Genomic DNA, 56,510 nt, shown 5'->3' with positions numbered 1-56,510 from the left:
GTGACCGTCTCGCTCACCCCGGCGACGACGGCCGTGACCGTCTCGCTCACCCCGTGAGGACGCCGTCGAGGAACGGCTCGATGGCCGCCCGCCACGCCTCCGGCTGGTCGTAGTGGACGAGGTGGCCGGCGTCGGCGACCTCGGCGTACTCGCCGCGCGGGAGGACGCGGACCATCTCCTGGGCCTCTGCGCGGCCCAGCAGGCCGTCGAGGCCGCGCACGACCAGGGTGGGGCACCGCACCTGGGCGAGCTCCTCCCAGTGGGCGTCGTAGATCCAGGTCTCGCGGGACTTCAGCATCTGCTCGGGTTCGAAGACGGGGCGCCAGCCGTCGGTGGACTCGTGCATCACCTCGGCGTAGAACTCGCCGCGCGCCGGGTTCGGGCGCTCCACCCAGGGGTCGTCCTCGCCGAACCACTTGCGGACGTCGGCGAGGGTGGCGAAGGGAGTGGGCCAGGAGCGGAACCAGTCGGCCCACTCGCGCTGCGAGGCCGCGCCGAGCGCGGAGGCCCGCATGTCGCAGATGATCAGCCCGGAGACCAGGTCGGGACGCTTGGCGGCGAGCTGCCAGGCGGTCAGGGCGCCCATGGCGTGGCCGATGACGACGGCCGGGGCGAGGCCGAGCTGCTCCAGGGCCGCCTCGGCGTCCTCCACGTATGCCTCGCGGGTGTAGGCGGCCTGCGGGGGCTTCTCGCTCTGGCCGTGGCCGCGCTGGTCGAGGGCGATCGCCCGGTGCCGTCCGGAGAGCCAGCGGGCGGTGGACGCCCAGTGCGAGGCCCGGCCCATCAGCCCGTGCAGCAACAGCACACCGGTGGTCCGGTCGGGGTCGGCGGGTCCGTCCGGCGCCGCCCCTCCCCCGGACGACTGGGCCGGAATCGTGGGCTCCGACCCGTTCTGCGCCGGGTCGGACTTGGGCGGGTCACCGAACTCCCAGGCCGCCAGGCGTACGCCGCCCGCCCCGGTCACGTCGATGCGTCGCGCCATAGGTCCTGGCACCCCCCTCGCTCCGCTCGGACCCCTCGCTCCCGTTCGAGCCGGCCGGTCCGGTCACGCGTCGTGTCTGCCGTCGTACCGCTGTGCTGTCCACTGCCTTCGCCCATCGCGCGCCTCACGCGGTCCGTGTCGCGGCCGTGAACCGTCATGGCCGTGATCCGCCCCGCGCGAGGCCCTTCACCCGCAGGCTATCGAATGAGCATTCGAAAACACCCACTTACGCGGCCAACACCGCTCGTTCGAGTGACCACCCTCAAGGAATGATCGCCGCCCTCGAGGGGAGATCTTCAACGGGAGGCGGACCGCTCGGGGAAAACGGTCCGAGGGGATTGACCCTGAGAGCTCGGGGCTCCGGGTCAGGACAGGGGAGGACGGGCCCCGGCGCCGTACGGCGCCGGGGCCCTCCGTTCGTCTGCGGCACATCCTCCCCGCCCCCCTCAGGTCATATGCCTCTCGCGACAGATTGGCACGCGAAGCGCCGGAGCGCTGCGATTCGGCGCAGGGAATCACCGATTCGACGACATCGATCGTCGCCTCAACTGCCCGACGTGCCTCAGGAGTTGAACAATGCTCAGGCTTTCCGGAAGGCCCGCCGCCGGCCTCGCCGCCACCCGGGTGGTCGGTACGGGTGGTCGGTACGGTCGATCGGGACGGGTGGCCGGGACGCGGGTGGTGGGACGAGGCGAACCCGGCTCCGGTGCGCTCTGGCCCCGGTGCCGGCCCGACTCCGGTGCGGCCTGGCCCCGGTGCCGGTCCAGCTCCGGTCCGGCTCCGGTCCGGCTCCGGTGCGGCCCGGCTCCGGTCCGACTCCGGTGCGGTCCGACTCCGGTGCGGTCCGACTCCGGTGCGGCCCGGCTCCGGTGCGGCCCGGCTCCCGCTCAGCGCTTGGCGACGAACACGTGCGACGCGACGTCCGACTCCAGCTCGGCCGCCTCACCGCCACTGCCCACCAGCACGCCGCCGGCCGACTCCGTGACGCTCACCACCGAACCGGGCTGCACACCCGCCCGGCGGAGCGTGTACATCAGCTGCGCGTCCGTCTGGATCGGCTCGCCGATGCGGCGGACGACGACCGTCTTGCCCTCCAGGCCCGGGTCGAGGTCGGCGAGCGAGACCATGCCCTCGTCCAGGAACGGATGGGCGCCGTCCGTCTCGCCCAGCTCCTCCAGGCCCGGGATCGGGTTGCCGTAGGGCGACTCGGTGGGGTGGCGCAGCAGCTCCAGGACGCGGCGCTCGACGGCCTCGCTCATCACGTGCTCCCAGCGGCACGCCTCGGCGTGGACCTGCTCCCACTCCAGGCCGATCACGTCGACGAGGAGACACTCGGCGAGGCGGTGCTTGCGCATCACGCGCGTGGCCAGCCGACGGCCCTCGTCGGTGAGCTCCAGGTGCCGGTCGCTGGCCACCGAGACCAGGCCGTCCCGCTCCATGCGCGCCACGGTCTGGCTGACCGTCGGCCCGCTCTGGTCGAGCCGCTCGGCGATCCGGGCGCGCATCGGGACCACACCTTCCTCTTCCAGCTCGAGGATGGTGCGGAGGTACATCTCCGTGGTGTCGATCAGTCCGGACATACATGCCCCTCGATGAGATGTGCCGAAGGCTCGACGGCTCTTCGGCGCGTGCGCTGGCCCTGGCTTCAATTCTGCCGGATGGCACTGACAAGCGTGCCGCGCCGGTGGAACGAGGCGGTTACATCGGGGAATCCGGGGCCGGCGGCCGGTCGGAGGTGGGCTCGCGGCCGGGCCCTGCGGAGGCCTGCGGGCCTGGTGGGGGTGGGTGGGGCCGGGTGGGGCGGGGTGGGGCGGTTGAGCCGGTGGGGCGGACGGGGCTGGAGGGCTCAGGGGGGAGGCTGGGGCCGACGGGAGCGGCTCAGTGCCGGTAGAAGATCCGGTCCCCGTACTCGTCCATGATCCGCCCGTTCCACTCGTGCCCGCCGTCCACGTTGCCGGAGCGCAGCAGCGGGGGCTCGATGCCGCGGGCGGCGAGGGAGGCGGCCGCGGTGGCCACGACGGCCTGGAGGAGGGCCGCGGTGACCACCGTGGAGGCGGGCGCGAAGGGCGCCGGGACGGTGTCGAGGGTGAGCTCGGCGTCCCCGACGGCGATCTTGGAGTCCACGACGACGTCGCAGTGGTCCTTCAGGAACGTGCCCGAGGTGTGCCGTGACACGGTCTCGGTCGCGTACGCCACCGAGGTGACGCCGATGACCCGCACGCCCAGGCCGCGGGCGGTCAGGGCCATCTCCACGGGCAGGGCGTTGCGGCCGGACAGGGAGACGATCACCAGGGCGTCGCCCGCGCGCAGCGGGGAGGTGCCGAGGACGGCGCCCGCCAGGCCGTCGACGCGCTCCAGGGCGGAGCCCAGGGTGGCGGGCACGACGTCGACGCCGACGACGCCGGGGACGGCGAGCAGGTTCATCAGGGCCAGGCCGCCGGCCCGGTAGACGACGTCCTGCGCGGCCAGCGAGGAGTGTCCGGCGCCGAAGGCGAAGAGGCGGCCGCCGGAGGCGACGGTGTCGGCGAGCAGGGTGCCCGCGGCCTCGATGGCCTCGGCCTCCTCGTCGCGGACCCGGTGCAGCAGGCCGATCGCGGCGTCGAAGAACTGGGCGGCGGGCGTGCGGTCGCTCATCCGAGGGGCCCCTCTGCCGTGTCCGGTGTCGGTGTCGCGGATCACCGTGCGGTCTGGACCAGCGTGCTGTCAATACTGGGGCGGGCGGGTGACGCTCAGGTGCCTGCAGGACGGTCCTCCCGCGCAGCGAGCGCGGCCCTCTCCGGACGCCGTCGCTCCCGCCCACCCGAAGGTGTCGCTCCCGCCCACCCGAAGGTGTCATTCCCGCCCGCCCGAAGGCGTCAGGCCCGCTCCCCCGGTGCCGTCGCCGCCGCCAGGTCGAGGGCCAGGGCTATGCGGACGGCGACGTCCTCGGCGTACGTCGCGTCGGAGCGTCCGAACGGGGTGCGGGCGGCGCCCCGGAGGAACGTCACGACGCCCAGGGTGCGGCCACGGCTGCGCAGCACGGCGCACAGGGCGTGCACGGTGTCCTCGGGCCACTGGCGCGCGTGCGCCCACTCCTGTGCCCGGTCCTGCGACACGGCGCCGGCGGAGGCGCGCACGCAACCGGCGCGGGCCACGCACTGGAGCGCCGGGTGCCCGTCGGCGTAGCGCACGGGCAGGCCCGCGCGGCCGGTGAGCGCGCTGGGGCCGGGGCCACCGGAGGGCGTGGCCGCGACCCGCACCAGCCGGGGCGGCGCCCCGGACTCGCCGTCGGCCTGCGGGGCGCCCGCCACCCGGTCGATCAGGGCGTGGTCGGCGAAGCCGGCGAGCGCGAAGTCGAGGTGCACGGTGGCCGCCTCCGCCGCGTCCTCGCACTCGGCGGCCGCGCGGGAGGCGCGGTGCAGCTGGTTGGCGCGGAAGCGCAGCAGCGCGGCCTCCTGCTCGCCCTGCTTGGCCTCGGTGACGTCCTGGAACAGCCAGCCCACCCCCAGCGGCACCGGTTCCTCCGTGAGCGGCGACGCCAGCCGCAGGAACCCGCTGCGCCAGCAGCGCCGCTTCTCGCCCTCCGGGGTGCGCACACCGATCCACATCTCGGCGGGCGCGGGCGGGGCGCCCTCGGCGAGGACGTGCGTCAGGGCGTTCTCCAGTTCCTCGACGCCCCGGGTGAGCAGCTCGCCCAGCGGGCGGCCCAGGACGGTCGTACGGCCGGTGCCGAGCGCGCGGGCGGCGTGCGCGTTGACGACGGCGGGGCGCAGGTCGGCGTCGACGAGCACGACCCCCCAGGAGGCGTCCTCGAACAGGGCCTCGCTGAGCGCTATCGAACGCTCCAGGTCTATCTGGGCGTGCACCTCGCTGAAGGCGCAGTACAGGCCGGCGGGCTTGCCCTCGGGGCCGCGCACGGCGGCGGACTGGGTGCGCACGAGGACCCGGCCGCCGTCCTTGGTCACCAGGGCGAACTCGTGCACCTGCCGGCCCGGGGCGTGCATGGCCGCCAGCAGACGGCTCTCGACGTCCGCGGCGTCCGCCTCGCGCACCGCCCACCCGGCGAAGCCGCGGCGGCCCACCGCGTCCTCCGCGCTCCAGCCGAGGATCCGCTCGGCCTCCCGGTTCCAGTGGGTGACGACACCGTCGGCGTCGAAGGCGCACAGCGCCGCGTCCATGCCGTCGAGCAGCGCGGCCAGCAGATCCGAGCCGTCCGGGCCCGCCGGGCCGTCCGAGGCCCCCGGCCCGGACCGCTCGGGCTCGTCCGGCCCCAGCTCGTCGGTGGTCCCACTACGGCGGGAAGCACTCACCTGGACCCCCTGCAGGTTCGCTCACGTGCCCTCATTCAACTCGAACGTGACGCAGCCCACATAGGGTTCCCGCAAGATTGCAGAGGAATCGTTGCACCGCTCACACCGCCTGCCCGGAGGCGGCCAGCCGCAGGTCGATCCAGACGTCGCTCCCGCCGTCGAGCACGTACCGTTCGATCTCCGCGAAGCCGCGCGCCACCGCGAACCGCAGGCCCTCCTCGTTGGCGGCCGGCACGCACGTCTCCACCGTCCTCGCGCCGAGCACGCGCGCGTGCGCGAGGCCCCGCTCGTACAGGGCGGTGCCGTGGCCGCGACGGCGGTACGCGGGCAGCACGCGCGCGATGACCGTCGCCACCCGCTCCTCGCCCTGAGCGGGCGCACGGTCGAGCAGCCGATGAGGACGTCGCCGACGTAGGCGTTCTCCAGGCGGTACCGCCGGGCACGCGCGCGTACCTCGTCGAGGGACAGGGCGGCCGGCGGCACGATCGTGTTGTGGACGTGCCGCCACTGCCGGAGCATGGCCTCGCCGGCCACGGGTGCGGTACGAAGATCCGTCATTCGGACAGGAGAACGCGGTTCCCGCGCGCGTCAACGCGTGTGCGGCCGGCGCGCGTACACCTCGATCTCGATCCGCATCCGGGGGTCGGCCAGCCCGCACACCATCATCGTCGCCGCCGGCCGCACCTCCCCGAAGCAGCGGCGCAGCACCGGCCAGCACGGCTCGAAGTCGTCCCGCTCCGGCAGCAGGTAGCGCACCCGCACGACGTCCGCGAACCCGCAGCCCGCCTCCGCGAGCGCGGCCCCGATGTTCCGCAGGCACTGCTCGGCCTGCTCGACCACGTCGTCCGCGATGGTCATCGTCGTGTAGTCGTAGCCGGTCGTCCCCGACACGTGCACCCGGTCGCCGTCGACGACGGCCCGGGCGTATCCGATCCGCTCCTCGAACAGGGACCCGCTGAGGATGGCACGTCGCTCGCTCATGCCCGGCACCGTAGGCAGGCCGGCGCAGATACGTCCAATACGCACGTGCATGCCATCTGATACCACTGGAGATATGGAGCGCCCGGAACTGCCCCTCCCCCAACTGCACGCCTTCGTCGTCCTCGCCGAGGAACTCCACTTCGGCCGGGCCGCCGACCGCCTCGGCATCGCCCAGCCGCCGCTCAGCCAGCAGATCCGGCGCCTGGAGGCCAAGGTCGGCCACCCCCTGTTCACCCGGGACCCGGGCGGAACCGCGCTCACCCCGGCCGGACGGCAACTGCTGCCCGCCGCCCGCCGCGCCCTCACCGGCCTCGCGGACGGACTCGCCGCGGCCAGGGCCGCCGGTGACGGCCGCACCGGCCGGCTCCGCCTGGGCTTCGCCGCCTCGCTCGCCCTCACCGTGCTGCCGGGGCTGCTCCGCGCCCACCGGGAGCGGTTCCCGGGTGTCCACCTGGACCTCCGCGAGATGACGACCGCCCCGCAGCTGACCGCCCTGCGCGAGGGCGCCATGGACGTCGGTCTCCTGCGCGAGCCGCCCGCGCGGGACCCGGACCTGACGTTCACCCCGCTCCTGACCGAGCCGCTCGTCGCGGTTCTCCCGGCGTCCCACCCGCTGGCCGCGGGCCCCTCCGTGACCCTCGCGAACCTGCGGGACTCCCCCTTCGTCCTCCTCCCCCGCGCGACCGGCCCCGGCCTGCACGACCGCATCACCGCCGTGTGCGCCGCCGCCGGCTTCACCCCGCGGGTCGCCCAGGAGGCCGTCGAGTGGGTGACGGTCTGCGCCCTGGTGGAGAGCGGCCTGGGCGTGTCCGTCGCCCCGTCCGGCATCCGCCGCGTCCGCCTGGAGGGCGTCGCCTTCCGACCTCTCGACCAGCCCACCGCCCACACCACGGTGGCCCTCGCCCACCGAACGGAGGACCGGAACCCGCTGGTCACCCATGTGCTGGCAACCGCGTCGCCAGGACTTCCAAAAAACAGTTGATTCGGTGCCGGAACGGTTCTTAGGGTGGCTGGTACTTCGGAAAGGAGGTGGTTCGGCAGATGTATGCATACCGGACGGAAGAGGTGACTGCGGGCTAGCAGCCCGTCGTCGTACTCGGTTCGGCGCCGGACCCGCGTGTGTGAGATGCACGCAGCCGGCCAATTCCACGCAGTCACCCGACCCGCGAGTCGCCGGTACGTCCGGCCGGCCCCTCCTGTGGAGGACCAGACTCGCGGGTCGCCTGCGTTTCCGGCGGTGGTGGGGTGTCGGTCACGCGGAGCGGTTCGGCCCCGCGTGACGTGGGGGGCTGCTGTGGGGTTCAGTGGGCGATGTCCGCGTAGCCCTCGATCTCGCGGGGGCTGCGGGAGCCGGGGCCGATGTAGCGGGCGGAGGGGCGGACCAGGCGGCCGGTGCGCTTCTGCTCCAGGATGTGCGCCGACCAGCCGGCCGTGCGGGCGCAGGTGAACATCGAGGTGAACATGTGCGCCGGGACCTCGGCGAAGTCGAGGACGATGGCCGCCCAGAACTCGACGTTGGTGGCGAGGACCCGGTCGGGGCGGCGGTTGTGGAGCTCCTCCAGGGCGGCCTTCTCCAGGGCTTCGGCGATCTCGAAGCGGGGGGCGCCCAGCTCGCGGACCGTGCGGCGCAGGACGCGGGCGCGGGGGTCCTCGGCGCGGTAGACGCGGTGGCCGAAGCCCATGAGGCGCTCGCCGCGGTCCAGGGCCTGCTTGACGTAGGCCTCGGCGTCCCCGGTGCGTTCGATCTCCTCGATCATGTTGAGGACGCGGGAGGGGGCGCCGCCGTGCAGCGGGCCGGACATGGCTCCCACGGCGCCGGAGAGGGCGGCGGCGACGTCGGCGCCGGTGGAGGCGATGACGCGGGCCGTGAAGGTGGAGGCGTTCATGCCGTGCTCGGCGGCGGAGGTCCAGTAGGCGTCGACGGCGGCGACGTGCTTGGGGTCGGGCTCGCCGCGCCAGCGGATCATGAAGCGTTCGACGACGGACCGGGCCTTGTCGATCTCGCGCTGCGGGACCATGGGCCGGCCCTGGCCGCGGGCGGACTGGGCGACGTAGGACAGGGCCATGACGGCGGCGCGGGCCAGGTCCTCGCGGGCCTGCTCGGCGTCGATGTCGAGGAGGGGCTTGAGGCCCCAGACGGGGGCGAGCATGGCGAGGGCGGACTGGACGTCGACGCGGATGTCGCCGGAGTGGACGGGGATGGGGAACGGCTCGGCGGGCGGCAGGCCGGGGTTGAAGGCGCCGTCGACGAGCAGGCCCCAGACGTTGCCGAAGGAGACGTGGCCGACCAGTTCCTCGATGTCGACGCCCCGGTACCGGAGTGCGCCGCCCTCCTTGTCCGGTTCGGCGATCTCCGTCTCGAACGCGACGACTCCTTCGAGTCCGGGTACGAAGTCGGACATCAGGCGGCTCCTCGTGATGTGTGCGACGGGTGGTGGGGCGGGGATGCGACGGGTGGAGCGGGGTGGTGCGACGGGTGGAGCGGGGTGGTGCGACGGGTGGAGCGGGGTGGTGCGACGGGTGGAGCGGGGTGGTGCGACGGGTGGGGTGACTGGCTGGGAGTGACCGGTGTGCCGGTGGTTCCGCGGTCCGGTCCGGGGACTCGCGGTCCTGAGCGGTCACCCCTGTGATGCCCCGTGCGGCCGACGGTCATCCGACCGGGGCCGGTATCAGCACCATATCCCTGAGTGCCATCCTTGGGGAGTCCTCGCGGCACTCAGTGCCACCCTGGGTTTCGGTGCGTCGGTACGGCAGGATGACCGCGTGACTCCCGCAGACGCCGCCTCCCCCGACCCCGCCTCGATGCGCAAGCAGTACCGGGCCGAGGGCCTCGCCGAGTCCGGCCTGGCCGCTACGCCGTTGGAGCAGTTCGCGCGCTGGTTCAAGCAGGCCGCGGCGGAGGCCCATCTGTTCGAACCGAACGCCATGGTGGTCTCCACGGCGGACGGCGAAGGGCGGCCCAGCTCGCGCACGGTGCTGCTGAAGCACTTCGACGAGCAGGGCTTCGTCTTCTACACCAACTACGACTCCCGCAAGGCCCGCGACCTCGCCGAGAACCCGTACGTCTCGTTGCTCTTTCCGTGGCATCCGATGGCCCGGCAGGTCATCGTGCGGGGTGTGGCCCGGCGGACCGGGAGGGACGAGACGGCCGCGTACTTCCGGACCCGGCCGCACGGCTCGCAGCTGGGCGCGTGGGCCAGCGCCCAGTCCTCGGTGATCGCCACCCGCGCCGAGCTCGAGGCCTCCTACGCCGAGCTGGAGGCCCGCTATCCCGAGGGCGAGCAGGTGCCGGTGCCGCCGCACTGGGGCGGTTTCCGGGTGGCGCCGCAGTCCGTGGAGTTCTGGCAGGGGCGGGAGAACCGGCTGCACGACCGGCTGCGGTACGTGGCGCGGGCGGACGGCAGCTGGCGGGTGGAGCGGCTGAGCCCCTGAGCCGGGCCCGGAGCCCGTCAGTGGAGCGTCTCCTCCAGCAGTGCCGCCCACTGCGCCACCACCCGCTCGCGGCGCGCCGCGTCGTCGGTGAGGAGGTTGGCGAGGCCCAGGCCGCGGGCCATGTCGAGCAGGCCCTGGACGGTTTCGCGGGTGCCGGGGCGGGACTCGTCGGCGCCGAGCAGGTCGACGGCTATGCGGTGGGTCTCGCGGCCGACGCGGGCCTCGAGTTCGGTCACCCGGGGGCGGAGCTGCTCCTCGTCGGAGGCGGCCACCCACAGGTGCAGGGCGGCCCGGAAGAGGGGGCCGGTGTAGAGGTCGACCAGGGCCGTCACCACCGCGCGCCGGTCGCCGGACGCGCCCTGCGGGAACAGGGCGCGCAGAGCGAGCGAGCGTTCTTCGGCGACGTACTCGACGGCGGCGGTGAACAGGTCCTCGCGGGTGGGGAAGTGGTGCTGGGCGGCGCCCCGGGAGACGCCCGCCCGTTCGGCGACGACGGAGACCGTGGAGCCCGCCCAGCCGCGTTCGGCGAGGCAGGCCACGGCGGCTTCCAGGAGCCGCTGCCGGGTGGCCCGGCTGCGGTCCTGCTTGGGGGCGCGGTCGCGGTCGGCTGCGGTCACAGCACCCATGAGGGATCCCGTCGTTCGAGGAAGGCCGTCATCCCCTCGCGGGCCTGCGCGGAGGAGAACAGGCGGGCCGAGAGCGCGGTCAGGGCGGCCGCGTCCCGGTCGAATGCCTCCAGCACCCTAGCCGTGAGCAGTCGTTTCGTCTCGGCCAGGCCCTGCGGCTCGGATCTGCGCAGGCCGTCCAGGACGGGGGCGAGGACGGCGTCGACGTCGTCGCCGGTGGCGGTGAGCAGGCCGATGCGGGCGGCCTCCATGGCGCCGAAGCGCTCGCCGGTGAGGTAGTAGCGGGACAGGGCGCGCGGGTCGGTGCGGGGCAGCAGGGGCAGGGAGATCACGGCGGGGGCGACGCCGATGCGCACCTCCGTGAAGGCGAAGGACGCCCCGGTGGACGCGGCCGTGATGTCGCAGGCGGCGAGCAGGCCGAGGCCGCCGGCCCGGACGTGCCCGGTGACCCGGGCGACGACCGGTACGGCCAGTTGGACGATCTGCCGCAGCAGGTCCACGAACGCGTCCGGGTCGGGCGGGTCGCGCAGGTCGGCGCCGGCGCAGAAGGTGCCTCCGGTGTGGGTGAGGACGACGGCGCGGACGCCGGGGTCCTCACCGGCCCGCTTCAGCGCGTCGGCCAGTTCGGCCACGAGTGCGCGGGACAGGGCGTTGCGGGTGTCGGGTGCGTCGAGGGTGAGGGTCTCGACGCCTCGCGCGCGGGTGCGGCCGACGGGTGATGTCATGTGCGGTCCTCCCTGAGCTGCCGGCGGAGGATCTTCCCGGAGGCGGCGCGCGGTACGGCGTCGATGAAGGTGACGCGGCGGACGCGCTTGTAGGGGGCGACCCGTTCGGCGACGTAGAGGGCGACCTCTCCTTCGGTGAGGTCGCCGGCGGTGGGCTGGCGGACCACGTGGGCGTGCGGCACCTCGTTGCCGTCGGGGTCGTAGGCGCCGATGACGGCGGCGTCCGCTATGCCGGGGTGGGTGAGCAGCAGTGCCTCCAGTTCGGCGGGGGCGACCTGGAAGCCCTTGTACTTGATGAGTTCCTTGACGCGGTCGACGACGAAGAGCCAGCCGCCGTCGTCGACGCGGCCGATGTCGCCGGTGTGCAGCCAGCCGTCGGGGTCGATCAGGGCGGCGGTGGCGTCGGGGCGGCCGAGGTAGCCCTTCATGACCTGGGGGCCGCGGATGAGGATCTCGCCGGTCTCGCCGACGCCGAGGTCCTTGTCGGGGTCGTCGAGGGAGACGATGCGCATCTCGGTGCCGGCGATGAGCTTGCCGACGGTGCCGGCGGGGGCGTCGCGCATGGCGTCGAGGGGGACGACGTGGGTGCCGGGGGAGAGTTCGGTCATGCCGTAGGCCTGGCCGACGGGCGGCAGGTCCAGGCGGGCCGAGCAGGCGGCGGCGAGGCCGGCGTCGAGGGGGGCGGCCGCGCTGATGACGTGCCGCAGGGAGGACAGGTCGTACCGGGCGACGGCCGGGTGTTTGGCGAGGGCCAGCACGATCGGCGGGGCGACGTAGAGGCCGGTGATGCGGTGGTTCTGGATGGCGGCGAGGAACGTCTCCAGGTCGAAGCGGGGCAGGACGACGACGGTGGCGCCGTTGCGGAGGGGGCCGTTCATCAGGGCGGTGAGGCCGTAGATGTGGAAGAAGGGCAGGACGGCGAGGATGCGGTCGCCGGGGCCGGCCGGGATCGCCGGTTCGAGCTGGGCGAGGTTGGTGGCGATCTGCCGGTGGGTGAGCATCACGCCTTTGGGGACGCCGGTGGTGCCGGAGGAGTACGGCAGGGCCGCGACGTCCTCGGCGGGGTCGACGTCGATGCGGGGTTCGGGGGCCGTCGAGGCGAGCATGTCGAGGAGGGAGCGGTGGCCGGGGGCGCTGTCGCAGACGAAGATCTCCTGGACGCCGCCGGCGAGTTCGGCGGCGCGGCGGGCCGTCTCCAGTAAGGGGGAGACGGTGACGATCCAGCGGGCGGCCGAGTCGCCGAGCTGTTTGGCGAACTCCTCGGCGGTGGAGAGCGGGTGGGCGGTGGTGACGGTGGCGCCCGCGCGGGTGGCCGCGTAGAACGCGGCGGGGAAGGCGATGGTGTTGGGGCTGTGCAGGGCGAGCACGTCGCCCTTGCGGACGCCGGCCTCGGCGAGGGCGGCGGCGATCCGCCGGTGGAAGCGGTCCAGTTGGTCGTACGTGAGGGTGGTGCCGTCGGTGCCGTCGACCAGGGCCGGCCGGTCGCCGAAGTCGGCGGCGTGGCCCAGTACGGCGTCGTGGATGGGGAGTTCTACGGGTGGGACGTCTGCGTACTCGCTGCGGAACATGGCTGGTTCCTCCTCGCGCGACTGGCACCCCACGGTGCCGCTCAGTACGACTTGGGCAGGCCCAGGGTCTGGTGGGAGACGTAGTTCAGGATCATTTCCCGGCTCACCGGGGCGATACGGGCCACCCGGGAGGCCGTGATCAGCCGGGCGAGGCCGAACTCGCGGGTGAGGCCGTTGCCGCCGAGGGTGTGCACGGCCTGGTCGACGGCCTTCACACAGGCCTCGCCGGCCGCGTACTTGGCCATGTTGGCGGCCTCGCCGGCGCCGATGTCGTCCCCCGCGTCGTACAGGTGGGCCGCCTTCTGCATCATCAGGCGGGCCAGTTCGAGGTCGATGTGGGCCTGTGCCAGGGGGTGGGCGATGGCCTGGTGGGCGCCGATGGGGGTCTTCCAGACGGTGCGGTCGCGGGCGTACGCGACGGCTTTGGAGAGGGCGTGGCGGCCCATGCCGATCGCGAAGGCGGCCGTCATGATCCGTTCCGGGTTGAGGCCGGCGAAGAGCTGGAGCAGACCCGCGTCCTCGTCACCCACGAGTGCGTCGGCGGGCAGCCGTACGTCGTCCAGGACCAGCTCGAACTGCTGCTCCACGCTGTGCAGTTCCATGTCGATGGCGCGGCGGGTGAAGCCCGGCGCGTCGCGCGGGACGATGAACAGGCAGGGCTTGAGCCGGCCGGTGCGGGCGTCCTCGGTGCGGCCGACGATCAGGGTGGCGTCGGCGATGTCGACGCCGGAGACGAACACCTTGCGGCCGGTGAGCAGCCAGTCGGCGCCGTCGCGGCGGGCGGTGGTGGTGATGCGGTGGCTGTTGGAGCCGGCGTCGGGCTCGGTGATGCCGAAGGCCATGATGCGGCTGCCGTCCGCGAGGGCGGGGAGCCACTGCTGTTTCTGGGCTTCCGTGCCGAAGCGGGCGATCACCGTGCCGCAGATCGCCGGGGAGACGATCATCATGAGGAGGGGGTTGCCGGCGGTGCCGAGTTCTTCGAGGACGAGGGAGAGTTCGGTGATGCCGCCGCCTCCGCCGCCGTAGGCCTCCGGCAGGTTGACGCCGATGTAGCCGAGCTTGGCCGCCTCCTGCCAGAGGGCGCGGTTCCCCACGTCGGGGTGGTCCTTGGCGAAGGCTGCGACCGCCTTGCGGAGGGCTTTGTGTTCGTCGGATTCGATGAGGGTGGTCACTGTCTCTCTCCTTCGGGTGCAGCGTCGTCGTGGCTGGTCGGGCTCACGCGGCGGAGCCGCATGTCGATGCGGCCCCGCGCCCCTAGGTCGCTTGCACTACCGCCAGCAGAGTGCCGACCTGTACTTGTTGTCCTTCCGCCACTGGCAGGGACGACAGCGTCCCCGTCACCGGGGCGGAGATGACGTGTTGCATCTTCATCGCTTCGAGCCAGACGATCGGTTCTCCCGCCTGGACACTCGATCCGGTGACGAGGCCGTCGGCGACCTTGACGACGGTGCCGGGCATCGGGGCCAGCAGGGAGCCGGGGGCGCGCTGGGTCTCGGGGGCGGGGAAGCGGGGCAGGGCGGTGAGGGTGGTGGCGTTGACGTGGACCTGGTCGCCGTAGCGGGCCACCTGGTAGCGCCGTCGCAGGCCGTCGGCCTCCAGGACGACCAGGCGTGCGTCGGCGTGCACGATCTGTACGCCCTCCGCGGTCAGGCCGGTGCGGGTGTGCCGGTAGTGGACCTCGTGCTCCTCCCCCGCCATGGCGTACCGCTTGGTCTGCGGTGCTGAGGGCAGGTTGCGCCAGCCGCCGAGGCGGGGGCCGGGTCCGGTGCCGGTGTGCGCGTCGGCGAGCGCGGCGGCGAGGGGGGCGTACGGGTCGGGGGCCGGTGTGGTCAGGGCGGGCAGGTGGCGGTCGTAGAAGCCGGTGTCCATGCGGGCCGAGGCGAACTCCTCGTGGCGCAGGGAGCGGACGAGCAGGTCGCGGTTGGTGACCGGGCCGTGGATCGCCGCCCGTTCCAGGGCTCCGGCGAGTGCGCGGGCCGCCTCCGCGCGGGTGGGGGCGTGGGCGACGACCTTGGCGAGGAGGGGGTCGTAGTGGACGCCGATCTCGTCGCCGTCGTCGTAGCCGGTGTCCAGGCGGACGCCGTCGGGGACGGCCAGGTGGTGGAGGGTGCCCGTCTGGGGGGTCCAGCCGTTCGCCGGGTCCTCGGCGTAGAGGCGGGCCTCGATGGCGTGACCCCGCGCGCGTGGGGGCCGGCCGACGAGGGCGTGGCCCTCGGCGACGCGGATCTGCTCGGCGACCAGGTCGACGCCGAAGACGGCCTCGGTGACGGGGTGTTCGACCTGGAGCCGGGTGTTCATCTCCAGGAAGTGAGCGGTTTCGCCGGCCACCAGGAACTCGACCGTGCCGGCGCCGACGTAGTCGACGGCACGGGCGGCGCGCACGGCGAGCGCGTTCACCTCCTCGGCGAGCTTCTCGGAGAGCGCGGGCGCCGGCGCCTCCTCGATCACCTTCTGGTGGCGGCGCTGGAGGGAGCAGTCGCGGGTGCCGAGGGCCCAGACCGTGCCGTGGGTGTCGGCGAGCACCTGCACCTCCACGTGACGGCCGTTCTCCACATAGGGCTCGACGAACACCTCGCCGTCGCCGAAGGCGCTGGCGGCCTCGGCGCGCGCGGCCTCCAGCGCGACGCCCAGGTCCGCCAGGCGGCGCACGACGCGCATGCCGCGCCCGCCGCCGCCCGCGGCCGCCTTCACCAGTACCGGCAGGTCGGCGTCGGACACCTCGTCCGCGCGCAGGGGGGCCAGGCCCATGAGGGCCTTGGCGCGCGTCTTGGACGCCATCGCCTCGATCGCCTCGGGCGGCGGTCCGATCCAGACCAGGCCGGCGTCCCGTACGGCGCGGGCGAAGGCGGCGTTCTCGGAGAGGAAGCCGTAGCCGGGGTGCACGGCGTCCGCGCCGGCGGTGACGGCCGCCTTCACGATCAGGTCGGCGCGCAGGTAGGTGTCGGCGGGCGCCGCGCCCGGCAGCCGTACCGCCGTGTCGGCCACGCGCGCGTGGAGGGCGCCTTCGTCGGCGTCCGAGTGCACCGCGACCGTGCGGATGCCCAGCTCACGGCAGGTGCGGAAGACACGGCAGGCGATCTCGCCCCGGTTCGCTACAAGTACGGAGGTAATCACTGGGCCTCACATCCGGAAGACGCCGAAGCCGCCGCGCGCGCCCTCGTAGGGCGCGGTGTGGACGGCCGACAGGCACAGGCCGAGGACGGTGCGGGTGTCGCGCGGGTCGATGACGCCGTCGTCGTACAGCCGCCCGGACAGGAACATCGGCAGGGACTCGGACTCGATCTGCTGCTCGACCATCGCGCGCAGGGCGGCGTCGGCCTCGTCGTCGTAGGGCAGGCCCTTCGCCGTGGCCGACTGGCGGGCGACGATCGACAGGACTCCGGCGAGCTGCTGCGGGCCCATGACGGCCGACTTGGCGCTGGGCCAGGCGAACAGGAAGCGGGGGTCGTAGGCGCGGCCGCACATGCCGTAGTGGCCGGCGCCGTAGGAGGCGCCGATGAGGACGGACAGGTGCGGGACCCTGGAATTGGACACCGCGTTGATCATCATCGCGCCGTGCTTGATGATGCCGCCCTGTTCGTACTCCCTGCCGACCATGTAGCCGGTGGTGTTGTGCAGGAAGAGCAGGGGGATGTCGCGCTGGTTGGCGAGCTGGATGAACTGGGCGGCCTTCTGGGACTCGGCGCTGAAGAGCACGCCCTGGGCGTTCGCCAGGATGCCGACGGGATAGCCGTGGAGGGTGGCCCAGCCGGTGACCAGGCTCGTCCCGTACAGCGGCTTGAACTCGTCGAAGTCGGAGGCGTCGACGATCCGGGCGATCACCTCGCGCGGGTCGAAGGGCACCTTCAGGTCGCCGGGGACGATGCCGAGCAGTTCTTCGGGGTCGTACTTGGGGGGCGCGGCCGGGCCCGGGTCCTCGTAGGCCTTGCGGTGGTTGAGGCGGGCGACCACGCGCCGCGCCTGGCGCAGGGCGTCGCGTTCGTCGACGGCGAAGTGGTCGGCGAGGCCGGACACGCGCGCGTGCATCTCCGCGCCGCCCAGGGACTCGTCGTCGCTCTCCTCGCCGGTGGCCATCTTCACCAGCGGCGGGCCGCCGAGGAACACCTTGGCCCGCTCCTTGACCATGATCACGTGGTCGGACATGCCGGGGACGTACGCGCCGCCGGCGGTGGAGTTGCCGAAGACGACCGCGACGGTGGGGATGCCGGCCGCCGACAGCCGGGTGAGGTCCCGGAAGATCGCGCCGCCGGGGATGAAGATCTCCTTCTGCGAGGGCAGGTCGGCGCCGCCGGACTCCACCAGGCTGATGCAGGGCAGCCGGTTGGCGAGCGCGATGTCGTTGGCGCGCAGGGCCTTCTTCAGCGACCAGGGGTTGCTGGCGCCGCCGCGCACGGTGGGGTCGTTGGCGGTGATCAGGCACTCCACGCCCTCTACGGTCCCGATGCCGGTGACGAGCGAGGCGCCGACGGTGTACTCGCTGCCCCAGGCGGCCAGCGGTGACAGCTCCAGGAAGGGCGTGTCGGGGTCGAGGAGCAGCTCGATGCGCTCCCGGGCGAGGAGTTTGCCGCGCGCACGGTGCCGGGCGACGTACTTCTCGCCGCCGCCCGCCAGCGCCTTGGCGTGCTCGGCGTCGAGGTCGGCGAGCTTGGCGAGCATGGCCTCGCGGTGCGCGCGGTGGTCGGGGCCGTTGGGGTCCAGCACCGACGGCAGGACGGTCACAGCAGGACCTCCGGGATGTCCAGGTGGCGGGAGCGCAGCCATTCGCCGAGGGCCTTGGCCTGCGGGTCGAAGCGGTGCTGGGAGGCGACGCCGTCGCCGAGGAGGCCCTCGACGACGAAGTTCAGGGCGCGCAGGGCGGGCAGGGCGTGGCGGGTGACGGTCAGTCCGCGGCTCTCCGGGATCAGCTCGCGGAAGCGGTCCACGGTCAGGGTGTGGGCGAGCCACCGCCAGGCCTGGTCCGACCGCGCCCACACGCCCACGTTGGCGTCGCCGCCCTTGTCGCCGCTGCGGGCGCCGGCGACGAGGCCGAGGGGGGCGCGGCGCACCGGCCCGGCGGGCGGCGGCTCGGGCAGGGGCGGTTCCGGCAGGTCGGCGAGGGCGAGGGCGTCGGGGGGCGGCGGCACGGGGACGCGGCGCCCGTCGTGGAGTACGGCCAGGTGGTCGACCTCGTCCTGGGAGACGTACGCGGCCTCGAACACGCCGTACGGCGCGCCCTTGCCGGGTGGGGCGAGCATGTGGAAGCCGGGGTAGCTGCCCAGCGCCAGCTCGACCGCCGCGCCGCTGAGCGCCCGTCCGACGACGGCCTGGTCGGGGTCGCGCACGACGAGCCGGAGCAGGGCGCTCGCGGTCTCCTCGGTGCCGGCGTCGGGCCGGTCGGTGCGGACCGGTTCCCAGCGCACGTCGGCGGCCTTGGCGAGCGCCGGTTGCAGTTGCTCGCGGACCAGGGCGGCCTTGGCCTCGACGTCGAGGCCGGTGAGGACGAGGACGACCTCGTTGCGGAAGCCGCCGAGGCGGGTGCGGCCGATCTTGAGCGTCGGGGGCGGGGGCTCGCCGCGCACGCCGTCGATCCGGACCCGGTCGGGGCCGTCCTGGGTGAGCCGTACGGTGTCCAGGCGGGCGGTGACGTCCGGTCCCGGGTACCGGGCGCCGGCCGTCTCGTACAGCAGTTGGGCGGTGACCGTGCCGACGTCGACGAAGCCGCCGGTGCCCGGGTGCTTGGTGATCACACAGCTGCCGTCCTCGTGCAGTTCGGCGAGCGGGAACCCGGGGCGGCGGACGTCTCCGTCGCGGAAGAAGGCGTAGTTGCCGCCGGTGGCCTGCGTCCCGCACTCCAGGACGTGCCCGGCGACGACCGCGCCCGCGAGCCGGTCGTACTCCGTGGGGCCCCAGCCGAAGTGGGCGGCGGCGGGACCGGTGACCAGGGCCGCGTCCGTCACCCGGCCGGTGACCACGACGTCGGCGCCCTCGCGCAGGCAGGCGGCGATGCCGAAGCCGCCGAGGTAGGCGTGGGCGGTGAGGCTGCCGGGGTGGCCGGGGCCGACGTCGTCGCCCTCGACGTGGGCGACGCGGACGGGGACGCCGAGGCGTTCCGCCAGTGCGCGTACGGCGTCGGCGAGGCCGGCCGGGTTGAGGCCGCCGGCGTTGGTGACGAGGCGGACGCGGCGGTCGTGGGCGAGGCCGAGGCACTCCTCCATCTGGCGCAGGAAGGTGCGGGCGTAGCCGGCGGCGGGGTCCTTCAGCCGGTCGCGGCCGAGGATCAGCATCGTGAGTTCGGCGAGGTAGTCGCCGGTGAGGACGTCGAGCTCCCCGCCGGTGAGCATCTCGCGCATCGCGTCGAAGCGGTCGCCGTAGAAGCCGGAGGCGTTGCCGATGCGCAGGGTCACTCCCTGTCCCCCTTCGGGGGGCGTCCGCCGCCGGGCGGGCCGGCGAAGGCCTGGGCGATGTCCAGCCAGCGGTCGGCGTCGGGGCCCTCGGCGCGCAGGGCGAGGTCGGTGCGGTGGGCGCGCTGGGTGACCAGGAGGCAGAAGTCGAGGGCGGGGCCGGTGACGCGCTGCGCGGCGTCCTCGGGGCCGTAGGTCCAGTGGTCGCCGGAGGGGGCGACGAGTTTCACGTGAAACGGCTCGGTGGGGGCGGGGAGCCCGTGGACGCCGTACGCGAAGTCGCGGGTGCGGAACCCGAGGAAGGCGATGTGCCGGATCCGGTCGGTGGGGGTGCGCGGGACGCCGAGCGCGTCGGAGACGTCCAGGCTGTGCGCCCAGGTCTCCATCAGGCGGGCGGTGGCCAGGGAGGCGGTCGACATGGGCGGCCCGTACCAGGGGAAACGGGCGCCGGGCGGGGCCTCGCGCAGGGCCCGGTCGAGGGCGGTCCGCCCGTCTCGCCAGCGGCTGAGGAGTTCGACGGGCGGGAGACGGGCGCCGTCCTCCGCTCCGTCGTCCACGAAGGAGTTGGGTGCGGCGAGCGCCTTCTCGACCAGGATCTGGAAGGCCTCCGGGTCGGTCGCCGCGAGGTGGGCGGAGTGGTCCGTCCAGGCGAGGTGGGCGATCTGGTGGGCGATGGTCCAGCCGGGGGCGGGGGTGGTGAGGGTCCACTGCGTGGGGGTCAACTCGGCTACCAGGCGGTCGAGTTCGTCGCTTTCGGCGCGTAGGTCGTCGAGGACGGGCGTCGGGTCGGCCATGGGGAGGAGCATGGCAGCGGGGGTAGAAACAAGCAAGCATGCTTGCATGGATTTATGGGGTGGGCCGACCCTCGGAGGATCGGCCCGGCTCCCGGCCAGGCCTCCCGCTCCGCGGTGTCCCGCTCGGGACTCGGGGCGCATCGCGGAGCGGGGCGTGCCGCTGGGGCGGTTGCCGCTCGGGTCGGTTGCCGCTCGGGCGCTTGCGGCTCGGGCGGTTGCCGCTCGGGTCAGTTGCCGCCCGGCTCGGAGTCGCTGTAGGCGAACGGTCCGGCGGCGCCGTCTCCGGCCCTGCGCCGGCCGGCCTGCTGGTGCGCCTCGTACATCGCGCTGCCCGCGGAGGCCGGGTTGGACACCACCCAGCCCCTGGGCAGCGCCCGCCCCGTGACGGCGTCCCACACTTCGGCCGCGAAGCTGGTGCAGTTGTAGCGCAGGAAGTTGTAGGGCCGCCCGGACCGCTGGTGGGCCCGCTGGTACCCGCGGACGACATCCGTCAGCGACACCTGTTCGGAGACCTTGTCGGTGTAGGTGGAGTGCGGTTCGGGGCAGCGGACCATACCGGGCACGTTCTGTACCGGCCCGGCGCCGGCCTCCGGGTAGAAACCGAACGAGATGCGTTTTCTGCTGTTGGTCTCCAACTGGATCCAGACATGCCCCACCTCGAATTCACGGTAGAAACCCGGACTGGTCCAGGGCTTTCCGCGATCGGCCTTGACCGTGACCTTGTACGCATGCGCCTCGCCGTCGGCCACGCTTTTCCTGATGAACGTCCGCAGAGGGGCGAGCAGTTCGTTCAGTGGAAGGTCAGGAACTCCATGGAGGCCGCGTATCCCCCTGTGGAGTGCCACGGCGGCGCGTGCGTCATCGGCCGCGGCACGCGCGGATTCCTCAACGGTCTCGGGGGCCCAGCCCTTTCCATAGTATTTCTCGTCGAAGATCCTCGTGTAAGTGGAGCGGAATGCGTGCTCGAACTCCACGGCTTCTCTCGATCGAGGCGCTACATCGATGGTGCTCGTCTCGTGGGCGGCCCAGACTGCCGCGGAATTCACCCATTGCGTGAGGGTGTCCCTCTCCTCGGCGGTCGTATCCGGTCCCGGCCCGCCGATACGGAGAGCGACATTCCACGCGATCGCATGGGCCGTCTGGGCGGGCGACATCGCGGGCGGCGACTCCCGCCGGGGCGGCGAGGCGGGGCGGGCGGCCGCTCGCGGGCCCGGACGGCGGTCCCGGCCCCGCTCGGAACCGGAGTGGTCGGAGTAGTCGGAGTGGTCGGCGTCGTACCCGGCGTTCATCTTGACGGGGTCGTAGCGCATCATGCGCTGCACCGACGGCGTGCCCGCCCCCGCCGTCGGGGACTCACCGGCGTCCTCGGTCCGCTGATGGCCGCAGCCGGCGCCGTGCTGGTGCTGAGCCCAGGAGTGGCCCGACTGCCGGAGCATCTGGACGACCGCCGCGTTGCCCGCGGCGCCCTGCTGCGCCAGCAGGGCCCGCGAGGGCGTCGTGTCGCCCGGGCTCGGCGCTTTCCTGGTCGTACGTGCGGGAGAACGGCCGGGCTCGGCACCGTCGCGGCGGGTGGTTGTTTCGTGGACGCGCATCGCAGCCTTCGGGGTCGGCACTGTCGTGGGTCGCCACCACCCCCCTGGGAGCCATGGGGGGTGGAACGGCCGGTATGCGCAGAGAAACGAGCCATATGCGGAACCGGTTCACCGTGTGGTGAACCGGCCGCCGCCAAGGAATCGGTCGGGCAGCTCGGTCTTGAGGCCCCAGGCCGCCTCGGGCCTCGGTGGCTCGGGGCTCGGTGGCTCAGGGCTCGGGGCTCGGTGGCTCAGGGTTCGGGGCTCGGTGGCTCAGGCCTGAAGCCTCGGGCCTCGGGCCTCAGGCCTCCGGGACCGGGGGCCTGCCCCGGCCCACCTGGGTGCGGACCGCACCCATGCTCGCCGCGATGACGAGGGCGATCGCGGCCGCCTCCATGGCGGACAGGGCCTGGTCGAGGACGAGGAAGCCGGCCGCGGCCGCGAGGGCGGGCTCCAGGCTCATGAGGATCGCGAAGGTGGAGGCGGGCAGGCGGCGCAGGGCGAGGAGTTCGAGGGTGTAGGGAAGGACGGAGGACAGCAGCGCCACCGCCGCGCCCAGGCCCAGCGTCACCGGGTCGACCAGTTTCGCGCCCGACTCGGCGATGCCCAGCGGCAGGAAGAGCAGCGCACCCACCGCCATCGCCAGCGCCAGCCCGTCGGCCTGCGGGAAGCGGCGGCCGGTACGGGCGCTGAACACGATGTACGCCGCCCACATGCCGCCCGCCCCGAGCGCGAACGCGACGCCCACCAGGTCGAGGTCGCCGAATCCGCCGCCTCCGAGCAGGAAGACCCCGGCGAGGGCCAGCCCGGCCCAGACCACGTTGACCGCCCGGCGCGAGGCCAGCACGGAGAGGGCGAGCGGGCCGAGGACCTCCAGGGTGACGGCCGGGCCGAGCGGAATGCGGGCGACGGCCTGGTAGAAGAGGCCGTTCATCCCGGCCATGGCGACGCCGAAGGCGACGACCGTGCCCCAGTCGGCCCGCGTGTGCCCGCGCAGGCGGGGCCGGCAGACCAGCAGGAGGACGACGGCCGCGACCACCAGCCGGAGCGTCACCACCCCGAGCGCGCCCGCCCTCGGCATCAGCATCACCGCGAGCGCCCCGCCGAACTGCACGGAGACACCGCCGGCGAGCACGAGGCCGACCGGCCCGAGCGAGCCGAGGCGGCCCGGGGCGCCCACCTCGTCGACGGCGGAGGCCGGCCGGGTGGGGGTGGCGGTGTCGGAGGTGCTCACGGGCGGTCCTGGGGGTTCGGCGCGACAAGAACGTGCAGCCTGATGTACTGCCGAGTCCAGGGTAATGGACCTGTGTCAGGTGTGTGAAGCGGTTATGCCAATGTCCCAGGATATGGTCAGAGCCCCGCCCAGGGCACCTCGTCACGGAAGAGGGGGCGGCCGTCGTCGAGGACGGTCGGGATCCCCTCGGGCGGGACGTACTCGTAGTGATCGTGCTCGTAGGGATCGTGCCCGTAGTGCTCGTGGGCCTGCTGGTACGCGTACGGGGCGGACTGCTGGGGCAGCACCTGGGTCGCCTGCTGGGCAAGCATCTGTGTCGCCTGCTGCGCCATCTGCTGCGTCATCTGCTGAGGGAGCAGCTGGGTGGCCTGCTGAGCCATCGGCTGCGGGATCAGCTGGGTGGCCTGCTGAGCCATCGGCTGCGGGATCAGCTGAGTGACCTGCTGAGCCATCTCCTGGGGGAGCAGCTGGGCGACCTGCTGATACATCTCCTGGGCGGCCTGCTGGTACATCTGCTGGGGTACCTGCTGGTGGGCGTCGGCGGCGGCCGCGTAGTCGTACGCCGGCTGCTGCGGTGCCTGCGTGTCGAACAGCGGCAGCCGTAGCTCGCCCGTGTCCATCATGGCGTTGTTCTGAGAGCGGTGCAGCCGCGCGTACGCCCCTCCCCGGGCCAGCAGCTCGTCGTGCCGGCCGGTCTCCACGATGCGGCCGTGGTCGATGACGAGGATGCGGTCGGCGTCGGGGGCCAGGTTGAGGTCGTGGGTGATCATGATGGTCGTGCGGCCCGTCATCAGGCGGCGCAGGGGCTTGACCACCCGGCGCGCGGCCATCGCGTCCAGGCCGGTCGTCGGCTCGTCGAGGACCAGGACCGGCGCGTCGCGCAGGATGGCCCGTGCGATGGCGAGGCGTTGCATCTGGCCGCCGGAGAGCCGGGCCGAGTTGGGGTCGACCCTGGTGTCGTAGCCCTCGGGCAGCTTCTCGATGAAGTCGTGCGCGTCGGCCGCCCGCGCCGCCTCCACGATGGCCTGCTCGCTGGCGCCGGGCCGGCCGCAGGCGATGTTCGCGCGGACGGTGTCGTGCAGGACGAGGGTCTCCTGGGGCAGGAGCGTGATGTACTCGCGCAGCCGGGCCAGCGGGAAGTCCCGCAGGGGGACGCCGTCGAGGCGGACCGTGCCGGAGTCGGGGTCGTAGAAGCGGAGCAGCATCTTGGAGACCGTGGACTTGCCCGCGCCGCTGGGGCCGGTCACGATCACCAGCTCGCCGGGGTGGACGGTGAAGGAGAGGTCCCGCAGGGCGATGCCGTCCGCGCCCGGATAGCGGAAGGACACGTCCGTCAGCTCGACGCGGCCGTCCGGGCGGCCGGTGTCCGTTTCGCGCCGGGGGTCGCTGACCGAGGGCCGTACGTCCAGGATCTCGATCAGCCGCTCGGCGCCCGCGGTGGCCGCCGTGATGGTGAGCCCGAGCTGGGCCAGGCCGCGCACGGGCGGGTAGAGGTAGCCGAGGAAGGCGGAGAAGGCGAGCAGTTGGCCGAGGGTCATCCGGCCGGTGGAGATCTCCCAGGCGCCGATGCCGATGACGGCGAGCACGCAGATCGTCTCGATGACCGCCACGAGCTGTTCGTACGCCTCGTTCAGCCGGGTCGAGCGGACGGACGCCCGGAACCAGGCGGTCGCCTCCTCGTTCAGCCGCCGCCGCTCGGCGTCGCGCCGGTCGTAGGCCTGGGTGAGGACGATGTTGCCGAGCGACTCCTCGACCACGGAGGTGATCGCGCCGTCGGCGACCCGGCCCTCGCGCGCGACCGATTTGATGGAGCCGGAGAAGCGGCGGGCGGCCAGCCAGAACAGGGGCGCGAGGATGAAGGTGGCCGCGGCCAGGTCCCAGCGCAGCCAGAAGGCGGCGGCCGAGTAGAAGAGGGCGCTGAAGAGGGCGGAGCCGGCGCCGACCAGCCCGGACACGACCATCGTCTCGATGGCCTCGACGTCGCCGGTCAGGCGGGACAGCAGGTCGCCCTGGCGGTGGTTCTGGAAGAAGTGCGGCGGCAGCCGCTGGACATGGTCGAAGACCTGCTCGCGCAGCCGCATCACGAACCGTTCGGTGGTCCAGGCGGCGAGCGAGTTGCCCGCGTACGCGATGACCGCGCCGATGGTCGCCACGACCAGCCACTGGCCCGCGGGCTTCCAGAACGCGGCCAGTGAGCCCTCCTGGAGGGCGTGGTCGGTGAGCTCGCTGAAGAGCAGGATGGCGGCGGTCTCGGCGAGCGCGGCCAGCACCGTGCACAGCCAGACCACCATGAGGCGTCCGCGCAGCCCCTTCGTCAGCGGCCAGAAGCGGCGGAAGGCGACGCGGGCGGGAATGGTGGGCGTTTCGTATTCGTATTCATCGTCATCCACGCCGCATTCCCCTTGCCCGAACGGGAATCAAGTCCCCTGGTTCACGAATTCACGCAGAAATGAGGGTCGGCTGTGCACGACCGACCCCCATTCACGGCTTCAGGGCCGAATCAGCAGTCGCCGCCGGCGATCGGCTTGGGAAGCGGCTTCTTGGCGGCCTTCTTCGGCTGCGGCGGGGGCGGGAGCTGCTTCGTCTTGGGCTTCGGCAGGGGAGCAAGCTTCTTGAGGCTCATTCCAACTCCTTGGATTGCGCTGTACCTGAGGTTTGTCGCCGAGGAAATCCCCGAACCGACGTCACAGAACCTACACGCTTGTGTTGCAGTTCAGCGGTAAAAAAGGCAAAGCAGCGCTGTGAATACCATGGGAGAACCTGGGAGTTGGGTCAGCAGCCGCTCCGCTCGTCATGTTTCCGTCATCTGTTGTCGCCGCTCCGCTCGTCATGTTTCCGTCACTGTTGTCGCCGCTTCTTCCGTCATGTTTCCGTCATCTCTGGTGAGGAGTCGGCCCCCCGCCGTCCCGGGTCAGTGCCTGTGCGAGCACCTCCGCGAGATGGCGTCCGCGCACCCCCGCCAGCTGCTCCAGCTGGGTCCGGCAGGAATAGCCGTCCGCCAGCACGACCGCTCCCTCGGGCGCCCGGCGCACCGCGGGCAGCAGCTGTTCCTCCGCGCAGGCCTTCGACACCTCGTAGTGGCCCCTCTCGAAGCCGAAGTTCCCGGCGAGGCCGCAGCAGCCACCGCTCAGGTCACCGGTGAGGCCGGCGGCCTCGCGCAGGCGGCGGTCGGCGGTGTCGCCGAGGACCGCGTGCTGGTGGCAGTGGGTCTGGCCGGTCACCGGGCGGTCCAGGCGGGGCGGTCTCCAGTCGGGGGCGTGGCGTTCCAGCGTCTCGGCGAAGGTGAGGACCCGCGCGGCCAGGCGGGCCGCGCGCGGGTCGTCGTGCAGCAGCTCCGGCAGGTCCGTGCGGAGCGCGGCCGCACAGCTCGGCTCCAGGACGACGACCGGGACGTCCGTCTCCAGCACCGGGGCCATGAGGTCGAGCGTGCGGCGCAGGACCGCGCGGGCGCGGTCGAGCTGGCCCGTGGAGAGGTACGTCAGGCCGCAGCAGACCCGGCTGCGGCGGGCGGTGAGCAGGGCGGCCGCGGACCTGGACCGCCCGTCCCCGACCGGCCGTCCGCGCATCCGCAGGGTCGGCGGCAGCGCGACCCGCAGGCCCGCCGCCTCCAGTACGGCGACGGCCGCCCGGCCCACGGACGGTGAGAGGTACTCGGTGAAGGTGTCCGGCCACAGGACCACCAGGTCGCCGCCGGTACCGGGCGCGGCCTCCCGCCCCCGCGACGCGAGGTCGCCGCCGGTACCGGGCGCGGCCTCCCGCCCCCGCGACGCGCCGCTGCCGGGGACCGGCGCCCTCCTGCGCCACCACCGGCTGAACGTCTCCCGGGCCAGCCGCGGGATCCGCCGCTCCGGCGCGATCCCGCCCACCCTCTTCATGACCAGGGCGAGCGGCCGCAGGGAGGCGAGCGCGTTGACGACGGACGCCGTACCCGTACGGGCCACCGCGCGCAGCCACTGCGGCAGCCGGCCCATGCTGTAGTGGGCGGCCGGGCGGCGGCGCCCGGCGTAGTGGTGGTGCAGGAACTCCGCCTTGTACGTGGCCATGTCGACGCCGACCGGGCAGTCGGAGCGGCAGCCCTTGCAGGACAGGCACAGGTCGAGGGCGTCCCGGACCTCCGTAGAGCGCCAGCCGTCGGTGACCAGCTCGCCGGCGAGCATCTCGTGGAGCAGGCGGGCCCGGCCGCGTGTGGAGTGCTCCTCCTCGCCGGTGGCCCGGAACGACGGGCACATCACGGCCGGCCCGGTCGCCGTCGTCGTACGGCACTTGGCGACGCCGACGCAGCGGCGGACCGCGGCGGAGAAGTCGCCCCGGTCGCCGGGGTAGCCGAAGGCGACGTCGACGGGCCCGCGGGGCAGGACGGCGAAGCGGAGGTTGGCGTCGAGGGGCTCGGGGCGGACCAGCATGCCCGGGTTGAGCAGGTCGTCCGGGTCCCAGACGGCCTTCGCCCGCTCGAAGAGGCGGACCAGGTCCGCGCCGTACATCCTCGGCAGGAGTTCGGCGCGGGCCTGTCCGTCGCCGTGCTCGCCGGAGAGGGAGCCGCCGTGGGCGGTGACCAGGTCGGCGAGTTCCTCGGAGAAGCGGCGGAAGCGGGCCACGCCCGGCTCCGTCAGCAGGTCGAAGTCGATGCGGACGTGGATGCAGCCGTCGCCGAAGTGGCCGTAGGGCGTGCCGCGCAGGCCGTGGGAGGTGAGCAGGGCGCGGAAGTCCCGCAGGTAGGCGCCGAGCCGGGCAGGCGGGACCGCGCAGTCCTCCCAGCCGGGCCAGGCCTCGGAGCCGTCCGGCATGCGGGTCGCCGTACCGCTCGCGTCCTCCCGGACGCGCCACAGGGCGCGCTGCCCCGCCGGGTCGGTCACGACGGCCGCGTCGACGACGTCCGCCGCGCGCACGACCGCCTCGGCACGCGCGCGTGCCTCGGCCGCCGTCTCCCCGCCCGTCTCGACGAACAGCCAGGCCGCGCCGCGCGGCAGGCCGGCGGCCGACGGCACGAGGTCGGCGGCCATCCCCTCCACCGTCAGCGGCCGGTGCGGCAGCAGCCCGGCCGCGGCGTCGGCGGCGGCGCCCTCGTCGGCGTACCCCAGCACCGCCAGCGCCCGCGCGCGGGGCGCCTCGACGAGGTCGACGACCGCTTCCGTGAGCACGGCCAGCGTGCCCTCCGAGCCGCAGAGGGAGCGGGCGACGTCGGCGCCCCGCTCCGGCAGCAGCGCGTCCAGCGCGTACCCGGAGATACGGCGGGGCAGGTCGGGGAATCCGGTGCGCAGCCGGGCCGGCTCGTTCTCCACGAGGTCGCGCAGCCCGTCCGGCGCGCCCGCCCAGCCCCGGCCGGGCCGCAGCCGCTGTCCGCGCGCGGTGATGACGGACAGCTCCCGCACGTTGTCCGCGGTCGTCCCCCAGGCCACCGAGTGGGAGCCGCAGGAGTTGTTGCCGATCATGCCGCCGAGCGTGCAGCGGCTGTGGGTGGACGGGTCGGGGCCGAAGCGGAGGCCGTGCGGGGCGGCGGCCTCCTGGAGCCGGTCCAGCACCAGCCCCGGTTGGACGACGGCCGTCCGGGTGACGGGATCGAGGGCGGTCAGCCGGTTCATATGACGGGTGAAGTCCAGCACCACGCCCGTGCCCGTCGCCTGCCCGGCGATCGACGTGCCCCCGCCGCGCGCCACGACCGGCACCCCGCGCGTCCGGCACACCTCCAGCACCGCCGCCACGTCCTCCGCGTCGCGCGGCGCGACCACGCCCAGCGGCACCCGCCGGTAGTTGGACGCGTCCATGGTGACCAGCGCGCGGGAGGTGACGTCGAAGCCGACGTCACCGCGCACGGCCCTGCGCAGTTCACCCTCGAGATCCCCGGGATCGGTCATGGGTCCAGCATGCACCTCGTCACTGACAGTGACGACGAGTTCGGCCTTGCGCGGGGTCGCCTCGTACATCCGTACAGGTCCGAAGGCCGGGAATCCCGTCTCATCCGACGGGACACGTTTCCGTAGGGTTTCGCCCAGGGGATACGCTCCGCCTCGTGGCTGAGATCCAGATTCCTGCTGACATCAAGCCCGCCGACGGTCGATTCGGCGCGGGCCCCTCCAAGGTGCGGGTGGAGGCGCTGGACGCCCTGGCCGCCACCGGCACGTCCCTCCTCGGCACCTCCCACCGCCAGGCCCCGGTCAAGAACCTGGTCGGCCAGGTCCGGGAAGGCATCCGCGAGCTGTTCCAGCTCCCCGAGGGCTACGAGGTCATCCTCGGCAACGGCGGCTCCACCGCGTTCTGGGACGTGGCGACGCACGGCCTGATCGAGAACAAGTCGCAGCACCTCAACTTCGGCGAGTTCTCCTCCAAGTTCGCCAAGGCCGCCAAGCTGGCGCCGTGGCTCGCCGAGCCCACCGTGATCGCCTCCGACCCGGGCACGCACCCCGAGCCGGCGGCCGAGGCGGGCGTCGACGTCTACGCCTTCACGCACAACGAGACCTCCACCGGTGTCGCCGCCCCGCTCAAGCGGGTCGAGGGCGCCGACGAGGGCGCGCTGGTCCTGGTGGACGCCACCTCCGGCGCCGGCGGCCTCCCGGTCGACATCGCCGAGACGGACGTCTACTACTTCGCCCCGCAGAAGTCCTTCGCCTCCGACGGCGGCCTGTGGATCGGTGTGTTCTCCCCCGCCGCCCTCGAGCGCGCGGAGCGCATCCACGCGTCCGGCCGCCACATCCCGGAGTTCTTCTCGCTCCCCACGGCGATCGACAACTCCCGCAAGAACCAGACGTACAACACCCCGGCGCTGGCCACCCTCTTCCTGCTCAACCAGCAGCTGGAGTGGATCAACGGCCAGGGCGGCCTGGACTGGTCCGTCCGCCGCACGGCGACCTCCGCCCGCACGCTCTACGGCTGGGCCGAGGACGTCAAGTACGCCAACCCGTTCGTGACCGACCCCGCCAAGCGCTCCCAGGTCATCGGAACGATCGACTTCTCCGACGAGGTGGACGCGGCGGCCGTCGCCAAGGTCCTGCGCGCCAACGGCATCGTCGACACCGAGCCCTACCGCAAGCTCGGCCGCAACCAGCTCCGCGTCGCCATGTTCCCGGCGATCGACCCGACGGACGTCGAGGCGCTCACCAAGTGCATCGACTACGTCATCGAGAAGCTGTAGTCACTGCGTGAACGACAGCGAGGGCGCCCGGCGGATCTCCCGCCGGGCGCCCTTCGCCGTCACCCCGGCCCGGCGCCGCCGCCGTTCCCCGAGGGACCGGGCTACGCGTCCTGCCGCGGGGGCAGGGCCGGGGACCCGGTCGCGGAGTTCGCGGTCAACGGAGTCAGCCAGTGGATCTCCAGGTCCTCGCGCAGATAGTCCATGCGGGTCTCCTGGAACCGGACGAGGTCGGGCTGGGCGAGGTGCCGGCGCAGATCGTCCCCGGAGCGCCACAGCTCGTAGAAGACCAGCGTGGTGGGGTCGGCGGCATCGCGGTGCACCTGGTACTGCCAGGCGCCCGGCTCTTCACGCGTGGGCTCGACGAACGAAAGCAGCAGACGTTCCAGCTCCTCGGCGCGTTCCGGGCGGGAGCGGGCGAATCCGTAGAGGCCGACGGGGCCGCTTCCCTCAGGTATGACAATGTTCATACCTGAGAGGCTAGTGCGGTGACCGCATAGGTTCGCCGGTTCGGCGGTCGTGGCGGTCGGTTATGCGGTGACGTTCGATTCCAGCTGGAGGCGCGGTGGTTAGCCGTTCCCTGTAATTGACTGTCTAGTCACTCTCTTATATTGTGAGGTCATGGCTAGACCACGGAATGAGGATCGGCGCAACGCCATCCTGTCGGCGGCGACCCGCGCCATCGCCTTCCAGGGGCTCGGGGCACCGACAGCAGCGATTGCGAAGGAGGCCGGTGTCTCCAATGGTTCGCTGTTCGTCTACTTCGACACGAAAGCGGCGCTCCTGAACGAGCTCTACGTCGCCCTGAAGACCGAGATGGTGGCGACGGCCCTTGCCGGCCTCCCCGTCGGGAGTGAACCTCGCGAGCGGGTGCTCCATATGTGGATGCAGTGGCTGCGCTGGGCGACGACCAGTCCGGAGAAGCGGCGCGCGCTCGCGCAACTCCAGGTGTCGGACGACATCACCGCCGCCAGCCACCAGGCGGTGAACTCCGCATCCAGCGCCATCGCGGACCTACTGGAGCAAAGCCGCGCGGGAGGGCCGATGCAGGACGCGCCGCTCAGCTTCGTCCTGACGCTCACCAACGCCATCGCCGAAACGACGATCGACGCGATCATCCGCGAACCCGCCGAAGCCGAGACCCTCACCCGCGTCGCGTTCGACGCCATCTGGCGGGTCATCGCCGGCGCCTGACTCCCGGCCGTCACCCGCCCCGCACAGCAGAACCGCGACCGCAAAGGAACCGATATGCCGCCCCCCGAGCGCAGCGCATCCCCTGCCACAGCATGGATCGTCACCGGCCCGACGTCCGGCATCGGCCGTCGCACCGCCTTGGAACTCGCCAGACACGGCACCGTCGTACTGGTGGGCCGAGACCTGAACAAGCTCAACGAGGTGGAAGCCGAGATCAACGCCCGGCCCGGGGGTCACGCGGTATCGGTCGTCTGCGACTTCTCCGACATCCCGAGCGTGCGTCGCGCCGCCGCACAGATCGTCGCACTCGGTCTTCCGCTCGCCGGCCTGCTCAACAACGCAGGCATCATGACGACCCGCGCCGACCGGACCGCGCAGGGCTGGGACCTTTCTTTCACGACCAACCACCTCGGACCATTCACCCTGACGGAGGCGCTCATTCCGCACCTGCCCGAGGATGCGAACGTTGTCTTCACCTGCTCGGGCGTCGAGGACCCCGAGCGCAAGCCCGCGGTCACCGCCGGCTTCCGCGGAGGGCGTTACATCTCCGCCGAAGCAAGTACACGCGGCGAATGGCAGCCCGGCGGATCCTCCAAGCCCGGCTTCGATGCCTACGCCACTTCCAAGCAGGCTAACCTCGCCACCGTCCTCGCCTTGGCACGCGAGACCCCAAAGCTCCGCTTCTTCGCGGTCGAACCCGGCTTCAACCCCGGTACCGGCCTTGGCCGTGACGCGAACGCCGCCCTGCGATTCCTGGCGAAGTACCTGCTCGCGCCGCTGGCACCCCTCATCAAGTACTGGAGCACCCCCAAGCGTGCCGGCAGGCTGCTCGCTGGAGTGCTGACGAGCCAGTCGCATCAGTCAGGGGTTTACTACGACGAGAACGGCAAGCCCATGCTCGGCTCCGCCCAGGTGCGTGACGCTGCATTCAGCGACCGAGTCGTTGCAGAGACCCGCGCCTTGCTCGCCCAGGTTCCCAGCGACACCCGATAGACAGTCCAGTGATCGCACAAGTTCGACGGGCGCGGTCAAGCGGCGGCTTTGAGGGGACGTCCGCCCCAACGGATACCCTTCTCGCTACGGATGCGAGCGCGTTCGCGGCGTTCGGCGGCCAAGACGTCGCGATGGCGCGCGTTGGCGTTGCGCCAGCGCAGGTAGGCGTGAAGGGTCCGTGTCTGGACCGGGTGGTTGGGGTGGTTCGAGTTGGCGACAGTGAACTGCCGCAGCGGTCCGAAATGCGCCTCGATCGGGTTCGCCCAGGACGCGTAGGTCGGAGTGAAGCACAGCTCGACCCGGTCCTTCTTCGCCCAGCGCCGGATTGTCTCTCCTTTGTGGGCGGACAGGTTGTCCAGGATGACGTAGATCGGGGCCCCGTCCGGGCGGGTCGCCCGGATTGACCTCAGCGCGGCCAGGGTGTTCCTGGCGCCCTTCTTGTGGCGGTTGACGCCCCAGAGGGTGTCGTCGCCGACGGAGTAGCAACCGTGGAAGTAGCGCACCCCATGGGTGCGGCGGTAGGTCGCGGGGTGCCGCTCGGGGTGTCCGGAGGCGGCCCAGCCCGAGCCGCCGGTGGGCCGGATGCCGAGCGGGCCGAACTCGTCCAAGGCGAAGACCCGGTCGGGGAAGTGCTCCAGGACGTGCTCGCTTCGGTCGAGCTTGGCGTCGCGCTCGGGGTCCGAGGACTCCTTCCAGGTCTTGGTGCGCTGGAAGGTGACGCGGCGTCGGGCGAGCAAGCACCGTAATGTCTCGCGGCCGATGCGGATCACCCGCCCGTGCACGCGGTGCAGGTAGACGACGAGCTTGCGCAGGGACCAGCGGGTGAAGGGCTGGCCGAGCTTGGTGGGCGGGTGGTGGCCGTCTGGACGACGGAGTCCTCGTCGTCAGGGCTGAGCCGGCGGGGACGGCCTCCCGCCCGGCGAGGGGCCAGGCAGGCCAGCCCGATCTCGTTGAACCGGTGGATCACGTCGCGCACGGTGTCCTCGTCGGCCGCCACCAGCTGGGCAATGACCGGGACGCGGTTCCCGCCAGCCGAGGCCAGCAGCATCATTGCGCGACGGTAGCGCACTGAACTGGTGCTGCCACGACGCACGATCTGCTGCAGCTTCTGCCCCTCTTGGTCGGTCAGCGCACACGGACAGGCTCGGCCACCACACCTCCGCCGGTCGGATCAAAACATCGCCACATATCCAACCGCTCCGACCACCAACCCGGCGAACCTATGCGGTCACAGCACTAGACATGCATCGAGGTACGATTCAAGTCATACCTAAAGGAGGATCGTGGACCTCGGCAAAGTGTTCGCCGCGCTCGCGGACGACTCCCGGCGAAAGGTGATCGCCGAACTCGCGGCCGATCCCGAGGACCAGGAGCGCGCCTGCGGGTCGTTCGGCCTGCCGGTGAAGAAGGCCACCCGTACGCACCACTTCCGGGTTCTGCGGGAGGCGGGCCTGGTGGCGCAGCGCGATCACGGCAACGGAAGCGCGTTGCGGCTGCTCAGGAAGGACATCGAGGAGCACTGTCCCGGCCTGCTGCCGCTCCTCGTGGCCGAACTCGGCCCATCGGGTGAAGGTGAAACCAAGTGATGACCCGAGCGACCGGCACGCGCGTGCCGGACGCCGTCGTACGCCGCGCTATCCGAACTGCCGGATGAACGCCTGCCAGCCGTCACCGGACACGGTGAGGAGAGGGCCGTTTTGCTGCTTGCTGTCGCGGACGGCTCGGCCGTGGTCGGCGGTGGTGGCGACCTCCACGCAGTCGCCCTGCTGTCCGGAGTACGACGACTTCCGGAAGGGGCCTACGATCTCGGTCACAACCAGCCCACTTTCTACGCAAACTGCCGCAAGAACGCCTGCCAGCTGTGCCGGGAGACGATGATCAGCGGGCCGTCTTCCCGCTTGCTGTCGCGGACGGCTCGGCCGCCGGGAGCAGTGTCGGCCACCTCGACGCAGGCGTTCTCCTGCCCCGAGTACGACGACTTCCAGAAGGGGCTTACGACCTCGGTCACAACCAGCCCACTTTCTAGGCGAACTGCCGGATGAACGCCTGCCAGCCGTCACGGGAAACGGTGAGGAGAACGCCGTTTTGCTGCTTGCTGTCACGGACGGCACGGCCGTGATCGGCGGTGACGGCGACCTCCACGCAGTTGCTCTCCGCCTGAGAGTGGGACGACTTCCGGAAGGGGCTTATAACCTCGGTCACGACGCGTCTTCCTTCAAGCTCCGCAGTACGCCCCGGATGAGCTGCGCGCTCGTGTCCGGTGCCAGTGCGGACGAGCGTAGTTGGTCGTACATGTTGGCGTAAGCGGTCAGGTCTGCCGAACTCTCCAGGACCGACGTACCTCTCAGGTTCTCCAGGGTCACCGCTTCGACGGCCGGCTCGACATCGAAGCTGAACGTGGAGAAGGCTGAGGTCACTGCTCCCAGGACACCCGTACTGAAGGGGAGAACCTGCACGGTGACGTTCTTTCGCCTCCCGACCTCCAGGATCGCGGCGAGCTGCTCACGGTGAGTGTCGACGCTCACCAACGGGTGTGCGACAACAGACTCCCAAAGGATGGCGGTGTACGACGCCCCGCCCTCCTCGATCTTCGCCTGCCGTCCCTCACGCACCTTCACCAACTGGGCGACCCGGTCCGGGGCGATGTAGTTGGGACTCCCCGTGGCGATCGCCTCCGCATAGGCCGGGGTCTGAAGGAGACCGGGCACCAGTACCGGCTGCCACTCCCGGATGTACGTCGCGTCGTCCTCCAGCGCGATGTGGTCGACGTAGTCCGGGCGCAGGTGCGCCGCATGCTCGAGCCACCAGCCCCGGTTCTTGGAGTGCTTGGCCAACTCCTCCAGCTTGCCCCGCACTCCGGCATCGGTGACGCCGTACGCGTCCAGCAGCAGGCGCACCTCGATGACGCGAGCGGTGACGTGCCCGCTCTCAAGGCGGCTGATTCTGGCTTGACTTGCCGCGATCACCTCGGCGGCCCGCGGCTGGTCGAGCTTCGCAGCAAGCCGGTACTGCCTGAGCGCCGTACCCAAACGCCTGCTGCGTACCGTCGGCCGTCCACCTGCGGGCATGCGATCTCCCCTCTCCTGCGGCAACGATCCCACACGGGTCGCCGTTACTGACAACCCATCACTCGATCGAGTGGACGCCTGCATGTATTCACTGGAGTTGATTGCTCAGGCGTCGAATACAGCCGTAGCTTCCGGACATGCCCTTCACGGAAACCTTCCGCATCCCCAGGCACCGCCGACACGTGCCCAGCACCCGCCAGCGCGTACGCGAAGCCCTCGCCGACTGGGGAGTCACCGACGACCTCGCCGACGGTGTGACCCTGTTGGCCAACGAACTCGTCACCAACGCCGTGACCCACTGCCGGGTCTCCTACGCCCAGGTCGGCGTCACGCTCATCCACCACGGCACCGCCCTGGTCCTGGAGGTGTCGGACCCCGACCGGGACCGACTCCCCCGGCTCCACCACTCCGGCCCCGACGAGGAGGGCGGACGCGGACTCGCGCTCGTGGAGGCGCTCGCCGACGCCTGGGGATGCCGGCAGGAGCGGTACGCCAAGTGCGTGTGGGCCAGGTTCACGCTCGCGGGGACGGCGACACCGGAGGGGGCTCATGCTCCGGTCGGTTCGTGACGCGGTCCTCCGTCTGCTGACCCGCACCAAGGCGCAGCAGGGGAACCTCGCGCTGGAGGTCCGGGCGCCGGACCCGTACGTAGGTCGGCTCCCGAACCCTCGTGACGCCCGCTGGCGCCGCTGGGCCAAACGCTGCCGGGCGGCCGGCCACTACCTGCCGTTCCCCTGCGAGGACGCGTGCTGGGAGGTCCCGGACCAGCCCCGGCCGTCCTCCTGGCAGACCGAGGACGACGTGGTGCGGCCGTACGTCCTCAGGCCTTGATGCTCCGGCGGACCCGCGCGATCACCTGCTGGGCGTCGGCGCCGAAGACGGCCGCGTCGGCCAGGGTGTCCCAGACCCGACGGTAGAGAGTGATCGTTTCCGCATCGTCGAGCCACAGCTCGGCGTGCCAGTCCTCGACGCTGACCAATCGGTCGTCCAGGATCCAGAACCCGTTCGCCGGAGGCAGACGCAGCGCCGCGTCCAGCGGAAGAATCCCCAGGCGGACGGTGTCCATGCCCACAACGCCCAGCAAACGGTCCAGTTGAGCCGCCAGCACTTCCGGAGGACACACCTGGGCCCGAAGCGCGCCCTCCCACATGACCAGGTTCAACAGCCTGCCCGGCTGGTACAGCCATTCCTGCCGCTTCATACGGGCTCGCACCGCGGCCTCCGCATCCCGTGGGGTGCGCCGGAACTCCGCATAGCGCTCGAAGAGGTTCCGGGCGTAGTCAGCGGTCTGAAGCATGCCGTTGACGACACTGTTGTCCCATACGTGCAAGCTTCGAGACCCTCCCACAAGGGTGTTCCATCGCTCCTGCACCGGGCCATGCCCCGCCGTCAGCTGACGTCGCCAGGAGCGGATATGACTCTCGTAGCCCTTCAGGCGGGCGCGCAGTTCAGCGAAGACCGCAGGCTGTCCGGTGGCCTCGGCCCATGCACGGAGGTCCTCGTCCGTGGGCGTCTGCCTGCCGTTCTCCATTTTACTGACCTTCGACTGCGGCCATCCCAGCCGCTGGGCCAGCTCGGTGCCGGTGAGCCGGCCATCAGGACTTTCGACGCGCAGTTCGCGGAGCCTGCGACCCAGTTCCTCACGCGCCCTCTGATAGTCCGTGCTCACCGATACCCGCTCTTGTCCTTACGACCCGTTGTGCAACTCCGCTGTGAACCGCCGCCACGGAACCGCGTGATGCCAAGCAGCATCCCGCACCATGCAACAGCGCACCACCTCCGCAGGCTCGGTGATCAGGTCCACGTGCGTGAGCTGGTCGTCATCATCGAACCTCAGGAGCGCGATGAGGCGGCTGTCGAACAGCCAGAAGTCCTCGGCGGGAAGCCTGAGCCGGTCCGCGTCGGCGCGCCAGAGGTTGCGGATGTCCTCACCCATGCCGCTGTTCCGCTTGGCGTTGTCGAGGAGGTAGAGCTGACCCGTGGTCGGCTGCTGGTCGACGATGCGCACGCGCTCCACGCGCTTGCCTTGCGCGGTCTGCTCGCGGATGGTCTTGCAGTACGGGTGGTCGTACTTCCACTCGACCTCGCCGGTCTCCACGAACTGCCGGTAGGTGTCGGTCCCCTCATCGCTCGCGTACCGGCGCCGCGTCTCCAGACGCCAAGCGGTGTGCTCGAACTTGGCGAACAGTCCGTTGAACTCGTCCAGTCCGATGGTCCGGAGCTGACGCGTGCGCTCTTTCGGGGTCCAGTCCACCAGCAGCTCCCGCGGCACCACGATCGCGACCTCGCCCTCGGAGAGGTGCTGAAGTTGCGCGACGTCCTCTGCATCGGTGAGAGGAGGACCGTGCACGATCACCTCTCCGCTGTCCACGTCCTCGTGCACGGACGGACACCCGCCATCACCACTACCGGTCCCGTTGAACCGCAACCTGCGTGCCACGCACAACCCCCTCGGGCCTTGACGATGTTGCGCGCCCAGCATCACCGCTCCGCTGAGTGAATGTCCATGCATCCACAGTAGTCACAGGAGAATAATCCCGAATATTTCAGGACTTGCCGACCGCTCCGGACCTACGGTCACCACTCAGAGCGATTGTTCACCTACACAACGCACCGAGAAAGGCACACCCATGCTGAACGGAACCGACATCTACGCCCTCGACCTCTCCGGAGCCTCCTTCGTGAAGGCCTGCGGAGGCCCCTGCTCCGAGGGATGTGTGACCCTGGCCCGCATCGGGGAGGACGCCTGGGCCCTGGGCGACAGCAAGCGGCCGGAGGCGGAGCCGCTCCGTTTCAGCACGGAGGAGCTGAGCGTGGCCGGGATCGACCCCACCCGCTTCGGTCTGCCGATCTGAACGGCCGGTGCACCACCACGCCTACCTGTGGACCGGCCCGAAGGCCCGCTTCGACCAGGAGGCCCTACGGCGGCCGCCGCACCCCGATCCGCCCCCGGCCGGCAGCCGGCCCGAGCTGGTCCAGCGCTACCGCGAGGTGGCCGCCGGGTTCCCCGCGTCGGACCTGCCGCCGCTGGAGACGGCGTACTGGCTGGTCAAGCCGGGCTCGCTGGTGCGGGGGACGTGGCCGGACCCGGCGGAGGCGGCAGCCTGGCTCCGTACACAGGTGAACGCCCACGCTCCCCGGTTCGCCTCCGAGGCCCAGCGCGACGCCGGCCACCTGGCCGCCCTCGCCGCCTCCGCCGCCGACCGGCTGGGGTCGGGCCACGACGTGTCGCTCGGGTTCTACCTCGAACGGCCCTCGTACCTGTCCCTGGCCCTGGTGACCTGCTCCCCGAACCGGGCGAACGCCCACCTCCCCTGCCCGCTGGAGCCATGAAGGGGCACCCGGTGACACCGTCATCGGGCGCCCCTGCCTTACGCCGCCGTACACGCCACGGCCGCCGTACAGCTCACGCCGCCGTACAGCTCACGCCGCCGTGCAGCTCACGCTCGGCACACCCCCGCCCCCGGGCGCGCCCCCGAAGCCGAAGCTCGCCGAGCCACCGGCCGCGACCGAGCCGTTGTGGGCCGCGTTCGCCGCCGTCACCGTCGCGCCGCTCTGGGTGTACGACGCGTTCCACATGCTGGTGACCTGCTGGGCGCCCGGCCAGGTCCAGGTGACCTTCCAGGAGGTGATCGCCGTCGTGCCGGTGTTGGTGACCTTCACGTCGGCGTTGAAGCCGCTCCCCCAGTCGCTGGTGACGGTGTAGGCGGCGGCGCAGGCGGCCGTGGAGCCGGGGTCCTCGGGATCTTCGGGATCCGTGCCGCCCTCCCCCGGGTCGAAGCCCGCCGCCTTGATGCTCGCCAGGTAGCCGTCCTTCACCGTGTCCACGGTCGTCCAGTCGTCCTTGAGGATGCCGCCGGTGTCCCCGGAGTTGGGGTTCCAGGACCAGAAGGTCCAGTGGAAGGAGTCGGCGCCGTACGCCGACGTCGAGCGCAGGTAGTCGACGAGGGCCGCCAGCCACTGCTGGTCGACCGTCGACTGGAGGGTCGTACCGAACTCGCCGAGCCAGACCGGGGCGATGTTCTGCTGGAAGATGTAGCCCCAGTACTTGTCCCAGATGCCGGGCATGTTGGCGGGGAACGACGGATCGCTGAACCAGCTCTGCTGGGCCACGCTCGTCGCGTAGTCGTGGGCGGAGTAGACGAGCCGGTTCGGCACGTCGAGGCGGACGGGGTACTGGGCGACGCCCATCAGGTTGCCGCCCCACCACCCCGAGACGCCGTTGAAGGACTGCACGCCCTCGACGAAGACCAGCAGGTCGGGGTTGACGGCGAGGACGGCGTTGCCGGCCCGCTCGGCGGCCAGGCGCCAGTCCGTCGCCGTGTCGCCGCAGCCCCAGCAGGCGGGGTCGTGCGGCTCGTTGTGCAGGTCGATGCCGACGACGGTGGCGTCACCGGCGTAACGGGTGGCGAGGGAGGTCAGGTTCGCGATCCACGTCGACTCCGGGACCGCCGAGGTGTACCAGAGCGCCGACTGACCGGCGGCGTCCGGGCGGTGCCGGTCCAGGATGACCTTCAGGCCGGACTGACCGGCGTACCCGACGATCTTGTCGAGCACCTGGAGCGAGGTCAGGCCCGCCAGGTCGGCGTTCTTGCCGCCGGAGAAGTCGATGCTGTCCGGCACGGTGCCGCTCTTGAGGATGTCGTCGCTGAACGGCAGCCGGAGGGTGTTGTAGCCCAGCGACGTCATCTGGTCGATCATGCTCTTGTAGTCGCGGGCCCACAGGCCGTGGACGACGTGGTTGGCCGTCTCGAAGCCGAACCAGTTGATGCCGGCGATGCGGACCGGCTGCCCGGCCTCGTCCAGGATCTGACGGCCGCTGGTGTGCCAGTAGCCGGCTCCGGCGTCGGCCGCCACGACGCCGGTCGCCCCGTCGGCCCCGTGGGCGGACGGGGCGGTCGCCGCCAGCGGTAACAGCAGGGCCGCGCCGACCGCGCACAGCGCTCTGCGCAAGGTGCGGAACATGTCGTTGCTTCCTCTCGGGGAGGCGCGGCCCCGGAACGGTGGGAGCGCTCCCACAGCCCGCGCACCTCCCAGGAAACTAACCCTGCATGGCCACGTCAAGAAGCGGGAGCGGGAGACCCGCCCCGAGGGAGCGGTGCCCCTACGGACCTACGGACCTACGGGCCCACTAGCGTCGGCTCCGCAGCGATGACCGTACGGCCGAGGAGGTCGGCGGTGCAGACGGGCGCGACGTCCGGCAGGGTCCGCCCGTACGTCGAACCGGACAGCCAGGTCAGCGCCTTGGTGGCGTCGAACGGATCGGTGAGCACGACGAGCAGGCTGATCAGCGCCGTCGTCCCGGCGGCCACGCCGACGCCGACGAGGACCAGCCGGTTCTGCTGGTAGCCGCCCCGCGCGGCCGGCCCGAAGACGAGCAGCGGGCCGCTCCACGCCGGTCCGCGGTCCGGGTCAGCCGCGACGCCGCAGCCGCCGCAGGCCGAAGACGGCGGCGCACACGACGGCCAGGGCGAGCGCGCCCGTCCGCACGGTGCCGCCCGTCCCCTCACCGTCGCCGCTGCTGCCGGAGGCCCCCGGACTCCCGCTGCCCGAGGGCGACTCGGCGTCCGCCGACGCGCCGGGCGCGTCCTCCGCCCGCACCTCACTGGCGGTGCCCTCGGTGCCGTACAGCAGTTTCGAGCCGTCGGCCGAGTACGTCACGGACTCCCCCTGCCGTTGCAGGGGGACGTCGAGCCGCTCCAGCCGCTCGGGGGTGCCGTCGTTCCAGTCGTAGAGGATGCCGCCGAAGTAGCCGCGGACGGCGAGCCGGCTGCCGTCCGGGGAGAGGGCGGCGTCGGTGGCCCACAGGTCGATGGGGGCGACGGGCTCGTAGACGTTGGTGCCGGACGCGGAGAGCCGGGCCGGACCCGCGTACAGGTGACCGCCGTCCTCCTGCTTGTCGATGATGTAGACGCGCCCGGTCTTCGGGTGCACGACGAGCGACTCGGCGTCGCGGGGTCCGTCGGAGTACCGCACGACGTACTGGGTGGCGCGGACCGACTGGTCCTTCAGCGTCTTCGGCTCGGGCAGCTCGTAGATCCACACGTGGTCCCACTCCACGCCGTCGTTGTCGCCGATGTCGCCGACGTAGATCCGGTCGTCGGGGCCGATGCCGATCGCCTCGATGTCGCGGGGGGTGCCCACGCCGGTCAGGGTGATCGTCGCGACGGTCCTGCCGGTGGCGCTGTCGACCGCGTAGAGGTAGGCGCCGGTGTCCTGGTCGTTGTGCGTCCAGTACACGCCGGGGTGCTGACGGGAGGCCGCCAGTCCGCTGGACTCGGTGATGCGGGAGTCCTCGATGGTGAAGCCCTCGTCCCCGTCGGCGGCGGAGGCGGGCACCGCGGAGACGGGCACCGCGCAGGCGGCCACGAGCAGGGCCCCGGCGAGAAGGGCGAACGGTCGGCGCATGCCCCAAGACTGCCACCCCGCCCGGCTCCTGAGGGCTCGTGGCGGACTCGTGGCGGGCCTCACACCCCACGTGTCTGACCGATCCACCGTCGATCCCCCATGATGAGCGGATGCTCAGGTTGATGCCCGTCGGCGACTCGATGACGATCGGCAGCGCCGGTGAACACACGTGGCGCCACCGCCTGTGGCAGCACCTGTGCGCGACGTACGACGGCCCCTTCACGTTCGTCGGCCCCCGCGAGACGCTGTACGACAAGGCGGTGGACGCGCCCGTCTCGTACGCGTACGCCGACCCCGGATTCCCCCGCCGGCACCTGGCCGGCTGGGGCGAGGGCTGGCTGCACATGGCCCCGCTGATCGGCGAGGCGGTGCGGGCCGGCCGGGCGGACGTGCTGCTGGTCTCGCTGGGCCTGATCGACCTCGGCTTCTACACGAACGCCGAGCAGACCGCGGAGAACGTCCGCGCCTTCGTCGCCGAGGCCCGCACGACCAACCCGCGCGTCCACATGGTCTGGCTCCCGGTGATCCCGAATGTCCGCGCCGCGCACGACGCCCCCTTCGGCGCCCAGGTCGCCGCCTTCAACGAACTCCTGGCGAAGACGGCGTCCGACCTGGACGACCGCACCTCCCCCATCCTCCTGGCCTCGGTCCCGGAAACCTGGGACATCCACACGGACACCTACGACGGCACCCACCCGAACACGAGCGGCGAGCACAAATTGGCGGGGGCGTTCGCGGAGGCGATGCACCAGGGGTGGGACGTGGGCGGCCCGTACCGGGCCGACTGACCACGACGGCTCCGCGTGACCTGGTCACCGTGCGTATCGTTGTACCGCGCGGCCGCACGCGTCGACGGGGCGGCCGGGGAGGAGCGCCACGATGACCGTCCTCGACGACAGGATCGCGATGGCCGACAGCGACAACACGAGCGCGCTCGACGAGATGTTCGAGCGGCTCGAGAAGATGCCCGTCCCCGAGGGATACAAGGTCGAGATCGTCGAGGGGACCGTCTACATGTCGCCGCAGCGGGACACCCACTGGGAGATCATCCTGGACATCGTTGAGCAGCTGCGGACGAAGTACCCGCGCACCCGGGTGAAGTCCGACGTGCGCATCGACTACCCGGGGCACCTCAACGGGTTCGCGACCGACGTGACCGTGATGGCCGAGGGTGCGGCCAAGACGGAGGACGGCCACTGGCGGCACGAGGACGTGGAGTTCGTCGCCGAGGTGATCTCCAAGGGCACCGGTACCAATGACTACGGCCCGAAGAGGACCGCGTACGCCACCGCCGAGGTGCCCGTCTACGTCATCGCGGACCCCTACCAGGGGCGGTGCCACCTCTACACCGACCCCAAGGAGGGCGACTACCAGGTCGAGACAACGGTCGCCTTCGGCAAGGACCTCGACCTCACCGGCACCGTCGTCGGCCTCGTCCTCACCACCGGCGAGTTCCCCCGCGACTGACCGGATCCCCTTGCCTGGAGCGCACTCCAAGCCGTTGGCTGGGCTTCCATGAAGTACACGCAGCTCGGACGCACGGGCCTCAAGGTCAGCCGACTGGTCCTCGGGACCATGAACTTCGGCCCCCAGACGGACGAGGCCGACAGTCACGCCATCATGGACGCGGCACTGGACGCCGGCCTCAACTTCTTCGACACCGCGAACGTGTACGGCTGGGGCGAGAACAAGGGCCGTACCGAGGAGATCATCGGCAGCTGGTTCGCGCAGGGCGGCGAGCGGCGCGACAAGGTGGTGCTCGCCACCAAGGTGTACGGCAACATGGCCGCCGACGGGGAGGCGTGGCCCAACCACGACAAGCTCTCCGCGCTGAACATCCGACGAGCCGTCGACGCCAGCCTCAAGCGGCTGCGGACGGACTACATCGATCTCTACCAGTTCCACCACATCGACCGTGCCACTCCCTTCGAGGAGATCTGGCAGGCGGTCGACGTGCTGGTGCAGCAGGGGAAGATCCTCTACGCCGGGTCCTCCAACTTCCCCGGGTACAAGATCGCCCAGGCCAACGAGACCGCCGGCCGCCGGCACGGGACGATCGGCCTCGTCAGCGAGCAGTGCCTCTACAACCTCGCCGAGCGGCGCGCCGAGATGGAGGTCATTCCGGCCGCGCAGGAGTACGGGCTCGGCGTCATCCCCTGGTCGCCGCTGCACGGCGGGCTGCTCGGCGGGGTCATCAAGAAGGAGGCCGAGGTCGGACGCCGGGCCAGTGGACGGGCCGCCGCCACCCTCGCCGACCCCACCGCACGCGCCCAGGTCCAGGCGTACGAGGACCTGCTCGACAAGCACGGTCTCGAACCCGGTGAGGTCGCTCTCGCCTGGCTGCTCACCCGCCCCGGCGTGACCGGCCCGATCGTCGGCCCGCGCACCGCCGAGCAGCTCGCCTCCGCCGTCCGCGCGGTCGACCTGGACCTCACCGAGGACCTCCTGACCGCCCTGGACGACATCTTCCCGGGCCCGGGCCCGTCCCCGGAGGCCTTCGCCTGGTGACCCGACCCGGTAGGTGCCCCCCGGGGATCACCCGCGGGTCACCTACCGACACCGTCAGGGCCAACCCCGCCAGGGGCGCGGGGAACTGCGCGACCAGCCCCCACCGGCCCGCAGCCGACGACCGCCGCACGACTCCCCGCCCCGGCGGAGTGCCTACTTTCCGAGCGCCGCCGCCACCGCCACCACGACGAACATCAGCACGAGCACACCGGCCATGATCCGGTTACGGGTCTTCGGGTCCACCCTTCGAGCCTAACGGTCGCCACCGAGCGCCCAGCGCCCGACCGGCTCATAGCGGGGCTGCTCGCCCGACACCCCGGACCGGGGCAGCCGGCTGCGGACGAGCACCAGCTCCTCCACCGTCCACGTCCGGCCGGCGAAGGCGCGCAGCGCCTCGACGTACGGCCGGACGTCGACGGCGTCCCGGCTGCGCGCCAGCGTCAGATGGGCCTTGTAGGGGCGGTGCTCCCCGAGGTCCAGGCCGACCTTGCGGCCCGCCGCCTCCGCCCGGCCGGCCAGCAGCCCCAGCTCGGCCACCTCCCCCACCGCCCCCGTCCACAGGGCCCGCCCCCGCCCGAACTGCCCGCCGCCCCGCAACGCCAGCTCGAACGGCTCACTGCGCCGCGCGGCCCGCTCCAGCCGCGCCGACAGCTCCGGTACGACGTCCTCGTCGACCTCGCCGTAGAAGGCGAGCGTGAAGTGCCAGCCGGGCAGGCCGGTCCAGCGCAGCCCCTCCGCCCCCGGCAGCCTCCGCAGCACGGCCACCTCGGCGGCGAGTTCGTCCGTGACGGCCCGCGGGGGCAGGACGGCGGCGAAAAGTCTCATGGAGCCAGTGTGGGTCAGGGTGACCGCCACCACGCTCGCCCGGACGTGTCCCGGTCACCGTGCGTGTCGTGCAACACCCGGCCGGCTCCCCCCGACCGACGCCCCCGCCGGTCAGGCCGCCGCCGCCAGTTCCTGCCGCCGCCCCCGGGGTTCGAACCGCACCGTCGGGTGTCCGCGGCGCCAGCCCACCGCCAGGCGGAGGTTGCCCACCCGGGCCAGGACCAGGCCGATGGCCGCGGCCGCGAGCGCGGCGATCGCGCCGCCCACCGCCAGACCGGCCCGGACGCCGTACGCGTCCGTGATCCAGCCGGCGATCGGCGCGCCCACCGGCGAACCGCCCAGGAAGACCATCATGTACAGCGCCATGACACGGCCGCGCATGGCCGGATCGGTGCCCATCTGGATGCTGGTGTTCGCGGTGACGTTGATCGTCATGCCGAACATGCCGATCGGGGCCATGAACAGGGCGAACAGCCACAGCGAAGGTGCGACCGCGGCCACCAGCTCCATCACTCCGAAGGCGACCGCCGCGGCGATCAGCACGCGCATGCGGGCCGTACCGCGCCGGGCGGCCAGCAGCGCGCCGGCGACGGAGCCCACCGCCATGAGCGTGTTGAAGAGGCTGTAGGAGCCCGCGCCCGCGTGGAAGACGTCGTCGGCGAAGGCGGAGAGGTAGACGGGGAAGTTGAAGCCGAAGGTGCCGACGAACCCGACCAGGACGATCGTCCAGGTCAGATCCGGACGCCCGGCCACGTACCGCAGCCCCTCCCGCAGCTGGCCCTTGCCGCGCGGCGCCCGCTGGACGACGTGCAGCTCGCGGGCGCGCATCAGCAGCAGGCCGGCGATGGGCGCGACGAAGGACAGGCCGTTGAAGAGGAACGCCCATCCCGTGCCCACGCCGGTGATCATCAAGCCGGCGACGGCGGGGCCGACGAGGCGGGCGGACTGGAAGTTCGCGGCGTTCAGGCTCACCGCGTTCTGGAGCTGCTCCGGGCCGACCATCTCGCTGACGAAGGACTGGCGGGCCGGGTTGTCCAGGACGGTCGCGAGACCGACGGCGAAGGCGGCGACGTAGACGTGCCAGACCTCCACGTGCCCGGAGAGGGTGAGGAGCGCGAGCGCGACACCGGTGACGGCCATCGCGGACTGGGTCCCCAGCAGGGTGCGGCGCTTGGGCAGCCGGTCGACGAGGACGCCGCCGTACAGGCCGAACAGCAGCATCGGCAGGAACTGCAGGGCCGTCGTGACGCCGACGGCGGTGGCGGAGCCGGTGAGGCTGAGCACCAGCCAGTCCTGGGCGATGCGCTGCATCCAGGTGCCGATGTTGGAGACGACCTGGCCGCCGAAGAACAGGCGGTAGTTCCTGACCTTCAGGGCGCCGAACATCGAGGACCTGCGGGGGGCGTCGGGGGCGGGCGGGGAATCGTGGGTGGTCGGTGCGGGGGCGGAGTCTGCTCCGGATCCCGTACTCAAAAGGGTTCGCCTCCTCGTGAACTGCTTACAGATGTGCGAGCTTCTCCAGCACGGGGGCGGCTGCGCGCAGCTTGGCCCACTCGTCCTCGTCGAGGCCGTCGACCAGGGTGGCGAGGAACGCGTTCCGCTTGCGGCGGCTCTCCTCGAGCATGGCCTCGGCCTGCTCGGTCTTGGTGACGACCTTCTGCCGCCGGTCCTCCGGGTGCGGCTCCAGCCGGACCAGGCCCTTGGCCTCCAGCAGGGCGACGATACGAGTCATCGAGGGCGGCTGCACGTGCTCCTTGCGGGCGAGCTCACCCGGGGTGGCACTGCCGCACTGGGACAGGGTGCCGAGCACCGACATCTCGGTCGGGCTCAGCGACTCGTCGACCCGCTGGTGCTTGAGCCGACGGGACAGCCGCATCACGGCGGAGCGCAGGGAGTTCACGGCGGCCGCGTCGTCGCCATGGCTAAGGTCCGGCATGTCTTTAGCGTAACTCATTACCCTCGCTAAGGACCACCGCGGGGAGCCCCTTTGCCCGTGACGCCCGCCACTCATTCCCAGCCACTACCGGAAGTCACTCATACGGGTGATAGGAGTGCGGAACGCCACCCACCGGACGGAACCGGGCCGCGACCCTCGTACCCATGGGGACCAGTGTGCTCAGCCTGCGAATAGACCACGACCTGCTCGAACGGCTCCGGCACCACGCCGCCCAACGGGGAATGAGCGTCCAGGACTATGTCGTCCGGACGCTCATTCGGGGTGACTTCGACGAACGGTTCCGGACCGCCGTCGAGGAGACGGAGAAGTTCTACGGGCTCACCTGAACGCGAGGCCGGGGGCCGGCGTCAGGTGAGCCCGAGAACGGGCATCAGGTGAGGCCGAGGGCCGGCATCAGGTAGTAGAAGGCGAACACGGCCGAGACCGCGTACAGCGCCGCCGGGACCTCCCGGCCCCGCCCGGACGCCAGGCGCAGCACCACGAAGGTGATGAAGCCCATGCCGATGCCGTTGGTGATCGAGTAGGTGAACGGCATCATCACCATCGTGATGAAGGCCGGGACGGCGATGGTGTAGTCCGCCCAGTCGATGTCCTTGACGGAGTTCGCCAGGATCAGGAAGCCGACCGCGAGCAGGGCGGGGGTGGCGGCCTGGGACGGGACCATCGTGGCGACGGGGGTCAGGAAGAGGGCGACGGCGAAGAGACCGCCGGTGACGAGGTTCGCGAAGCCGGTGCGGGCACCCTCGCCGACGCCGGCCGTGGACTCCACGAAGGCGGTGGTGGCGGAGGAGGAGCTGGCGCCGCCGGCGGCGACGGCGAGACCGTCGACGAAGAGGACCTTGTTGATGCCCGGCATCTGGCCCTGCGCGTCCGTCAGCTTGGCCTCGTCACTGACGCCCATGATCGTGCCCATCGCGTCGAAGAAGCACGACAGCAGCACGGTGAAGACGAAGAGGATCCCGGTCAGCACGCCGACCTTGGAGAACCCGCCGAAGAGGCTGACCTCGCCGATCAGGCCGAAGTCGGGGGTGGCGACGGGGTTGCCGGGCCACTCCGGGACGGTGAGGCCCCAGGACGGGACCGTGGCGACGGCGTTGACGACCAGCGCCAGGACGGTCATGGCGACGATCGAGATCAGGATCGCGCCGGGCACCTTGCGGACGATCAGGGCCAGGGTGAGCAGCGCGCCGAGGACGAAGACCAGGACCGGCCAGCCGTTGAGGTGACCGTCGGCGCCGAGCTGGAGCGGGACGGTGGTCTGGGCGGCGTCCGGCATCCGGCTGACGAACCCGGAGTCCACGAGCCCGATCAGCATGATGAACAGGCCGATACCGATCGAGATGGCCTTGCGCAGCCCGAACGGCACGGCGTTCATGACGCGCTCGCGCAGACCGGTGGCGACCAGCAGCATGACCACGAAACCGGCCAGCACCACCATGCCCATCGCGTCCGCCCAGGACATGCGGGGCGCGAGCTGGAGCGCGACGACGGAGTTCACGCCCAGACCGGCGGCCAGCGCGATCGGCACGTTGCCGATGACGCCCATCAGCAGCGTGGTGAACGCGGCGGTCAGGCAGGTCGCGGTGACCAGCTGGCCGTTGTCGAGCTGATGCCCGTACATGTCCTTCGCGCTGCCGAGAATGATCGGGTTGAGCACGATGATGTACGCCATCGCAAAGAAGGTGGCGAAACCGCCGCGCACCTCACGGGCGAGGGTGCTGCCCCGCTCGGAGATGCGGAAATACCGGTCGAGCGCGCCGTACGCGGACGCGCCGCCCGGCCCTTCGGGCGTGGGAACCTTGGCGGGGGCCGAGGTGAACATGCGGAACCTCATCACCAGCGGACTTCCCCCAGCCGCTTTGGCGCTTCCTACGAACATAAGTGGACAGGCACAAACGGTTTCAGTATGAACATATGAGACCGTGATCGCTATCTCCGCGCGTAGACCCGCGCGCCACGGCCCGGCCTCCTGCCGTCCCCCGCCGGTCACGGTCGCCGTCCCCGCCGGTCACGGTCGCCGGCCCCCGCGGGCCGAAAGGGGTGGCCGCGCGCCGCGGCCCGGCCCTCGCGCCTCGTAAGCTGTGGACATGGCGAAGTGGACACCGAGGCACGAGGCGCCGGAGCCCCTGGAGGGGCCCGTGGTCGCCACCATCACCGGCGGCATGATCCTCTGGTTCGCCCTCTTCCTCATCCAGCTCCCTTTCTACGGCTGGTTCGACGACCACGGCCATCTGTGGTGGCTGTGGACCTGCCTGGCGGGCGGGGGCCTCGGGCTCATCGGCGTCTGGTACGTCCGCCGCCGGGACGCGGCCCTCAAGAGCGCGGCCGCCCGGGACGCGGCCCTGACGGAAACGTCCGGGGCCGAGTAGTACCACCGCACGACGGCCCTCCTCCCGAGGTCGGATCTTCCGGGCATCCGGCGGGTGAACGCCCGGATCCGCACGTACCGTCGATTCCATGACCCATACCGACGCCGCCGCCCCGGCCCGCACGGCGAACGGGCTCACCAGTGCCGAGGTCGCGGAGCGCGTCGCGCGCGGTCAGGTCAACGACGTCCCCGTGCGCAGCAGCCGCACCGTCGGCGAGATCGTCCGGGCCAACGTCCTCACCCGCTTCAACGCGATCATCGGTGTGCTCTGGCTGGTCATGCTGGTCGTGGCGCCGATCCAGGACGGCCTCTTCGGGTTCGTGATCCTCGCCAACACCGCCATCGGGATCATCCAGGAGTGGCGGGCGAAGCAGACCCTCGACTCCCTCGCGGTGATCGGCGAGGCCCGGCCGACCGTCCGCCGTGACGGGGTCGCCGTCGAGGTCGCCACCTCCGCCCTCGTCCTGGACGACATCGTCGAGATCGGGCCCGGCGACAAGATCGTGGTGGACGGCGTCTGCACGGAGGCCGACGGCCTGGAGATCGACGAGTCGCTGCTCACCGGCGAGGCCGACCCCGTCGTCAAACGCCACGGCGACACCGTGATGTCCGGCAGCTTCGTCGTCGCCGGGGGCGGCGCCTTCCGGGCCACCGAGGTCGGCCGCGAGGCCTACGCCGCCCAGCTCGCCGAGGAGGCGTCCCGCTTCACCCTCGTCCACTCCGAGCTGCGCTCCGGCATCTCCACGATCCTCAAGTACGTGACGTGGATGATGGTCCCCGCCGCGATCGGCCTGGTCGTCACCCAGCTCGTCGTCCAGGGCAACGACCTCAAGGACTCCGTCGCCCGCACGGTCGGCGGGATCGTCCCGATGGTCCCGGAGGGCCTGGTCCTCCTCACCTCCGTCGCCTTCGCCATCGGCGTGATCCGCCTCGGCCGCAAACAGTGCCTCGTCCAGGAACTCCCGGCCATCGAGGGCCTCGCCCGCGTCGACACCGTCTGCCTGGACAAGACGGGCACCCTCACCGAGGGCGGCATGGACGTCACCGAGGTCCGCCGCCTCGACGGCAGCGACGACACCTACGTACGGCAGGTGCTGGGCGCGCTCGGCGAGTCCGATCCGCGCCCCAACGCCTCCCTCCGGGCGATCATCGACGCCTGCCCGGACAGCGACGACTGGCGCTGCACCGAGTCGCTGCCCTTCTCCTCCGCCCGCAAGTACAGCGGCGCCACCTTCAGCGAGGGCGACGGCGAGACCAGCACCTGGCTGCTCGGCGCACCCGACGTCCTGCTGCCCGCCGACGACCCCGCCCTCGCCGAGACCGAGCGGCTCAACGAGCAGGGCCTGCGGGTGCTGCTGCTCGCCCGCGCCGCCCGTGACCTCGACGACGACGAGGTCGCCCGAGGCGCCCGCGCCACCGCCCTCGTCGTGCTGGAGCAGCGGCTGCGCCCGGACGCCGCCGACACCCTGCGCTACTTCGCCGAGCAGGACGTCCACGCCAAGGTGATCTCCGGCGACAACGCGGTCTCGGTCGGCGCGGTCGCCGCCAAGCTGGGGCTCGACGCCCGGACGGTCGACGCGCGCCGGCTGCCCGCCGAGCGGGACGGCATGGGGCGGGTCCTGGACGAGGCCACGGTGTTCGGCCGGGTCACCCCGCGGCAGAAGCGGGACATGGTCGGCGCCCTCCGGTCCCGCGGGCACACGGTCGCGATGACCGGGGACGGCGTCAACGACGTCCTCGCGCTGAAGGACGCGGACATCGGCGTCGCGATGGGGTCCGGCTCCGAGGCGACCCGGGCCGTCGCCCAGATCGTGCTGCTGGACAACAGCTTCGCCACCCTGCCGTCGGTGGTGGCGGAGGGCCGGCGGGTCATCGGCAACATCACGCGCGTGGCGACGCTCTTCCTGGTGAAGACGGTCTACTCGGTGCTGCTGGCGCTGCTGGTGGTGTGCTGGCAGGTGGAGTACCCGTTCCTGCCCCGCCACCTGACCCTGCTGTCCACCCTCACCATCGGCGTCCCGGCCTTCTTCCTCGCCCTCGCCCCCAACCGGGAGCGGGCCCGCCCCCACTTCGTGCGCCGGGTGATGCGGTACTCCGTGCCGGGCGGGGTGCTGGCGGGCCTCGCGACCTTCACCACCTACCTGATCGCCCGGCACCACTACACCGGGCCGGGGGCGCTGGACGCCGAGACGAGCGCCGCGACGCTCACCCTGTTCCTGATCACCCTGTGGGTCCTGGCGGTCATCGCGCGCCCCTACACCTGGTGGCGGATCGCCCTGGTGGCCGCGATGGGCGCGGGGTTCCTGGTGGTGCTGGTGGTGCCGTGGCTCCAGGACTTCTTCGCGCTGAAGCTGGTCGGGGTGACGATGCCCTGGGTGGCGGTGGGCGTCGCGGTCGTGGCGGCGGTCGCCCTGGAGATCGTCTGGAGACAGGTCGACCGCCGGGCGCCCGCCTGACGGCGGCGGCCGCCGGGAGGGCGCCGCGAAGGACGCGGAAGGGCCCGCACCCCGCCGGCTGCGGGGTGCGGGCCCTTCACGGTGCGTCCCTCGGGACTCGGCCGCCGCGCTTCGGCGGGGGCCGCTTCGATGGGGAGCGCCTCAGCGGACTCGTCTCAGCGGACGTCGCTTGAGCGGACGTCGCCTCAGCGGACGTCGACGAAGTCGCCCGCTGCCTTGACCGCCGGGGCGGTCGTGGTGCCCACGAAGCTGTAGCGGTAGTAGCCGTCGACCGAGGCCTTGACGGTGGTGCTCAGACCGCCGGTCGAGGTGGTCTTGACGCTCTTCACCGTGCTGTAGGTGGTGGAGCTCTTCTTGCGGAACTGGAGCTGGGCGTAGACGCCGGAGTAACCGGTGTACGTGCCGCTCTCCCAGTTCGCGCGGGTCAGCCTGCCGGTGACGGTGATGGTCTTGCCCTTCGTCACCGGCTCCGGGGAGGCGTTGACGGTGAGCTTGGAGGCGCGCTTCACCAGCGTGGAGCCGAGGTCGCCCTGGTCGGCGTAGTCGCCGGTGGCGTAGTTGAGGGCCAGCGCGCCACCCTTCCAGGCGCCGGCGTCCGAGTTCAGCAGGTCGCCCTCGGCCGGGTAGATGTCGATGGGGCCCTTGCAGGTGGCGGTGGTCGCCGAGGTGTCGGTGCAGGTGGCCGCGTCGTAGCCGAACAGCGCGTTGACCGGGGCGTCGAACGAGCCCTTGTAGATGTACGGGCCGGTGGCGAAGTCCGCGGAGTGGATGTCCACGTCGGCGCCGTGCGTCAGCGTGTAGCTGACCGTGGTGGCGACGTGGGCGGTGGTGCCGACCGTGATCGCGGAGGTGATCTTGAAGTTGGAGTAGGACACGTCCAGGTCGCCGTAGACGGCGGTGCTGAACGCGGACTTCTGGGAGCCGCCGTGGGCGGCGGCGAAGGCGGCCTCCGCGCTCTCGTGGTAGCTGGAGTCGTCGGCCTGCGCGGCCGGCACGGCGAGGGCGGAGAGGGCCAGGGCGCCGGTGACGGCGGCCAGGGTGGCACGTATGCGCATGCATGTCCCAAGTGAAGAAGGGGCTGTCCGGGAGGGTGCCTCCGGTGAGCCCGAGTGGACGCGAGCCTGTCGGCTCGCAAGATCAGATGTTCGACGCGGGGGAATGGTTGTACGGGTCACGGCCCTGCGCGGCCGGTCCCGCCGGGGGGCCGTCGTCCGGGCCCCGGACCCTGCTCCCCGCGCTCGCGCCCCTACTTGACGTCGGTGAAGCCGCTCGCGGCCGTCATCGCGGCCGGGCCGGTGACGGCGTGGGCTCCGACGGCGTGGGCTCCGCGCGAGGCGGCGACGCTGGTGCGGGTGCGCATGTGGTGTCCCCCGTGTTCATGTGTCCCCCGTGTTCAGGGGCCCTTCGGGACGGATGCGTCCCGCGGGGCCCGAGTGCTCGGTGAACCGGCTGGTGGTGCCGGTTCACCGCATGAGACTCACCACCCCGTCGAACGGTTGCACGTTGAACGGAGGAAATGTGCGGGACGTGTGAAAGGGCGTCAGTCGAACCAGCGGTCCCGCGCCAGTTCGCCCGTCCGCGACGGGTCCTCCAGCAGGGCCGCGACCTCGAACCGCCGGGGCCACTGGCCCGCCGCCCAGGCCAGCCCCGCGGCGACACCCTCCAGGGTGGAGGCGTGCAGGACGCCGTCGTCCGTCAGCCGCCAGTCGATGTCCACGCCGTCGACGACGAGTTCCCCGTGCTCGACGTAGGTGTCCGGGGTCCGCGGACCGAGCAGGACCCGCACCGGGTCCGGCACGTCGTGCTCGGTGCCCTCGGAGCCGACCTCGCCCGTCACGGACTCGCTCAGCCGCCGCACCTGGAACAGCTCGGCCAGCTCGGCGGCCCGCGCGGGACGCACGGGCAGCAGCGGGACGCCCTCGGTGAACGGCAGCAGGTCGGGCGAGTCCACGACGACCGCGTCGGCCGCGTCCACCACCTCCACCCGCCCGTCGACGACGGCCCGCACCTCGTCCGGCAGGGTCACCCGGTCCGGGTCCAGCTCGGCCAGCGCCCCGTACAGCCCGTGCAGCTGGGCGGCGGTGACCGGCCGCTCCGGGTCGGCGAGCCGCTCCAGCAGCTCGGCGGCGCCGCCCGGCTCGTCGAGCAGGGCCGCCACGGACGTCCGCACGCCCAGTGCCCGCAGCACCTGCTCGTCGTCGAAGCCGGTGGCGTCGGCCTCGTCGTACAGCCCGCGCAGCAGCGGGTCCCCGCCGGAGGCGAGCAGACCCGCCGGACGCCGCCCGTCGAGCACCGGGTGCCCGCGCAGCCACCAGGCCGTGTAGGGCCGTACGACCTCGTGGGTGCCGTCGGGCAGCAGGATGCGCACCGGCTGGGTCAGGGCGTCGCGCAGGGGCGGCTGCGCGAGCAGGGCGAGCGCCTGCGGCCACCGGTCGTCGTCGACCAGGTCGAGGTCGCGGACGGCGACCAGCTCGGTGGCGACCGGGGGCACGGGCGTGTCCGGGAAGCGGTCCAGGACGTCCTCGCACCACACGTCGACCGCGTCCAGCAGCCCGGCGTCGTCGGGCTCGGCGAAGTCGCCCTCCCGGGGTTCGAGCTCGTCCGGGTCGAGGACGACGTCGGTGGCGCGGACGAGCGCGAAGTCGGCGAGCACCCCGCACGCGGCGAGGGGCTGCTCGCCCCACTTCGCGGCCAGTTCGGCGTCCACGCAGGCCAGTTCGCCCTCCCGGATCACCTGGGCGAACGGGCTGCCGGGCAGCACGAGTTCACCGGCCGGGGCGAGCTCGCCGTCCTCGTCCGGCAGGGCGAGCGCGCCGAGCCAGGGCTCGTCCCCGGGCTCCAGAGCGGCGTCGCGCACCAGGGCGAGGACGGTGTCGGCGAGCTCCTCGGCGTCCGGGGCGTCCTCGTCCCAGGCGCCTCCGTCGTCGTCCAGGGAGGCGGCGACGGCGGCCCGCACCTGCGGGGTGGTCAGGACGGCGCGCGGGGTCGCGGGCAGCGCCCCGAGCTTCTCCAGGAGCGGATGGGCGGCGTCCGGGTGGGCCATCTTCAGGCCGAGCCGGGCGAGGACGCCGGCGTCGACGCCCGCCGACTCCGCCGTGGGCAGCAGCACCTGCCGCGGCCCGATCGTGGTCCGTGCCGCACCGGAGGCGGAGGTGTCCCCGGCGAGCGGCACGGGCAGCCCCGAGAGCCGGTCGGGGTCCACGCCGGCGAGGCTCTCGTACAGCCGGTGCCACCACTCCGGGGCCTTCTCCAGCCCGGCCAGCCGGTCGACGGCGTCGGCGAGCGGGATGCGGGCCACCCCGAGGGTGCGCAGTTCCACGCGCCGCTCCAGCCCGGCGGGCAGCAGCGTCGGCAGCACCTCGGCCAGCACCCGCACGGTGTCGGCGCCGGCCCCCTCCACGACCTCGGCGTCCCGCGGGCGCAGGGCCTCCGGCAGTTCGCCGTCGTCGGCGGCGGGCCGTACGGCGGGCGGCAGGAAGGCGGTACGCGGCAGCCGCTCCAGGATCGCCTGGCGCAGCGCCCCGTCCAGTTCGCCCTTGCCCAGCGGCCCCGGCACGAGGTCGACGGCCCCGGCGGTCACCGGCCGCCAGTCGGCGAGCAGTTCGGCGTACGTGTCCGCCGCCCGCTGCACCAGGAAGTCGGTGAGCGGTCCCGGCGCGGCGTGCCGGCGGGTGGTGTCGAGGGGGAAGGAGGCGATGAGCAGGGCGGGCACACCGAGCGGCTCGTCGCTGGGCGTCGGCGCGTGCATGACGGGGGTGGTCCGCGGGCGGGCGGGCGCCCCGTCGGCGTCGACGGGCACGGCCCACGTCACCGACCAGTGCGGCCGCAGTCGCTCCTCCAGCGGCCGGTCCGCGAGCAGGTCGGGGGTGAGGGGGCCGTGGCCGCCGGCGGTCCGCCAGCGCGTCGTCCCGTCCCGCGAGTCCTCCACGACGGTGAGGGCGCCGTCGGTGTGCCGGCGCAGGACCCGGGCGGGCGCGTCGCCGATCTCCACCGCGATCTCCTCCAGCCCGGGCAGCGCGAGGAGCACGGCGTCGTCGACAGCCGCGAGGAGCCGCTCGGCGAGATCGGCGGCGGCCGCGTCCCGCAGGGGCAGGATGACGGCGGTGTCGTACGGCTCCGGCGCGGTGCCCTCGGCGGCGAACGGCAGCCGCAGCAGCGGTACGTGCCCGTCCCGGCGCCGGATCTCGTCGCCCAGGCCGGGGCTGTGCCGGGCGGTCTCGGCGGCCAGCCCGCGGGCCTCCGGCAGGGACCAGCGGACCCCGCCGTGCCGGCCGACGACGGCGGGCTCGTCGGTCACGGCCAGGACGGCGGCGAAGCCGACGCCGAACCGGCCCACCGAGACCGCCTGCGCGTCCCGCTTGGCGGAGGCGCGCAGGGTGGCGAGCGACTCGACGCCGGCGGCGTCCAGCGGCGCTCCGGTGTTCGCGGCGACGAGGACCTGCTCGCGCAGCGTCAGCCGGAGCCGGCCCGGGGCGCCGGCCCTGGCGGCGGCGTCGGCGGCGTTCTGAGCGAGCTCCACGACCAGCCGGTCCCGGTAGCCGCCGAGGACCAGGTCCTCCTCGGCGTTGGCGTCCTCCCGGAAACGGGCGGGGCTGGTGGCCCAGGCGTCCAGCACTCCGCGGCGCAGACGCGCCGTACCGAAGGGGTCCGCGCCCTCAGCTGCCGGCCGCACGAACTTGCTCACGTCGGTTCACTCTCCTCATCGGCGTGGGCTCGAAGGTACCGCGCGCCGGGGAGTGCGACGCGTCGGCCTCGGGCTGCCGCTCCACCGGGTTGACGCCGGACACCGGCCGGGGGCGGTACGGGCCACCCTTCGGGGCTGCCGCCCGAAGGACCCGCGTGCGCCGGCCTGCGGTCGCGCACGACCTCCCAGGGGCTGCCGCCCCGAACCCGCGCGCACCCCACCGACCTGCCACGCACGACCTCCCCGGGACTGCCGCCCCGAACCCGCGCGCACCCCACCGACCTGCCACGCACGACCTCCCCGGGACTGCCGCCCCGAACCCGCGCGCACCCCACCGACCTGCC

Annotated in this window: 52 protein-coding genes and 2 pseudogenes (1 of these 54 running past the window's edge); 16 read left to right on the top strand and 38 right to left on the bottom strand. The window is 72.2% G+C overall.

Features of this window, described 5'->3' with window-relative positions; all coding sequences use genetic code 11:
* The 7 genes and pseudogenes from ACIP67_RS18420 to ACIP67_RS18390 form a co-directional block, all read right to left on the bottom strand.
* Positions 1-50, bottom strand: the beginning of a protein-coding gene (locus ACIP67_RS18420; protein ID WP_401692829.1) for a hypothetical protein. It extends 85 nt beyond the left edge of the window; only the first 50 of its 135 coding nucleotides appear in the window; the start codon lies at positions 48-50; the stop codon falls past the left edge of the window.
* Entirely contained in the window at positions 47-982 is a 936-nt protein-coding gene (locus ACIP67_RS18415; RefSeq protein WP_401692827.1) for an alpha/beta fold hydrolase, read from the bottom strand. The genes ACIP67_RS18420 and ACIP67_RS18415 overlap by 4 nt, the downstream gene beginning before the upstream one ends.
* 887 nt (positions 983-1,869) lie before the next feature.
* Entirely contained in the window at positions 1,870-2,562 is a 693-nt protein-coding gene (locus tag ACIP67_RS18410) for a metal-dependent transcriptional regulator (protein WP_385070831.1), read from the bottom strand.
* 298 nt (positions 2,563-2,860) lie between these two features.
* Complete coding sequence (locus tag ACIP67_RS18405; RefSeq protein WP_401692826.1) at positions 2,861-3,616, bottom strand: SIS domain-containing protein; 756 nt, start codon at positions 3,614-3,616, stop codon at positions 2,861-2,863.
* A 221-nt stretch (positions 3,617-3,837) separates the two neighbouring features.
* Entirely contained in the window at positions 3,838-5,271 is a 1,434-nt protein-coding gene (locus ACIP67_RS18400; RefSeq protein ID WP_401692824.1) for a PAS domain-containing protein, read from the bottom strand.
* 100 nt (positions 5,272-5,371) lie between these two features.
* Positions 5,372-5,829, bottom strand: a pseudogene (locus ACIP67_RS18395) (GNAT family N-acetyltransferase).
* Between the two features lie 30 nt (positions 5,830-5,859).
* On the bottom strand, positions 5,860-6,252 hold the full coding sequence (locus ACIP67_RS18390; RefSeq protein WP_401692822.1) for a RidA family protein: 393 nt from the start codon (positions 6,250-6,252) through the stop codon (positions 5,860-5,862).
* Between the two features lie 73 nt (positions 6,253-6,325).
* On the opposite strand from ACIP67_RS18390, the gene ACIP67_RS18385 reads away from it, so the two are divergent.
* Positions 6,326-7,234, top strand: coding sequence for a LysR family transcriptional regulator (locus ACIP67_RS18385; protein WP_401692821.1), 909 nt, complete (start codon positions 6,326-6,328; stop codon positions 7,232-7,234).
* A gap of 319 nt (positions 7,235-7,553) precedes the next feature.
* Here ACIP67_RS18385 and ACIP67_RS18380 read toward each other — a convergent pair whose 3' ends face one another.
* Positions 7,554-8,654, bottom strand: coding sequence for a citrate synthase 2 (locus ACIP67_RS18380; protein WP_385070815.1), 1,101 nt, complete (start codon positions 8,652-8,654; stop codon positions 7,554-7,556).
* A gap of 400 nt (positions 8,655-9,054) precedes the next feature.
* Between ACIP67_RS18380 and pdxH the strand changes: the two genes are divergently transcribed.
* Positions 9,055-9,684: a pyridoxamine 5'-phosphate oxidase gene (gene pdxH / locus ACIP67_RS18375; RefSeq protein ID WP_389521619.1), complete on the top strand. Its 630-nt coding sequence runs from the start codon at positions 9,055-9,057 to the stop codon at positions 9,682-9,684.
* 17 nt (positions 9,685-9,701) lie between these two features.
* Here the strand turns inward: pdxH and ACIP67_RS18370 are convergent, their stop codons facing one another.
* The 13 genes from ACIP67_RS18370 to ACIP67_RS18310 form a co-directional block, all read right to left on the bottom strand.
* Entirely contained in the window at positions 9,702-10,310 is a 609-nt protein-coding gene (locus tag ACIP67_RS18370) for a TetR/AcrR family transcriptional regulator (RefSeq protein WP_401692819.1), read from the bottom strand.
* Positions 10,298-11,035, bottom strand: coding sequence for an enoyl-CoA hydratase family protein (locus ACIP67_RS18365; protein WP_401692817.1), 738 nt, complete (start codon positions 11,033-11,035; stop codon positions 10,298-10,300). Before ACIP67_RS18365 ends, ACIP67_RS18370 begins: the two co-directional genes overlap by 13 nt.
* Entirely contained in the window at positions 11,032-12,603 is a 1,572-nt protein-coding gene (locus tag ACIP67_RS18360) for a 4-coumarate--CoA ligase family protein (protein WP_401692815.1), read from the bottom strand. Before ACIP67_RS18360 ends, ACIP67_RS18365 begins: the two co-directional genes overlap by 4 nt.
* 41 nt (positions 12,604-12,644) lie before the next feature.
* The gene (locus ACIP67_RS18355; protein ID WP_401692813.1) at positions 12,645-13,775 is read right to left on the bottom strand and encodes an acyl-CoA dehydrogenase family protein; all 1,131 of its coding nucleotides are present in this window, start codon (positions 13,773-13,775) and stop codon (positions 12,645-12,647) included.
* Positions 13,776-13,857: 82 nt separating this feature from the next.
* A complete protein-coding gene (locus tag ACIP67_RS18350) occupies positions 13,858-15,717 on the bottom strand; it encodes a biotin carboxylase N-terminal domain-containing protein (protein WP_401692812.1) in 1,860 nt (619 codons plus the stop codon).
* 6 nt (positions 15,718-15,723) lie between these two features.
* Complete coding sequence (locus ACIP67_RS18345; RefSeq protein WP_401692811.1) at positions 15,724-17,322, bottom strand: acyl-CoA carboxylase subunit beta; 1,599 nt, start codon at positions 17,320-17,322, stop codon at positions 15,724-15,726.
* Positions 17,319-18,986 carry an acyclic terpene utilization AtuA family protein gene (locus tag ACIP67_RS18340; RefSeq protein ID WP_401692809.1) on the bottom strand — a complete coding sequence of 556 codons (1,668 nt, stop codon included), beginning with the start codon at positions 18,984-18,986 and terminating at the stop codon, positions 17,319-17,321. The genes ACIP67_RS18345 and ACIP67_RS18340 overlap by 4 nt, the downstream gene beginning before the upstream one ends.
* Positions 18,983-19,777: a TIGR03084 family metal-binding protein gene (locus ACIP67_RS18335; protein WP_401692807.1), complete on the bottom strand. Its 795-nt coding sequence runs from the start codon at positions 19,775-19,777 to the stop codon at positions 18,983-18,985. The genes ACIP67_RS18340 and ACIP67_RS18335 overlap by 4 nt, the downstream gene beginning before the upstream one ends.
* Before the next feature lie 227 nt (positions 19,778-20,004).
* Positions 20,005-21,369, bottom strand: coding sequence for a hypothetical protein (locus ACIP67_RS18330; RefSeq protein WP_401692806.1), 1,365 nt, complete (start codon positions 21,367-21,369; stop codon positions 20,005-20,007).
* A gap of 280 nt (positions 21,370-21,649) precedes the next feature.
* Positions 21,650-22,582, bottom strand: coding sequence for an EamA family transporter (locus ACIP67_RS18325; protein WP_401692805.1), 933 nt, complete (start codon positions 22,580-22,582; stop codon positions 21,650-21,652).
* 116 nt (positions 22,583-22,698) lie between these two features.
* Positions 22,699-24,972, bottom strand: coding sequence for an ABC transporter ATP-binding protein (locus tag ACIP67_RS18320; protein WP_401692803.1), 2,274 nt, complete (start codon positions 24,970-24,972; stop codon positions 22,699-22,701).
* A gap of 110 nt (positions 24,973-25,082) precedes the next feature.
* Entirely contained in the window at positions 25,083-25,205 is a 123-nt protein-coding gene (locus ACIP67_RS18315) for a hypothetical protein (RefSeq protein ID WP_401692802.1), read from the bottom strand.
* Positions 25,206-25,455: 250 nt separating this feature from the next.
* Complete coding sequence (locus tag ACIP67_RS18310; RefSeq protein WP_401692800.1) at positions 25,456-28,434, bottom strand: FAD-linked oxidase C-terminal domain-containing protein; 2,979 nt, start codon at positions 28,432-28,434, stop codon at positions 25,456-25,458.
* 155 nt (positions 28,435-28,589) lie between these two features.
* On the opposite strand from ACIP67_RS18310, the gene serC reads away from it, so the two are divergent.
* Positions 28,590-29,708, top strand: coding sequence for a phosphoserine transaminase (gene serC, locus ACIP67_RS18305; protein WP_401692798.1), 1,119 nt, complete (start codon positions 28,590-28,592; stop codon positions 29,706-29,708).
* 101 nt (positions 29,709-29,809) lie between these two features.
* On the opposite strand, the gene ACIP67_RS18300 is transcribed toward serC, so the two are convergent.
* Entirely contained in the window at positions 29,810-30,175 is a 366-nt protein-coding gene (locus tag ACIP67_RS18300; protein ID WP_401692797.1) for a putative quinol monooxygenase, read from the bottom strand.
* 151 nt (positions 30,176-30,326) lie between these two features.
* Here ACIP67_RS18300 and ACIP67_RS18295 point away from each other — a divergent pair, with 151 nt between their 5' ends.
* Both ACIP67_RS18295 and ACIP67_RS18290 read left to right on the top strand, forming a co-directional pair.
* Positions 30,327-30,899, top strand: a complete 573-nt coding sequence (locus tag ACIP67_RS18295; protein ID WP_401692796.1) for a TetR/AcrR family transcriptional regulator — start codon at positions 30,327-30,329, stop codon at positions 30,897-30,899.
* A 54-nt stretch (positions 30,900-30,953) separates the two neighbouring features.
* Positions 30,954-31,892 carry an SDR family NAD(P)-dependent oxidoreductase gene (locus ACIP67_RS18290; protein WP_401692795.1) on the top strand — a complete coding sequence of 313 codons (939 nt, stop codon included), beginning with the start codon at positions 30,954-30,956 and terminating at the stop codon, positions 31,890-31,892.
* Between the two features lie 35 nt (positions 31,893-31,927).
* On the opposite strand, the pseudogene ACIP67_RS18285 reads toward ACIP67_RS18290, so the two are convergent.
* A pseudogene (locus ACIP67_RS18285) lies at positions 31,928-32,943 on the bottom strand (IS630 family transposase).
* Between the two features lie 232 nt (positions 32,944-33,175).
* On the opposite strand from ACIP67_RS18285, the gene ACIP67_RS18280 reads away from it, so the two are divergent.
* Positions 33,176-33,478 carry an ArsR/SmtB family transcription factor gene (locus tag ACIP67_RS18280; RefSeq protein WP_401692794.1) on the top strand — a complete coding sequence of 101 codons (303 nt, stop codon included), beginning with the start codon at positions 33,176-33,178 and terminating at the stop codon, positions 33,476-33,478.
* Positions 33,479-33,526: 48 nt separating this feature from the next.
* On the opposite strand, the gene ACIP67_RS18275 is transcribed toward ACIP67_RS18280, so the two are convergent.
* Genes ACIP67_RS18275 through ACIP67_RS18260 form a run of 4 tightly spaced genes read right to left on the bottom strand, consistent with a single transcriptional unit; the run spans position 33,527 to position 34,960 of the window.
* Positions 33,527-33,706: a DUF397 domain-containing protein gene (locus tag ACIP67_RS18275; protein ID WP_401692792.1), complete on the bottom strand. Its 180-nt coding sequence runs from the start codon at positions 33,704-33,706 to the stop codon at positions 33,527-33,529.
* A 14-nt stretch (positions 33,707-33,720) separates the two neighbouring features.
* Positions 33,721-33,900, bottom strand: a complete 180-nt coding sequence (locus ACIP67_RS18270) for a DUF397 domain-containing protein (protein WP_401692790.1) — start codon at positions 33,898-33,900, stop codon at positions 33,721-33,723.
* Between the two features lie 14 nt (positions 33,901-33,914).
* The gene (locus ACIP67_RS18265) at positions 33,915-34,094 is read right to left on the bottom strand and encodes a DUF397 domain-containing protein (protein ID WP_401692789.1); all 180 of its coding nucleotides are present in this window, start codon (positions 34,092-34,094) and stop codon (positions 33,915-33,917) included.
* Positions 34,091-34,960 (bottom strand): helix-turn-helix domain-containing protein, encoded by an 870-nt coding sequence (locus tag ACIP67_RS18260; protein ID WP_401692788.1) that lies wholly within the window; start codon positions 34,958-34,960, stop codon positions 34,091-34,093. Before ACIP67_RS18260 ends, ACIP67_RS18265 begins: the two co-directional genes overlap by 4 nt.
* 137 nt (positions 34,961-35,097) lie before the next feature.
* Between ACIP67_RS18260 and ACIP67_RS18255 the strand changes: the two genes are divergently transcribed.
* Together ACIP67_RS18255 and ACIP67_RS18250 are read left to right on the top strand one after the other, a co-directional pair.
* A complete protein-coding gene (locus ACIP67_RS18255) occupies positions 35,098-35,529 on the top strand; it encodes an ATP-binding protein (protein WP_401692787.1) in 432 nt (143 codons plus the stop codon).
* Positions 35,510-35,791: a hypothetical protein gene (locus ACIP67_RS18250; protein ID WP_401692785.1), complete on the top strand. Its 282-nt coding sequence runs from the start codon at positions 35,510-35,512 to the stop codon at positions 35,789-35,791. Before ACIP67_RS18255 ends, ACIP67_RS18250 begins: the two co-directional genes overlap by 20 nt.
* Here ACIP67_RS18250 and ACIP67_RS18245 read toward each other — a convergent pair.
* Together ACIP67_RS18245 and ACIP67_RS18240 are read right to left on the bottom strand one after the other, a co-directional pair.
* Complete coding sequence (locus ACIP67_RS18245; RefSeq protein ID WP_401692784.1) at positions 35,781-36,629, bottom strand: helix-turn-helix domain-containing protein; 849 nt, start codon at positions 36,627-36,629, stop codon at positions 35,781-35,783. The genes ACIP67_RS18250 and ACIP67_RS18245 overlap by 11 nt on opposite strands.
* Before the next feature lie 18 nt (positions 36,630-36,647).
* The gene (locus ACIP67_RS18240) at positions 36,648-37,400 is read right to left on the bottom strand and encodes a DUF6879 family protein (RefSeq protein ID WP_401692782.1); all 753 of its coding nucleotides are present in this window, start codon (positions 37,398-37,400) and stop codon (positions 36,648-36,650) included.
* Positions 37,401-37,590: 190 nt separating this feature from the next.
* Between ACIP67_RS18240 and ACIP67_RS18235 the strand changes: the two genes are divergently transcribed.
* Entirely contained in the window at positions 37,591-37,815 is a 225-nt protein-coding gene (locus ACIP67_RS18235; RefSeq protein ID WP_401692781.1) for a DUF397 domain-containing protein, read from the top strand.
* Positions 37,816-37,822: 7 nt separating this feature from the next.
* Positions 37,823-38,293, top strand: coding sequence for a hypothetical protein (locus ACIP67_RS18230; RefSeq protein ID WP_401692780.1), 471 nt, complete (start codon positions 37,823-37,825; stop codon positions 38,291-38,293).
* 90 nt (positions 38,294-38,383) lie between these two features.
* On the opposite strand, the gene ACIP67_RS18225 is transcribed toward ACIP67_RS18230, so the two are convergent.
* From ACIP67_RS18225 to ACIP67_RS18215, 3 genes are all read right to left on the bottom strand, one after another.
* Positions 38,384-39,925, bottom strand: coding sequence for a cellulase family glycosylhydrolase (locus ACIP67_RS18225; protein WP_401692778.1), 1,542 nt, complete (start codon positions 39,923-39,925; stop codon positions 38,384-38,386).
* 155 nt (positions 39,926-40,080) lie between these two features.
* Positions 40,081-40,470, bottom strand: coding sequence for an iron chelate uptake ABC transporter family permease subunit (locus ACIP67_RS18220; RefSeq protein WP_401692777.1), 390 nt, complete (start codon positions 40,468-40,470; stop codon positions 40,081-40,083).
* A complete protein-coding gene (locus ACIP67_RS18215; protein WP_401692775.1) occupies positions 40,373-41,368 on the bottom strand; it encodes a WD40 repeat domain-containing protein in 996 nt (331 codons plus the stop codon). Before ACIP67_RS18215 ends, ACIP67_RS18220 begins: the two co-directional genes overlap by 98 nt.
* A 110-nt stretch (positions 41,369-41,478) precedes the next feature.
* Between ACIP67_RS18215 and ACIP67_RS18210 the strand changes: the two genes are divergently transcribed.
* From ACIP67_RS18210 to ACIP67_RS18200, 3 genes are all read left to right on the top strand, one after another.
* Complete coding sequence (locus ACIP67_RS18210; protein ID WP_401692774.1) at positions 41,479-42,156, top strand: GDSL-type esterase/lipase family protein; 678 nt, start codon at positions 41,479-41,481, stop codon at positions 42,154-42,156.
* Between the two features lie 91 nt (positions 42,157-42,247).
* Positions 42,248-42,835 (top strand): Uma2 family endonuclease, encoded by a 588-nt coding sequence (locus tag ACIP67_RS18205; RefSeq protein WP_401692772.1) that lies wholly within the window; start codon positions 42,248-42,250, stop codon positions 42,833-42,835.
* Positions 42,836-42,883: 48 nt separating this feature from the next.
* Positions 42,884-43,876: an aldo/keto reductase gene (locus ACIP67_RS18200; RefSeq protein WP_401692771.1), complete on the top strand. Its 993-nt coding sequence runs from the start codon at positions 42,884-42,886 to the stop codon at positions 43,874-43,876.
* A gap of 252 nt (positions 43,877-44,128) precedes the next feature.
* Here ACIP67_RS18200 and thpR read toward each other — a convergent pair whose 3' ends face one another.
* From thpR to ACIP67_RS18185, 3 genes are all read right to left on the bottom strand, one after another.
* Entirely contained in the window at positions 44,129-44,701 is a 573-nt protein-coding gene (thpR, locus tag ACIP67_RS18195) for an RNA 2',3'-cyclic phosphodiesterase (protein ID WP_401692770.1), read from the bottom strand.
* 111 nt (positions 44,702-44,812) lie between these two features.
* Positions 44,813-46,174 carry an MFS transporter gene (locus ACIP67_RS18190; protein WP_401692769.1) on the bottom strand — a complete coding sequence of 454 codons (1,362 nt, stop codon included), beginning with the start codon at positions 46,172-46,174 and terminating at the stop codon, positions 44,813-44,815.
* Positions 46,175-46,199: 25 nt separating this feature from the next.
* Positions 46,200-46,637, bottom strand: coding sequence for a MarR family winged helix-turn-helix transcriptional regulator (locus ACIP67_RS18185; protein WP_401692768.1), 438 nt, complete (start codon positions 46,635-46,637; stop codon positions 46,200-46,202).
* Positions 46,638-46,801: 164 nt separating this feature from the next.
* Here ACIP67_RS18185 and ACIP67_RS18180 point away from each other — a divergent pair, with 164 nt between their 5' ends.
* A complete protein-coding gene (locus ACIP67_RS18180; RefSeq protein ID WP_401692767.1) occupies positions 46,802-46,984 on the top strand; it encodes a ribbon-helix-helix protein, CopG family in 183 nt (60 codons plus the stop codon).
* Between the two features lie 44 nt (positions 46,985-47,028).
* Here the strand turns inward: ACIP67_RS18180 and ACIP67_RS18175 are convergent, their stop codons facing one another.
* Positions 47,029-48,480, bottom strand: a complete 1,452-nt coding sequence (locus ACIP67_RS18175; RefSeq protein WP_401692766.1) for an NCS2 family permease — start codon at positions 48,478-48,480, stop codon at positions 47,029-47,031.
* A 265-nt stretch (positions 48,481-48,745) separates the two neighbouring features.
* Here ACIP67_RS18175 and ACIP67_RS18170 point away from each other — a divergent pair, with 265 nt between their 5' ends.
* Together ACIP67_RS18170 and ACIP67_RS18165 are read left to right on the top strand one after the other, a co-directional pair.
* Entirely contained in the window at positions 48,746-49,027 is a 282-nt protein-coding gene (locus tag ACIP67_RS18170; RefSeq protein WP_401692764.1) for a DUF2530 domain-containing protein, read from the top strand.
* 88 nt (positions 49,028-49,115) lie between these two features.
* Complete coding sequence (locus ACIP67_RS18165; protein ID WP_401692763.1) at positions 49,116-51,482, top strand: HAD-IC family P-type ATPase; 2,367 nt, start codon at positions 49,116-49,118, stop codon at positions 51,480-51,482.
* A 185-nt stretch (positions 51,483-51,667) separates the two neighbouring features.
* Here the strand turns inward: ACIP67_RS18165 and ACIP67_RS18160 are convergent, their stop codons facing one another.
* Positions 51,668-52,537, bottom strand: coding sequence for a hypothetical protein (locus ACIP67_RS18160; RefSeq protein ID WP_401692761.1), 870 nt, complete (start codon positions 52,535-52,537; stop codon positions 51,668-51,670).
* A gap of 485 nt (positions 52,538-53,022) precedes the next feature.
* On the bottom strand, positions 53,023-56,166 hold the full coding sequence (locus ACIP67_RS18155) for a sacsin N-terminal ATP-binding-like domain-containing protein (RefSeq protein ID WP_401692760.1): 3,144 nt from the start codon (positions 56,164-56,166) through the stop codon (positions 53,023-53,025).
* Between the last annotated feature and the right edge of the window lie 344 nt (positions 56,167-56,510).

This window comes from Streptomyces sp. NPDC088812 (assembly GCF_044750285.1).
Taxonomy (GTDB): Bacteria; Actinomycetota; Actinomycetes; order Streptomycetales; family Streptomycetaceae; genus Streptomyces.
This window is presented reverse-complemented; position numbering and strand designations above follow the sequence as displayed.

Coding starts and splice junctions, on each gene's coding strand:
- ACIP67_RS18415 (WP_401692827.1), bottom strand. CDS start 982: ATGGCGCGACGCATCGACGTGACCGGGGCGGGCGGCGTACGCCTGGCG.
- ACIP67_RS18410 (WP_385070831.1), bottom strand. CDS start 2,562: ATGTCCGGACTGATCGACACCACGGAGATGTACCTCCGCACCATCCTC.
- ACIP67_RS18405 (WP_401692826.1), bottom strand. CDS start 3,616: ATGAGCGACCGCACGCCCGCCGCCCAGTTCTTCGACGCCGCGATCGGC.
- ACIP67_RS18390 (WP_401692822.1), bottom strand. CDS start 6,252: ATGAGCGAGCGACGTGCCATCCTCAGCGGGTCCCTGTTCGAGGAGCGG.
- ACIP67_RS18385 (WP_401692821.1), top strand. CDS start 6,326: ATGGAGCGCCCGGAACTGCCCCTCCCCCAACTGCACGCCTTCGTCGTC.
- ACIP67_RS18380 (WP_385070815.1), bottom strand. CDS start 8,654: ATGTCCGACTTCGTACCCGGACTCGAAGGAGTCGTCGCGTTCGAGACG.
- pdxH (WP_389521619.1), top strand. CDS start 9,055: ATGCGCAAGCAGTACCGGGCCGAGGGCCTCGCCGAGTCCGGCCTGGCC.
- ACIP67_RS18370 (WP_401692819.1), bottom strand. CDS start 10,310: ATGGGTGCTGTGACCGCAGCCGACCGCGACCGCGCCCCCAAGCAGGAC.
- ACIP67_RS18365 (WP_401692817.1), bottom strand. CDS start 11,035: ATGACATCACCCGTCGGCCGCACCCGCGCGCGAGGCGTCGAGACCCTC.
- ACIP67_RS18360 (WP_401692815.1), bottom strand. CDS start 12,603: ATGTTCCGCAGCGAGTACGCAGACGTCCCACCCGTAGAACTCCCCATC.
- ACIP67_RS18335 (WP_401692807.1), bottom strand. CDS start 19,777: ATGGCCGACCCGACGCCCGTCCTCGACGACCTACGCGCCGAAAGCGAC.
- ACIP67_RS18330 (WP_401692806.1), bottom strand. CDS start 21,369: ATGCGCGTCCACGAAACAACCACCCGCCGCGACGGTGCCGAGCCCGGC.
- ACIP67_RS18315 (WP_401692802.1), bottom strand. CDS start 25,205: ATGAGCCTCAAGAAGCTTGCTCCCCTGCCGAAGCCCAAGACGAAGCAG.
- ACIP67_RS18310 (WP_401692800.1), bottom strand. CDS start 28,434: ATGACCGATCCCGGGGATCTCGAGGGTGAACTGCGCAGGGCCGTGCGC.
- ACIP67_RS18300 (WP_401692797.1), bottom strand. CDS start 30,175: ATGAACATTGTCATACCTGAGGGAAGCGGCCCCGTCGGCCTCTACGGA.
- ACIP67_RS18295 (WP_401692796.1), top strand. CDS start 30,327: ATGGCTAGACCACGGAATGAGGATCGGCGCAACGCCATCCTGTCGGCG.
- ACIP67_RS18290 (WP_401692795.1), top strand. CDS start 30,954: ATGCCGCCCCCCGAGCGCAGCGCATCCCCTGCCACAGCATGGATCGTC.
- ACIP67_RS18260 (WP_401692788.1), bottom strand. CDS start 34,960: ATGCCCGCAGGTGGACGGCCGACGGTACGCAGCAGGCGTTTGGGTACG.
- ACIP67_RS18255 (WP_401692787.1), top strand. CDS start 35,098: ATGCCCTTCACGGAAACCTTCCGCATCCCCAGGCACCGCCGACACGTG.
- ACIP67_RS18250 (WP_401692785.1), top strand. CDS start 35,510: ATGCTCCGGTCGGTTCGTGACGCGGTCCTCCGTCTGCTGACCCGCACC.
- ACIP67_RS18235 (WP_401692781.1), top strand. CDS start 37,591: ATGCTGAACGGAACCGACATCTACGCCCTCGACCTCTCCGGAGCCTCC.
- ACIP67_RS18225 (WP_401692778.1), bottom strand. CDS start 39,925: ATGTTCCGCACCTTGCGCAGAGCGCTGTGCGCGGTCGGCGCGGCCCTG.
- ACIP67_RS18215 (WP_401692775.1), bottom strand. CDS start 41,368: ATGCGCCGACCGTTCGCCCTTCTCGCCGGGGCCCTGCTCGTGGCCGCC.
- ACIP67_RS18210 (WP_401692774.1), top strand. CDS start 41,479: ATGCTCAGGTTGATGCCCGTCGGCGACTCGATGACGATCGGCAGCGCC.
- ACIP67_RS18205 (WP_401692772.1), top strand. CDS start 42,248: ATGACCGTCCTCGACGACAGGATCGCGATGGCCGACAGCGACAACACG.
- ACIP67_RS18200 (WP_401692771.1), top strand. CDS start 42,884: ATGAAGTACACGCAGCTCGGACGCACGGGCCTCAAGGTCAGCCGACTG.
- thpR (WP_401692770.1), bottom strand. CDS start 44,701: ATGAGACTTTTCGCCGCCGTCCTGCCCCCGCGGGCCGTCACGGACGAA.
- ACIP67_RS18185 (WP_401692768.1), bottom strand. CDS start 46,637: ATGCCGGACCTTAGCCATGGCGACGACGCGGCCGCCGTGAACTCCCTG.
- ACIP67_RS18180 (WP_401692767.1), top strand. CDS start 46,802: ATGGGGACCAGTGTGCTCAGCCTGCGAATAGACCACGACCTGCTCGAA.
- ACIP67_RS18175 (WP_401692766.1), bottom strand. CDS start 48,480: ATGTTCACCTCGGCCCCCGCCAAGGTTCCCACGCCCGAAGGGCCGGGC.
- ACIP67_RS18170 (WP_401692764.1), top strand. CDS start 48,746: ATGGCGAAGTGGACACCGAGGCACGAGGCGCCGGAGCCCCTGGAGGGG.
- ACIP67_RS18165 (WP_401692763.1), top strand. CDS start 49,116: ATGACCCATACCGACGCCGCCGCCCCGGCCCGCACGGCGAACGGGCTC.
- ACIP67_RS18160 (WP_401692761.1), bottom strand. CDS start 52,537: ATGCGCATACGTGCCACCCTGGCCGCCGTCACCGGCGCCCTGGCCCTC.